The organism is Bacillus sp. FSL R10-2201 (assembly GCF_038008665.1).
Lineage (GTDB): Bacteria > Bacillota > Bacilli > Bacillales > Bacillaceae_G > Bacillus_A > Bacillus_A mycoides.
Map to the genome: position 1 here is coordinate 4,945,830 of NZ_JBBOZP010000001.1, position 57,671 is coordinate 5,003,500.

At 36.5% G+C, this 57,671-nt stretch carries 51 protein-coding genes, 1 pseudogene and 1 riboswitch (2 of these 53 cut by a window edge); of the genes and pseudogenes, 22 read left to right on the forward strand and 30 right to left on the reverse strand.

Annotated elements, in window-relative coordinates; genetic code table 11:
* Positions 1-1,046, reverse strand: the 5' portion of a protein-coding gene (locus NSQ69_RS25785; RefSeq protein ID WP_002184650.1) for a YhgE/Pip family protein. 955 nt of this gene lie to the left of the window's left edge; 1,046 of the gene's 2,001 nt are visible here — the first part of the coding sequence; its start codon is at positions 1,044-1,046; the stop codon falls past the left edge of the window.
* 135 nt (positions 1,047-1,181) lie between these two features.
* Between NSQ69_RS25785 and NSQ69_RS25790 the strand changes: the two genes are divergently transcribed.
* Positions 1,182-2,066, forward strand: a complete 885-nt coding sequence (locus tag NSQ69_RS25790) for a LysR family transcriptional regulator (RefSeq protein WP_002129960.1) — start codon at positions 1,182-1,184, stop codon at positions 2,064-2,066.
* 67 nt (positions 2,067-2,133) lie between these two features.
* Here the strand turns inward: NSQ69_RS25790 and NSQ69_RS25795 are convergent, their stop codons facing one another.
* Both NSQ69_RS25795 and NSQ69_RS25800 read right to left on the reverse strand, forming a co-directional pair.
* The gene (locus tag NSQ69_RS25795; RefSeq protein WP_002129962.1) at positions 2,134-3,219 is read right to left on the reverse strand and encodes a hypothetical protein; all 1,086 of its coding nucleotides are present in this window, start codon (positions 3,217-3,219) and stop codon (positions 2,134-2,136) included.
* 89 nt (positions 3,220-3,308) lie between these two features.
* Positions 3,309-3,458 carry a hypothetical protein gene (locus NSQ69_RS25800; protein WP_002016173.1) on the reverse strand — a complete coding sequence of 50 codons (150 nt, stop codon included), beginning with the start codon at positions 3,456-3,458 and terminating at the stop codon, positions 3,309-3,311.
* A 252-nt stretch (positions 3,459-3,710) separates the two neighbouring features.
* Between NSQ69_RS25800 and cydA the strand changes: the two genes are divergently transcribed.
* From cydA to NSQ69_RS25815, 3 genes are all read left to right on the forward strand, one after another.
* On the forward strand, positions 3,711-5,066 hold the full coding sequence (cydA, locus tag NSQ69_RS25805; protein ID WP_002034780.1) for a cytochrome ubiquinol oxidase subunit I: 1,356 nt from the start codon (positions 3,711-3,713) through the stop codon (positions 5,064-5,066).
* Complete coding sequence (locus tag NSQ69_RS25810) at positions 5,059-6,084, forward strand: cytochrome d ubiquinol oxidase subunit II (protein WP_002089640.1); 1,026 nt, start codon at positions 5,059-5,061, stop codon at positions 6,082-6,084. The genes cydA and NSQ69_RS25810 overlap by 8 nt, the downstream gene beginning before the upstream one ends.
* A 219-nt stretch (positions 6,085-6,303) precedes the next feature.
* Positions 6,304-7,662, forward strand: coding sequence for an arsenic transporter (locus NSQ69_RS25815; RefSeq protein WP_002129967.1), 1,359 nt, complete (start codon positions 6,304-6,306; stop codon positions 7,660-7,662).
* A 250-nt stretch (positions 7,663-7,912) separates the two neighbouring features.
* On the opposite strand, the gene thiC is transcribed toward NSQ69_RS25815, so the two are convergent.
* Complete coding sequence (thiC, locus tag NSQ69_RS25820) at positions 7,913-9,673, reverse strand: phosphomethylpyrimidine synthase ThiC (RefSeq protein ID WP_002016178.1); 1,761 nt, start codon at positions 9,671-9,673, stop codon at positions 7,913-7,915.
* A gap of 112 nt (positions 9,674-9,785) precedes the next feature.
* Positions 9,786-9,901, reverse strand: a riboswitch (TPP riboswitch).
* 71 nt (positions 9,902-9,972) lie between these two features.
* The gene (lldP, locus tag NSQ69_RS25825) at positions 9,973-11,634 is read right to left on the reverse strand and encodes an L-lactate permease (RefSeq protein ID WP_341099808.1); all 1,662 of its coding nucleotides are present in this window, start codon (positions 11,632-11,634) and stop codon (positions 9,973-9,975) included.
* Positions 11,635-11,921: 287 nt separating this feature from the next.
* Between lldP and NSQ69_RS25830 the strand changes: the two genes are divergently transcribed.
* Complete coding sequence (locus NSQ69_RS25830; RefSeq protein WP_002089643.1) at positions 11,922-12,239, forward strand: DUF4870 domain-containing protein; 318 nt, start codon at positions 11,922-11,924, stop codon at positions 12,237-12,239.
* A gap of 177 nt (positions 12,240-12,416) precedes the next feature.
* Here NSQ69_RS25830 and NSQ69_RS25835 read toward each other — a convergent pair whose 3' ends face one another.
* Both NSQ69_RS25835 and NSQ69_RS25840 read right to left on the reverse strand, forming a co-directional pair.
* Positions 12,417-12,908 carry a metal-binding protein gene (locus NSQ69_RS25835; RefSeq protein WP_002089644.1) on the reverse strand — a complete coding sequence of 164 codons (492 nt, stop codon included), beginning with the start codon at positions 12,906-12,908 and terminating at the stop codon, positions 12,417-12,419.
* A 50-nt stretch (positions 12,909-12,958) separates the two neighbouring features.
* Positions 12,959-13,324, reverse strand: coding sequence for a YkvA family protein (locus tag NSQ69_RS25840; protein WP_002016186.1), 366 nt, complete (start codon positions 13,322-13,324; stop codon positions 12,959-12,961).
* 550 nt (positions 13,325-13,874) lie between these two features.
* Here NSQ69_RS25840 and NSQ69_RS25845 point away from each other — a divergent pair.
* The 6 genes from NSQ69_RS25845 (at position 13,875) to NSQ69_RS25870 (ending at position 23,091) form a co-directional block, all read left to right on the forward strand.
* Positions 13,875-15,803 carry an LTA synthase family protein gene (locus tag NSQ69_RS25845; RefSeq protein WP_002129972.1) on the forward strand — a complete coding sequence of 643 codons (1,929 nt, stop codon included), beginning with the start codon at positions 13,875-13,877 and terminating at the stop codon, positions 15,801-15,803.
* Between the two features lie 575 nt (positions 15,804-16,378).
* A complete protein-coding gene (locus NSQ69_RS25850) occupies positions 16,379-17,263 on the forward strand; it encodes a D-amino-acid transaminase (RefSeq protein ID WP_002016184.1) in 885 nt (294 codons plus the stop codon).
* A 211-nt stretch (positions 17,264-17,474) separates the two neighbouring features.
* Positions 17,475-19,202: a C40 family peptidase gene (locus NSQ69_RS25855; protein ID WP_002129976.1), complete on the forward strand. Its 1,728-nt coding sequence runs from the start codon at positions 17,475-17,477 to the stop codon at positions 19,200-19,202.
* 362 nt (positions 19,203-19,564) lie between these two features.
* A complete protein-coding gene (locus NSQ69_RS25860) occupies positions 19,565-20,776 on the forward strand; it encodes a NupC/NupG family nucleoside CNT transporter (protein WP_002016182.1) in 1,212 nt (403 codons plus the stop codon).
* Between the two features lie 261 nt (positions 20,777-21,037).
* Entirely contained in the window at positions 21,038-21,793 is a 756-nt protein-coding gene (locus NSQ69_RS25865) for a diguanylate cyclase domain-containing protein (protein ID WP_078177881.1), read from the forward strand.
* Positions 21,790-23,091: a glycosyltransferase family 2 protein gene (locus tag NSQ69_RS25870; RefSeq protein ID WP_002129979.1), complete on the forward strand. Its 1,302-nt coding sequence runs from the start codon at positions 21,790-21,792 to the stop codon at positions 23,089-23,091. The genes NSQ69_RS25865 and NSQ69_RS25870 overlap by 4 nt, the downstream gene beginning before the upstream one ends.
* Positions 23,092-23,244: 153 nt before the next feature.
* Here NSQ69_RS25870 and NSQ69_RS25875 read toward each other — a convergent pair whose 3' ends face one another.
* Both NSQ69_RS25875 and opuD read right to left on the reverse strand, forming a co-directional pair.
* Entirely contained in the window at positions 23,245-23,379 is a 135-nt protein-coding gene (locus tag NSQ69_RS25875; RefSeq protein WP_002034792.1) for a hypothetical protein, read from the reverse strand.
* Positions 23,380-23,685: 306 nt separating this feature from the next.
* Entirely contained in the window at positions 23,686-25,200 is a 1,515-nt protein-coding gene (gene opuD, locus NSQ69_RS25880; protein ID WP_002129983.1) for a glycine betaine transporter OpuD, read from the reverse strand.
* A 677-nt stretch (positions 25,201-25,877) separates the two neighbouring features.
* Between opuD and NSQ69_RS25885 the strand changes: the two genes are divergently transcribed.
* Entirely contained in the window at positions 25,878-26,756 is an 879-nt protein-coding gene (locus NSQ69_RS25885; RefSeq protein WP_002129985.1) for a cell wall-binding protein EntA, read from the forward strand.
* Between the two features lie 85 nt (positions 26,757-26,841).
* Positions 26,842-27,144: a DUF3910 family protein gene (locus tag NSQ69_RS25890; protein ID WP_002089663.1), complete on the forward strand. Its 303-nt coding sequence runs from the start codon at positions 26,842-26,844 to the stop codon at positions 27,142-27,144.
* Between the two features lie 194 nt (positions 27,145-27,338).
* On the opposite strand, the gene NSQ69_RS25895 is transcribed toward NSQ69_RS25890, so the two are convergent.
* Genes NSQ69_RS25895 through NSQ69_RS25905 form a run of 3 tightly spaced genes read right to left on the reverse strand, consistent with a single transcriptional unit; the run spans position 27,339 to position 30,779 of the window.
* A complete protein-coding gene (locus NSQ69_RS25895; protein ID WP_002166436.1) occupies positions 27,339-28,718 on the reverse strand; it encodes a zinc ribbon domain-containing protein in 1,380 nt (459 codons plus the stop codon).
* 13 nt (positions 28,719-28,731) lie between these two features.
* Entirely contained in the window at positions 28,732-30,285 is a 1,554-nt protein-coding gene (locus tag NSQ69_RS25900) for a hypothetical protein (protein WP_215563774.1), read from the reverse strand.
* A gap of 5 nt (positions 30,286-30,290) precedes the next feature.
* A complete protein-coding gene (locus NSQ69_RS25905; RefSeq protein ID WP_002016260.1) occupies positions 30,291-30,779 on the reverse strand; it encodes a zinc ribbon domain-containing protein in 489 nt (162 codons plus the stop codon).
* Between the two features lie 158 nt (positions 30,780-30,937).
* Here NSQ69_RS25905 and NSQ69_RS25910 point away from each other — a divergent pair, with 158 nt between their 5' ends.
* Together NSQ69_RS25910 and NSQ69_RS25915 are read left to right on the forward strand one after the other, a co-directional pair.
* Entirely contained in the window at positions 30,938-32,557 is a 1,620-nt protein-coding gene (locus NSQ69_RS25910) for an SWIM zinc finger family protein (protein ID WP_002016258.1), read from the forward strand.
* A complete protein-coding gene (locus NSQ69_RS25915; RefSeq protein WP_341099809.1) occupies positions 32,541-35,297 on the forward strand; it encodes a DEAD/DEAH box helicase in 2,757 nt (918 codons plus the stop codon). The genes NSQ69_RS25910 and NSQ69_RS25915 overlap by 17 nt, the downstream gene beginning before the upstream one ends.
* 99 nt (positions 35,298-35,396) lie before the next feature.
* Here NSQ69_RS25915 and NSQ69_RS25920 read toward each other — a convergent pair whose 3' ends face one another.
* Positions 35,397-35,882: a VanZ family protein gene (locus tag NSQ69_RS25920; protein ID WP_001080696.1), complete on the reverse strand. Its 486-nt coding sequence runs from the start codon at positions 35,880-35,882 to the stop codon at positions 35,397-35,399.
* A 111-nt stretch (positions 35,883-35,993) separates the two neighbouring features.
* On the opposite strand from NSQ69_RS25920, the gene NSQ69_RS25925 reads away from it, so the two are divergent.
* Entirely contained in the window at positions 35,994-36,218 is a 225-nt protein-coding gene (locus NSQ69_RS25925) for a DUF1659 domain-containing protein (RefSeq protein WP_002016256.1), read from the forward strand.
* Between the two features lie 20 nt (positions 36,219-36,238).
* Entirely contained in the window at positions 36,239-36,454 is a 216-nt protein-coding gene (locus tag NSQ69_RS25930; protein ID WP_002034804.1) for a DUF2922 domain-containing protein, read from the forward strand.
* Between the two features lie 20 nt (positions 36,455-36,474).
* On the opposite strand, the gene NSQ69_RS25935 is transcribed toward NSQ69_RS25930, so the two are convergent.
* Entirely contained in the window at positions 36,475-36,873 is a 399-nt protein-coding gene (locus NSQ69_RS25935; protein WP_002034805.1) for a DUF4359 domain-containing protein, read from the reverse strand.
* 201 nt (positions 36,874-37,074) lie between these two features.
* Here NSQ69_RS25935 and NSQ69_RS25940 point away from each other — a divergent pair, with 201 nt between their 5' ends.
* Complete coding sequence (locus NSQ69_RS25940) at positions 37,075-37,581, forward strand: competence protein ComK (RefSeq protein ID WP_002167365.1); 507 nt, start codon at positions 37,075-37,077, stop codon at positions 37,579-37,581.
* 54 nt (positions 37,582-37,635) lie between these two features.
* Here the strand turns inward: NSQ69_RS25940 and NSQ69_RS25945 are convergent, their stop codons facing one another.
* From NSQ69_RS25945 to NSQ69_RS25965, 5 genes are all read right to left on the reverse strand, one after another.
* A complete protein-coding gene (locus NSQ69_RS25945; protein WP_098167548.1) occupies positions 37,636-38,106 on the reverse strand; it encodes a sigma-70 family RNA polymerase sigma factor in 471 nt (156 codons plus the stop codon).
* Between the two features lie 217 nt (positions 38,107-38,323).
* Positions 38,324-39,004 carry a Yip1 family protein gene (locus tag NSQ69_RS25950; protein WP_215560811.1) on the reverse strand — a complete coding sequence of 227 codons (681 nt, stop codon included), beginning with the start codon at positions 39,002-39,004 and terminating at the stop codon, positions 38,324-38,326.
* A gap of 124 nt (positions 39,005-39,128) precedes the next feature.
* Positions 39,129-40,328, reverse strand: a complete 1,200-nt coding sequence (locus NSQ69_RS25955; protein WP_033709581.1) for an ABC transporter permease — start codon at positions 40,326-40,328, stop codon at positions 39,129-39,131.
* Positions 40,325-41,005 (reverse strand): ABC transporter ATP-binding protein, encoded by a 681-nt coding sequence (locus NSQ69_RS25960; RefSeq protein ID WP_002130002.1) that lies wholly within the window; start codon positions 41,003-41,005, stop codon positions 40,325-40,327. Before NSQ69_RS25960 ends, NSQ69_RS25955 begins: the two co-directional genes overlap by 4 nt.
* A complete protein-coding gene (locus NSQ69_RS25965) occupies positions 41,002-42,186 on the reverse strand; it encodes an efflux RND transporter periplasmic adaptor subunit (protein WP_002034815.1) in 1,185 nt (394 codons plus the stop codon). Before NSQ69_RS25965 ends, NSQ69_RS25960 begins: the two co-directional genes overlap by 4 nt.
* 437 nt (positions 42,187-42,623) lie before the next feature.
* Here NSQ69_RS25965 and NSQ69_RS25970 point away from each other — a divergent pair, with 437 nt between their 5' ends.
* Together NSQ69_RS25970 and NSQ69_RS25975 are read left to right on the forward strand one after the other, a co-directional pair.
* Positions 42,624-42,815 (forward strand): helix-turn-helix transcriptional regulator, encoded by a 192-nt coding sequence (locus NSQ69_RS25970; protein WP_341099813.1) that lies wholly within the window; start codon positions 42,624-42,626, stop codon positions 42,813-42,815.
* A complete protein-coding gene (locus NSQ69_RS25975; RefSeq protein WP_061688702.1) occupies positions 42,816-43,328 on the forward strand; it encodes a DUF3278 domain-containing protein in 513 nt (170 codons plus the stop codon). It abuts the gene before it with no gap.
* Positions 43,329-43,471: 143 nt separating this feature from the next.
* On the opposite strand, the gene NSQ69_RS25980 is transcribed toward NSQ69_RS25975, so the two are convergent.
* From NSQ69_RS25980 to fabZ, 8 genes and pseudogenes are all read right to left on the reverse strand, one after another.
* Positions 43,472-44,806, reverse strand: a complete 1,335-nt coding sequence (locus NSQ69_RS25980) for an MFS transporter (protein WP_002130007.1) — start codon at positions 44,804-44,806, stop codon at positions 43,472-43,474.
* A gap of 19 nt (positions 44,807-44,825) precedes the next feature.
* Positions 44,826-45,860: an ABC transporter substrate-binding protein gene (locus NSQ69_RS25985; protein WP_341099814.1), complete on the reverse strand. Its 1,035-nt coding sequence runs from the start codon at positions 45,858-45,860 to the stop codon at positions 44,826-44,828.
* Entirely contained in the window at positions 45,857-46,639 is a 783-nt protein-coding gene (locus NSQ69_RS25990; protein ID WP_016102280.1) for a DUF3919 family protein, read from the reverse strand. Before NSQ69_RS25990 ends, NSQ69_RS25985 begins: the two co-directional genes overlap by 4 nt.
* Positions 46,640-46,705: 66 nt before the next feature.
* The gene (locus NSQ69_RS25995; RefSeq protein ID WP_016121081.1) at positions 46,706-48,136 is read right to left on the reverse strand and encodes a HAMP domain-containing sensor histidine kinase; all 1,431 of its coding nucleotides are present in this window, start codon (positions 48,134-48,136) and stop codon (positions 46,706-46,708) included.
* 11 nt (positions 48,137-48,147) lie between these two features.
* Positions 48,148-48,819 (reverse strand): annotated as a pseudogene (locus tag NSQ69_RS26000) (response regulator transcription factor).
* Between the two features lie 232 nt (positions 48,820-49,051).
* Positions 49,052-49,963, reverse strand: a complete 912-nt coding sequence (tagU, locus tag NSQ69_RS26005; protein WP_002089694.1) for a polyisoprenyl-teichoic acid--peptidoglycan teichoic acid transferase TagU — start codon at positions 49,961-49,963, stop codon at positions 49,052-49,054.
* A 474-nt stretch (positions 49,964-50,437) separates the two neighbouring features.
* Positions 50,438-50,638, reverse strand: a complete 201-nt coding sequence (locus NSQ69_RS26010) for a hypothetical protein (protein WP_341099815.1) — start codon at positions 50,636-50,638, stop codon at positions 50,438-50,440.
* A 388-nt stretch (positions 50,639-51,026) separates the two neighbouring features.
* Positions 51,027-51,461 carry a 3-hydroxyacyl-ACP dehydratase FabZ gene (gene fabZ, locus NSQ69_RS26015; RefSeq protein ID WP_341099816.1) on the reverse strand — a complete coding sequence of 145 codons (435 nt, stop codon included), beginning with the start codon at positions 51,459-51,461 and terminating at the stop codon, positions 51,027-51,029.
* 629 nt (positions 51,462-52,090) lie between these two features.
* Between fabZ and wecB the strand changes: the two genes are divergently transcribed.
* Entirely contained in the window at positions 52,091-53,206 is a 1,116-nt protein-coding gene (gene wecB, locus NSQ69_RS26020) for a non-hydrolyzing UDP-N-acetylglucosamine 2-epimerase (RefSeq protein WP_341099817.1), read from the forward strand.
* A gap of 47 nt (positions 53,207-53,253) precedes the next feature.
* On the opposite strand, the gene tagH is transcribed toward wecB, so the two are convergent.
* Genes tagH through NSQ69_RS26035 form a run of 3 tightly spaced genes read right to left on the reverse strand, consistent with a single transcriptional unit; the run spans position 53,254 to position 56,990 of the window.
* The gene (gene tagH, locus NSQ69_RS26025) at positions 53,254-54,888 is read right to left on the reverse strand and encodes a teichoic acids export ABC transporter ATP-binding subunit TagH (RefSeq protein WP_341099818.1); all 1,635 of its coding nucleotides are present in this window, start codon (positions 54,886-54,888) and stop codon (positions 53,254-53,256) included.
* Positions 54,889-54,903: 15 nt separating this feature from the next.
* A complete protein-coding gene (locus NSQ69_RS26030) occupies positions 54,904-55,710 on the reverse strand; it encodes an ABC transporter permease (RefSeq protein WP_341099819.1) in 807 nt (268 codons plus the stop codon).
* Positions 55,707-56,990 (reverse strand): nucleotide sugar dehydrogenase, encoded by a 1,284-nt coding sequence (locus tag NSQ69_RS26035; protein WP_341099820.1) that lies wholly within the window; start codon positions 56,988-56,990, stop codon positions 55,707-55,709. The genes NSQ69_RS26030 and NSQ69_RS26035 overlap by 4 nt, the downstream gene beginning before the upstream one ends.
* Positions 56,991-57,286: 296 nt before the next feature.
* Between NSQ69_RS26035 and NSQ69_RS26040 the strand changes: the two genes are divergently transcribed.
* Positions 57,287-57,671, forward strand: the beginning of a protein-coding gene (locus tag NSQ69_RS26040) for a glycosyl transferase family 2 (RefSeq protein ID WP_341099821.1). Its footprint extends 437 nt past the window's final position; only the first 385 of its 822 coding nucleotides appear in the window; it begins with the start codon at positions 57,287-57,289; the stop codon falls past the right edge of the window.

The following is a 57,671-nucleotide window of genomic DNA, read 5'->3' on the forward strand; positions in this document are numbered from 1 at the left end:
GTAAGCTTCCGCGCACCTTGTGTCAATTGTTGTTGGCTATTATTTAAAGTGTTTGTTGCTTTAGCTAATCCGTTAGAAGTAGCAATGATCTTTTGAAAAGCAGGATCTTGCTGCACTTCTGGATGACTTTTCACGTACTCTTCTAATTGTTGTTTTACACTATTTGCTGCATTGTCCGCTTTCACTTGCCCTTCAGCAAGTTTCTCACTTCCGTTCACCCATTCATTTGTACCAGCACTTAATTCACTAACTCCTGATTGTAAAGACTTCTCACCCTGTGCTAGCAGCTCCATACCATTATGAAGTGATGTCGCTCCCTGACTAAGTTCATTTGCTCCCCCAGTTAAGGCCGATTGACTAGAGGCAAGCTTATCACTTCCTTCTTTTAACTTCACTGTTCCATCATTTAAACGATGAATACCATCTGTAAGCTGATTCGCCCCATTTTTTGCATCCGTCGTTCCTTCATGTAACTTCTCAGCGCCATTACTTGCATCACTCAACCCTTGTGCCAAATCTTGAAACTTTGAAAAGACACCTTCTGTATAAGATTTCGTAATACTATTTGAGATTTTTGTTTTCATATTTTCAACAGCTGTCGTTCCAATTTGAGCTGCTACAAAGTTTTTACCTGGATTTACTTTATACTGCAATTGTGCCGGCTCTGGTTTCTCATCCATTAGTGTACTTACCTTTTTAGAGAACTCCTCCGGAATCGTAACCACCATATAATACTTATCTTCTTTTAGCCCTTCATCAGCATCTTTTTCTGATACGAAATGAAACGCCAATTCCTTATTCTCTTTTAAATTTTTAACAAAATCGTCTCCAGCCTGGATTGTTTTTTCATCCATCACAGCACCCTTATCTAAATTAACAACTGCAACAGGTAATTTATCTAATTTTCCGTACGGATCCCAATATCCAGCTAAGAAGAATCCTGAATAAATTAAAGGAACGATTAATAAAAAAATTAAAGCGATACGTCCATGTTTATGGTTCCACATCGCCTTCCAATCTTTAAATATAAGTTGAATTCCCTTCATGAAACATACTCCTTCTCCTAATTTAACACCCTTCGAATGGTTTAACAGATTTACTATACACGTCACTTTCCATACTGTATAATACATCTTTAATTATCAATTCATTCCTTTTGGTCTATAGAAAGGAGATTCGAAGTGGAACTTCTTCAATTAAAATACTTTCAGACAGTCGCACGACTAGAACATATGACAAAAGCAGCTGAAGAATTGCATATCGCGCAGCCTTCACTCAGTAAAACAATCGCTAGACTAGAAAAGGACTTAGGCGTCCCCTTATTTGATCGCCAAGGTCGACAGATTACATTAAACTCTTTCGGCAAAGTATTTTTAAAACGAGTAGAACGCATTTTTCATGAATTAAGTGAAGGGGAACGCGAAATTAAAGATTTAGCTGAATTACAACAAGGCTCTATTACACTTGCAGTTTCTATTCCAAGAATATTACCCGAGCTACTCGGTTCTTTTTTACTAGAACATCCTAACGTTCGATTCCAACAATTTCTCGCATCTACTCCTTCTATGAAGCGGCAACTAGATAATATGGAAATTGATTTTTGTATCTCCTCTGTACCAATTGAAGGCGAGGAAATGGTTTGGGAACCACTTATCACAGAAGAAATTTTCTTAGCTGTTCCTTCAGGACATCGGTTATCAAACCGCGAAAGTATCTATTTGCATGAAGTAAAAGACGAATCGTTTATTAGTATGAACACTGGTTACGGATTTCGGCACTTAACAGATGAATTTTGTAAAAAAGCTGGTTTCACTCCACATATCGCTTTTGAAGTAGATGAACCAACCGTGATTAGCGATCTCATTAAGCAAGGTCTTGGCATCGCCTTTGTCCCAAGTTTAACTTTATTAAAAAACTCTACTTTAGCATCAAATAAGTTACGTATTATTGAACCTAATTGCGAACGAACTATCGGCTTAAGTTGGTCGAAGAAGCGCTATTTATCAAACACCGCCCAGCAATTTCGTGAATTCGTGATTGATTACTTCTCCAATATTAGGGCGTAAAATTATATCGCTTTACAAACAAATAAAGACACAAATAAAAGGTACCATCCCCATAGGGTGGCACCTTCTATTTTTTACTCTTATCCAATTCCATTTCCGCTAAAAGCGGCAATACGTTATCGAAAATATGTGTATTATTATTCTCACCTGTTACATATCCACCATAATATCTACTAAATACATTATCATTTCGGAATGTAGTCATCCGCTCATACAATTCCTTCGCAAACTTTGTATCACCTGTTTGTAGTACGTACAAAATTGTTAATCCGTAAGATGCTGGTGATTCATAGTTCACAGCTTGTTTTCCCGTTTCTAAGTTATAACGACCATATAACTTTTCGTCTTCGCGAAATTTCTTCTTTATAAATTCCAAATAAGCATCTGATGAAAGACCGCCTAAACTACGATGATAAGCGACGTATGATTGATCAATAAGATTCACTTCTTTATCGTACGTAAATGTCCCATCATCTTTATACTCTTTCGGGAATGCCCAGCCCTGCCTTGGATAATCCGCTAAAAACTGAACAACTTCCTGATACTGCTGTGCAGAAATTTTTCCATACTTTTTCATATAAGAGAATGCATGCGGATTTATGTAAGATGTTGTTGCAAAGTTATTTTGTTTCCCTGTATCTGCATCGTAATAATCAACGTAATAATTACCTTTTTTATTATAACGAAGTACAGAATCACTCAATTGATCTGCAAGGTTTTTATAGCGATCTTCCTTGTACATTTCATAAGCACGATATAATTGTTCTATAATACGAAGATCATCGATAAGTGCATTAGTAGCTGACTGCATTTCTCCCTTTTCAGAGATTTTCCATATAACGATGCGATCCTTGTGTACAAAGTTATTTTGAATAACCTTCACTTGTTCATCAAATAAAGCTTGATCATCTTTATCAAGTGTATATTGTAGCCATAACCCTGCAGATTCTGATAAAGCTTCACGGCCCTTCGCTTCACCCTTACCTGCCTTTGTATCCTCTAAGCGATACGTTGCAAGTGTTCCATTTTCATTCACCATATGTCGTAAAACAAAATGCTCGGTACGATTTCCTTGTAAAGCTGACCAAAATACAACTCCACCTAAAGCGATTAAGAGAATAACCCCAATCCCTATATATAAACGTTTTCGCAAGCTTTTCACCTCCTTTTAAGGCTAACCTTAATTTTACCAGAACATACGCAAATATAAAAAAGACAATCCTTTAGATTGTCTCTCTCACCTTATCCTTCGCAAGCCTCTTTAGAAGGTCTATATAGCGATTCCACAAGTCGATCATATTCACGACGCGTAATTTCTTTATTATACAACTTTAATAATAAATCTCTATGCTCTCTTGAAAATGCCATCTTTTTAATGACTTCAGGATACATAAAACACCCTCTCCATTTCACATAAACTTCTTCATCCCGGAAATAGAACTTACGTTCGCATAAAAGATTATAAAAGATTCAGCCCTAAAAAACAAATAAAATATTACCAAATATCAATTTCTTTCTCTTTAGAATATTTAAACATTATATTGCCGTACTCATTTTTTAAATACATATATATTTTTGGTAGTTTTTTGAATAAATTTTCCAATTCAATCAGAAAATAATGGCAAAAAGAAGGGGAGTATACATATGGATACCGTAACATTAGCAAGGGCATTTTTTGGTTCTTCATTAGCATTCCACATTATCTTTGCAACGCTTGGAGTCGGGCTTTCTTTAATGATTTTTATAAGTGAAATACTCTATCACTGGAAGAAAGATTCCGACTATGCCATTATGGCAAAAAGATGGACAAAGGCTTTTGCTATCCTTCTCGGTGTAGCAATTCCAACTGGAACAATTGTTGGTGTACAAATTTCACTTCTTTGGCCTGGTTTCGCCAAAATTGTTGGGCAAGTTATTTCCGTTCCGTTTCAAATTGAGATTTTCGCCTTCTTTTTAGAGGCTTTATTCATGTCTATTTACGTATATGCGGCTGATAAACTACCTCCAGTTATGAGATTAATCTCGCTATTTTTCGTTATGATTGGCGCCACTGCATCTGCCGTGCTTATTACATCGGCAAACACATGGATGAATACACCTGCGGGCTTTTCAATGAATCCAGATGGCTCAGTTTTTAACGTTGATCCGTGGAAAGCTTTCTTTAATCCGAGCTTTGGCACAAGTGCATTCCACGTCGTTATTACGGCCTATACAACTGGAGCAGCTGTTATCGCTTCTATCGCTGGATTTAAATTATTAAAGAAAAATTTAAGCGCTCGTGAAATTGCTTACCATAAAAAAGGATTACTGTTAGGGCTTGTCGTTACATTTATCACAGGTGCTACGATGTGGCTTTCAGGACACGAATCTGCTATTGCCTTACATAAACATTCACCTGAAAAACTAGCATCTGCTGAAGCTTTGTTTGAAACGACATCACACGCGCCTTTATCGATTGGCGGGGTTGTGGACCCTAACACACTTGAACTAAACTATGCCCTTGAAATTCCGAACATGCTTAGCTTATTAGTGGGACTAGACCCTAACACCGTTGTAAAAGGTCTAAAGGAATTCCCGCAAGAAACATGGCCACCATTTTACACACATACACTGTTCAATTTAATGGTCGGCACCGCTGCCTTTACCTTTGCAGTTGCAGCTATTGCCCTCTTATATTGGTACTTTGTTTACCGAAAAAAAGGAGTAGAGTTACCGAAGTGGCTTCTTTGGGGAGCTGCCGCCTGTGGACCCGTTATGTTGCTCGGTATTGAATTCGGATGGATTTTTAGTTGTAGTGGTCGTCAGCCATGGACAATTTATGGCATGCAACGCACGGTAGATGCTTCTACGCGCGCTGATTTCGTCGGTCCTTTATTTGTTTTATTCATCATTTTATATATCGGACTCGGTATTTTAACAGTCTTTGTACTACGGACATTCTTTAAGAAACATCCGTTAAAGAATGATTTACATCACGAAGGAGGCGATTCTCGTGCATGAGGAAAGCATTGCAATCATCATCTTATGGGCTCTTATTTTCGTATATAGCATACTAGGGTCTATTGATTTTGGAGCTGGTTTTTGGGGCATGGTATACGCTAAACACCCGACGCTTGCTGCCAAGCTTGCTAATCGGTACTTATCACCTACTTGGGAAGTAACAAATACGTTTCTTGTCTTTGTCGTCGTTGCTTTTCTCGGTTTCTTCCCAAAAGCGGCCTTTACCCTTGCAACCGTTATGTTTGTACCAGTTATGTTAATTTTAGTACTCGTTGCGATTCGTAGTACATTTATGGTATTTGCTTACTCCCTGCCAAAATACCAACACCTTCTTCGGATTATTTCAGGTATTACCGGGCTCTTAATCCCAGCTCTATTAATTACCGTTCTGCCAGTTACAGAAGGTGCCTATATTACGATGTCTGAAGGAAAAGAAGTGCTCCTTTACGGAAAACTTCTTTCTAGTCCCGTTATTTATTGTTATATGCTCTTCGGACTAACTTCGGAACTATTTCTATCATCTCTCTTTCTTGCTGATTTTGCTAGGGAACAAGGTTCTGAAGATACGTACCGAATTTATAGAAGAAATGCCATCATACTTGGTCCTGCAACGCTCGTGACTGCTATTATCGCTCTCGTTGTAATGGACCCTGAAACACACTGGCTTATGCAAGGACTAATAAAGCAATTCCCATGGTTTACAGTCTCTATCATTTTATTTGTTATCGGATACTCTTCCCTTTGGTGGACAAATAAGAAATATGGCACACTAGGCTTTCCTCGCATTGCAGTTTTAGCTGTCGTCGCTCAATATGCATTTGCAAGCTACGCTTACGGCGTCGCCCATTTACCTTATATCATTTACCCGGACGTAACTGTATTTACAAGCTTTACGACGGTCGAAACATTCTATGCACTTCTTATTCTTTACGCAATCGGGATTGCAATTTTACTACCAGGATTTATTTTCTTCTGGAATTTATTCTTAAAAGATCGAACATTTTTAAAGGAAAAATAGTAAATTAGGGGCATTCACACATAGAATGCCCCTAATTTATTAGACTCCTCTCCTAATAGTTATTACACTACCCCTTATACTTGCCTTATTGCTCTAAATACACATATTCACTAGATTAAGGTAGATGCCTAGTTCTTCTTATTTTCTTTTGAATATAATGCTATATAAACTTGAGACAAGCTACATTTGTTCAAGGGAAAATAGAAAGGTAGGTTAAATATGAGCATTGAAATATGGATTACTATTATTGTATTCTTCTTAACGATGATTGTTATCTTTTGGCGACCTCGCGGTTTAAATGAGGCGTGGCCGGCAGCAGTCGGCGCTAGCATTATCCTCATTACTGGACTTGTATCAAAACCAGACGTCATGGACATTATAAGTAAAATCGGCGGTGCCTCTATAACGATATTAGCGACCATCGTTATGGCGGTTATATTAGAAAGCTTCGGCTTCTTCCACTGGTCCGCAGCGAAGCTCGCAAATTTAGCGAAAGGTTCCGGACGACGCCTATACTGGTACATTCAATTACTATGTTTTCTTATGACTCTTTTATTTAATAATGACGGTAGTATTTTAATTACAACACCGATTTTGATTTTACTTCTGAAAAACCTTCAATTAAAACCTCATCAACAAATCCCTTATTTATTAAGCGGGGCTTTAATTGCCACTGCATCTAGTGCACCAATCGGTGTAAGTAATATCGTAAACTTAATCGCATTAAATATTGTTAATATGACTCTTTATATGCATACAGCTATGATGTTTGTACCTGCAACATTAGGGCTACTGTTTATGTCATGGCTCATGTATACAGTTTTAAAGAAAAAAATTCCAGAAAGATTGCCTGTTTCTTCATATGATATTGAAGAAATTTTCTTCACGAAAAACTTCCATCCGTTAAAAGGACAAAATTCTGTTAATACGAAACAAAAACGTACGAAATTCATGTTAAAAGTATTAGGCTTCGTCTTCCTTATGCGCTGTCTTCTATTCGTTGCATCCTTCTTATCGATTCCAATCGAAATTGTTGCCGTACTCGGTTCACTCGTTCTTCTCATCTGGAGATGGTACTACTTACGAACAAACCCAGTCGATATTTTGAAAAAGACACCGTGGCACATTTTGATTTTCGCTTTCTCTATGTATGTAATTATTTACGGGCTTCATAACGCAGGGTTAACAGCGGCACTTGTAAGTTGGCTCGAACCAGTTGTAAGTCAGCATCTACTCTATGCCAGCTTTGCAATGGGCGGACTCGTTTCCCTCCTCTCTAACGTCTTCAATAACCACCCTGCACTTATGATTGGTACAATCACATTAACAGAAATGGGACTAGATCCAGTCACATTAAAAACTATCTATCTCGCAAATATCATCGGTAGTGACATCGGTTCACTATTATTACCAATCGGTACACTAGCTTCCCTCATTTGGATGTATATCTTAAGACAAAACAAAATTAAAGTGAAATGGAAAGATTATTTAAGCGTATCTCTCATCGTAATCCCACTCACAACAGTCGTCACATTATTCCTCTTATACTACTGGGTACAATTATTCTTCACCTTATAAAGTGAAACTTTAATCAGTGGGTAGGTGTTCATCCCCCACTGATTATTAGCCCGCACCAATCGGGCGTTTACGGGCAGTTTATCTCCCACCTAACTTCCTTGCTCCAGCCGAATTTTGAGGTGGGAGTTTTACTGCCACAAATAGCGGGATAGACGACAGAAGCCCCCTTTGCTACCGTCTTAGCAAAGGGGGCTTCTTCTATATTTAAGTTAGGTACAGTGTGATCAATCAAGTAAAGAGGTGTAACGTGTTATTGATATAAGTGACTACCAGTTTCTTTGAATTCTACCGCTTTCTCTTTCATTCCTTTTTCAATTGCTTCTGTCGTTTCTAAGTCATTTTCTTTCGCATATTCACGAATATCATGTGAAATTCTCATACTACAAAACTTTGGGCCACACATTGAACAGAAATGCGCTGTTTTCGCCCCTTCTGCTGGCAACGTTTCATCATGGTACTCCATCGCGCGTTCAGGATCTAAAGATAAATTAAATTGGTCGCGCCAACGGAATTCAAATCGTGCTTTTGAAAGTGCATCATCACGCTGATGAGCCGTTTTATGCCCTTTCGCAAGATCGGCTGCATGCGCAGCGATTTTGTACGTAATAACCCCTTCGCGAACATCATCTTTGTTCGGTAAACCTAAATGTTCTTTCGGGGTTACATAACAAAGCATCGCCGTTCCAAACCAGCCGATCATCGCAGCACCAATCGCTGAAGTAATATGATCATAACCTGGTGCAATATCTGTCGTTAACGGCCCAAGTGTATAGAACGGCGCACCCTGACAAATATCAAGTTCTTTCTCCATATTTTCTTTAATTAAATGCATCGGTACATGCCCAGGTCCTTCAATCATAACTTGCACATCATGTTTCCAAGCAATTTTTGTTAATTCACCAAGTGTTTCAAGCTCAGAAAACTGCGCTTCGTCATTTGCATCTGCAATAGAACCTGGACGTAATCCATCTCCAAGAGAGAACGAAACATCGTACTGCTTCATAATTTCACAAATCTCTTCAAAGTGAGTATATAGGAAGTTTTCTTTATGATGGAATAAACACCACTGCGCCATAATCGAACCACCGCGCGAAACAATACCTGTCATACGCTTTGCAGTAATTGGAATGTAACGAAGTAATACACCTGCGTGAATCGTGAAGTAATCAACGCCTTGCTCCGCCTGCTCAATTAACGTATCACGATACACTTCCCACGTTAAATCCTCTGCAATTCCGTTTACTTTTTCAAGCGCTTGATAAATTGGCACAGTTCCAACTGGTACCGGAGCATTACGAATAATCCACTCACGTGTTGTATGAATGTTTTTACCTGTAGATAAATCCATAATCGTATCTGCACCCCAGCGAGTCGCCCACGTCATCTTCTCTACTTCTTCTGCAATAGAAGACGATACAGCAGAGTTTCCGATATTTGCATTTACCTTCACGTGAAAATTACGTCCAATTATCATCGGTTCCGCTTCAGGATGGTTAATGTTCGCCGGCAAAATCGCACGACCTTCTGCAATCTCCTTACGAACAAATTCAGGCTCTACCCCTTCACGAATCGCAACATATTCCATCTCAGACGTAATAATGCCATTACGCGCATAATGCATTTGCGAAACATTTGCACCTTGCTTCGCTCTAAGTGGCTTACGATCCATTTGCGGGAAAACAGGTGTATGTTTTGAAGCCACTTTCACACCGTCATCCTCAGGTTTAATTTCGCGTCCTTCATAAGCTTCCACATCACCACGCCCCAAGGTCCAAGAATGGCGCGGCGTTGGAATCCCTTTTTCCAGCTCCACTTTATACTCTGGATCTGTATAAGGTCCACTCGTATCATACACACGGATTGGCGGATTTTGAACACCGTTCGTATCGCTTTGTTCAATCTCGCGCATTGGTACTTTCATACCTTCACGTGTTCCATCCACATACACTTTCTTACTTCCTGGTAAACTCGATTTCAATTCAATTTGCTCAGCTGAAACAGACTGTTTCATAACCTTTGTTGCCCCCCTGTTCGTGACAAGGACGAGATATGGCCAGCGCATGCCAAAATAAAAAGAGCCAGGTCCATAAAAGAATAAGGACCTGGCTCATAAAGACATAATTATGTAAAGCCGTTAACTTCCCTACGCTGGTACGAGCCAGATCAGGTCCAAAGGGTTAAGAAGTTCACACGCTTCTCTCTCAGCCTACGCATACGTTAGGCACCCCTAGTTTATCACTGATTTAATTTTCAATACTTTCCCATCATACACTATAATCTGAAAAATGAAAAGTTTATTTCTTTTGTTGCTTACGGAATCATCCAAGTTAAATAATAAGCCTGCACATATGTCATAATCCCAACAATAGTAACGAAGAATAAACTATGCTTCAATGTAAAGCGGAACAAATCTGACTCTTTACCAGCAAGTCCAACTGCCGCACAAGCAATCGCAATTGATTGCGGAGAAATCATTTTACCTGTTACACCGCCCGTTGTATTTGCTGCAACAAGAAGCACTTCAGATACACCGACTTGCTGCGCTGTAATTGCTTGTAAATTCGAGAACAGTGCGTTCGCTGACGTATCTGATCCTGTTAAGAATACGCCAATCCATCCTAAGAATGGTGAGAAGAACGGGAATAATCCGCCAGTTCCTGCAAGTGCTAACGCTAATGTAGAAGATAGACCAGAATAGTTTGCGATAAATGCGAATCCTAATACGAATCCAATAGATAGAATTGGCATTTTTAGTTCATCTAACGTTTCTTTAAATGTTGCTACTGCATCTTTTGCACTCATTTTCAAAATAAAGATAGAAATGATACAAGCAATTAAAATTGCTGTTCCAGTCGCTGATAAAATATCTAATTTCAAGATTGCTTCATAAGGTGTTGGTTTATTTACAATTGGCTCTGCTTTCATTACTAAATTGTGCAAGCTTGGAACTTCAAATTTAAATACGAGACTTTCTAAAGCGCCGCCCGGAGCGAATAACACTTTAAAGAAACTTTGACTCCAGATGACTACCATCACAGTCAAAATAATGAACGGAGACCACGCTTTTACTACTTTTCCTACCGTTAGTTTCGGCATAGATGTCGCCGTCGTCGTTGCTGCTACTTCACTATTCGCTTGCTTAGTTTGATAAATTTCTTTCGGCTGCCAAACTTTTAAGAATAGCGATAAACTTACTAAACTTACAAGCGCTGACGTAATATCCGGAAGTTCTGGTCCTAAAAACGTCGCTGTAATAAACTGTGTAATTGCAAATGAACTACCCGCTACAAATAAAGCAGGCCACGTTTGTTTTACTCCTTTAAAGCCATCCATTAAAAATACGATAAAGAACGGAACAAATAAAGATAAGAACGGTAATTGATGCCCAGCCATTTGTCCAATTTTATGCGGATCAATGCCTGTCACTTGTCCAGCAACTGTAATCGGAATCCCCATCGCTCCGAACGCTACTGGTGCAGTATTTGCGATTAAACAAAGACCTGCTGCATATAAAGGATTTAGCCCAAGGCCTGCCAGAAGCGCTGCCGTAATCGCTACTGGTGCACCAAATCCTGCTGCCCCTTCCAAAAATGCTCCAAATGAAAATCCGATTAAAATAACGAGTAAACGATGGTCATTCGTAATGGATAATACAGATGCACGAATGACATCAAATTGACCTGTTTTCACAGAAATTTTATATAAAAATACTGACATAATGATAATCCACGCAATCGGCCATAACCCGTATAAGAAACCGTATCCGGTCGCTGCCATTGCCATTGTGAATGGCATTTTATACGCAAATAGCGCCACCAAAATCGTTAATACAACTGTAATAAATCCTGCCACATACCCCTTCATGCGGAAAACTGCTAATGCTAAGAAAAAAAAGATGATTGGAATAAGTGCAACTGCTGCCGAAATCCAAATGTTACCGAACGGATCGTAAACTTGTGTCCATGTGTTCATTGTTCTCTCCCCCTAAAGAATCCCCTTTTAAATAAAAATAACCTTATCAATAGACTATCGGGTCATCATACCTTTAAGTCTAAAAAATATAAAACGTTTAAGAAAACGTTTTCAATAATTTTATCACAACAATTTTCATTTAAAAAGATTTTTTTGAAAATTTCATCATTTAAAACAGAAAATCTTACAAAAACGTCACGTTCTTGTAATGTTAATCGATAGGAAGCTCGCCAAATCTACTGCATACTAAAGGTATAACAACGAACATTACTTATGAGGTGATATATATGAACGGAAACAAAATATTAGCAGCTTTATCATACTTTAGTGTATTATTTGCGCCTATCTTATTCCCTATTATCGTGTGGATTGTGGGCGATTCTGAAACGAAACCACATGCAAAACGTGCTCTATGGACACACATTATTCCAAGTATCGCAACATTTATTGGATTAGTTATTTTAGGAATTATGGGCATCGGATCTGATCAACCAGACGTAACACTTGGAATTGGAGCAATCATCGTCTTATGTATTTGCGGGATCATTAGCTTATACTACTTCATTTGGAATATCGTGAAAGGTATTAAGATACTGAAAGCTTAGTTTTAAACAAACGTTTGATTAAAAAGGAACTGTCCAAAAATTGATGTCGCATGATCGCAAATGAAATTTTATCGGCGATTCGACAAGGAATATCGACTTAACTACAAAATACGACAAGAATAACCTACCTATTAATAACAAAAAAACCGTCCCAAAATACCTTTTGGGACGGTTTTTTTATCTTCTGCGTTTCTTCTTTTTTCTCATCATTTTCTTTCGGCGCGTATTCGCTTTATCCGCTATAATGTGGAGCGTACTCGCCACAACAATCCCCATTACAAACGTTACAATTTCAACCTCGTGTTCCTTCGCAATTTCTATTAAATTTCCACCGAATGCGATTATATTTAATAGGAATAAAAACGGAGAAAACACGATTAACATGTATGCAATACGAATAATATCACCAATTATAATCGTATGTGTGAAGAAGGAACGATGGGGCATTACGCTCCTATATGGATACCAAAAAATGCGGAGGAATCCCCATTTATTATACGCATTACTATACGTATCTAAATCCGGTGTTAGAAATGAAGTACCTACTAAAAAGCCAATTGCAAAAGTTAATAAAAAATCAAAACTTGTTAATCCATACGAAAAGAGCATAAACAAAACAACCGGAAGGGATATTAAGTTTATTTTCGTATGCGTTCTTCCTGATGGCATAATGCACTTCCTCGCTTACGTTCGCCCTGTCATCCTATGACAGTTCTCACCTATTGATCTAATTTTTGATCGATAAATGATGTGTCTATATCCGAACCAAACCATTCTGCCAACTTCACTCGTGCCTTATCTTTCACATCTTCATTTACGTATATCGATGCTTGTAATAGTGCGGCCATTAACGCACCTAAATCATCCGTATAACCGACTCCAGCAATGAAATCTGGAATGGCATCAATCGGTGCAATGAAATAAGCAAGTGCTCCGATTACAATAATTTTCACTCGTTTTGGAACATCCGGTCTTTGCAACACGTAAAACAACAATAAACTCGCATAGATTACCGACTGCCCTGCCTGCTTCGCAACATGTTTTATTTTCTTCCAAAACGCTTCAACTGAAAATTTTTGTTTCATTCAAAAGCCTCCCTATTTTCAAAAGAAATAAGCTACAATATGTTATGTTATCAGTAAAAGTTCATCAAAATTACACATAATCTATCAATGAAATTTCATTGTAACAAACAAAACCAAAAAGAACAAGTGTTCGTTAATTTTTTCATATTTTCCTTCATATAATAGTTTTCTAGACAACCACTTAAAGATTTCTATTCCATATTTCTCAACCAAAAAACTTTCAATTCCGCTTAACATTCTTTTCTATTTTTGTTATATTTTCTAGTTGACGGGCATATAAACGAATGTTAAAGTTTTCTCTGGTAGTGACAAATCACATACAAAAAATGTAAAACGTTATAGTGTTTCTCAGAAATGAATTTTGTTGTATAATACAGAAATGACGTTATGCTTATGAGCAGCACAAGAAACCAAAAAGGGTATGCATAGTTAAAGTCGTATATGGGTGAATATAGAAACTCTAATTATGGCCAATAAAACTATGTATTTTTTATTTTAACATTTTTCGCTCCAAAATCGACCAAGCCTGATAGAGAAAGGGTGGAAATGAATGAAAGAAACCATGAAATCACAATTTCAAAATGTGCGTTTTACTTTATTCGTAGCTTTGGCCGTATGGCTAAAATCCTACATCATTACACGCACTAGCTTCGATTTAAAACTTGAATCTTTCATGCAAGAATTCATTTTATTCATTAGTCCATTAGCAGCATCATTACTGTTTGTGGGTCTTGCATTATTTGCAAAAGGGAAAAAACGTAACTATATAGCACTAGGAATTAACTTTATCTTAACGTTCATTCTTGTTGGTAACGTAATGTTCTACGGATTCTACAATGACTTCGTTACTTTACCAGTACTAGGACAAACGTCTAATTTCGGAAGTTTAGGTTCTAGTGTGAAAGAATTATTTAACTACAAAATCATCCTTGCATTTGCGGATATCATCGTATTCTTCGTTCTATTGAAGAAAAAGAAAGATTTTGCACCGACAGAACGTGTAGCGCGTCCGATGCGTTCTCTATACTTCGTGTCAACGGTTGCTATTTTCTGCGTAAACCTAGGATTTGCAGAAGCTGAGCGTCCAGAACTATTAACACGTTCATTCGACCGCGTTATGCTTGTTAAAAACTTAGGATTATATGTACACCAAGCATACGATCTTGGCTTACAAGCAAAATCAAGTTCACAAAAAGCGTTTGCTGATGGTAGTAAATTACAAGAAACAGAAAACTACGTGAAAACAACACAAAGTAAACCAGATCCGAATATGTTTGGTACTGCAAAAGGGAAAAACGTAATTGTTGTCTCTCTTGAATCATTACAAACATTCTTAATTGGTGCGCAAGTTAACGGACAAGAAGTTACACCATTCCTAAACCAATTTGCGAAAGAAAGTTATTACTTCGATAACTTCTTCCATCAAACTGGGCAAGGTAAAACGTCTGATGCTGAATTCTTAGTAGATACTTCAATGTATCCACTAGACCGTGGTGCTGTATTCTTCACACACGGTAATAACGAATATACAGCAACTCCAGAAATTTTGCGTCAGCAAGGATATCACACATCAGTATTCCACGCGAATAACGCAACGTTCTGGAACCGTAACATTATGTATCCGGCACTTGGTTATGATCGTTACTACAACGAGCTTGACTACAAAATTACGCCAGAAACAAAATTAAATTGGGGATTAAAAGATATCGAATACTTCGATCAATCTATCGATATGTTAAAACAAGTGAAGCAACCGTTCTATACTCGCTTCCTTACTTTAACAAACCATTACCCATTCACTTATGATGACAGTACGAAATTAATCGATGAATACAATTCTGGTGATGGCGTATTTGACCGTTACATGGTAACTGCTCGCTATTTAGACGAAGCAATGAAACACTTTATTGAGCGTCTAAAAGCAGAGGGTATTTACGACAACTCAGTTATCGTATTCTACGGTGATCACTATGGTATTTCTGAAAACCATAACCGTGCAATGGCACAGTTCTTAGGAAAAGAAGAAATCACTACATTTGACCATATGAACTTACAAAAAACACCGATGTTTATTCACGTTCCAGGTCAAAAAGAAGGTAAAACAATTTCAAAACCAACTGGTGAAATTGACATTAAGCCAACAATTCTAAACTTACTTGGTGTAGATTCTACGAATCAAATTCAATTCGGTCATGATGTATTCTCACCAGAAAATAAAGGATTCGTTGTTCTTCGTGACGGTAGCTTCGTTACAGATAAGTACATGTACACGAACAGTACATTCTACGATCGCCACACTGGTGAAGTTCTGCAGTTACCGAAAGAAGAAGCTCAACCACTTATTGATCGTGCACAAAACGAGCTAAACATGTCTGACAAAATCATTGAAGGTGACTTACTTCGCTTCTCTGAAAGTAACAAGATCAAAACTGGTGAAGTAAAGACAGCTATTAAAGAAGAAAAGAAGAGCGCTGAGTAATCTCAGCCTCTTTTTTTATTTTCTGCTATCCTTCCTCTCCTATTCATTAACTTTAAAATTACATAACCTTCACCTAATATTTACACCACATTAACGAAACATCTTTATAATAAAATATGTAAACAAGGTTCCACATATTTCTTATCTCTCATCTTCAATAAGATCCCTTAGAGAAATGTGTGCATCATTTGTTTTCAACTTTCTTATAATTGTCTTTCCAAGTGTTTTGTTTGCATAAATGAAACCTTTAAAGACGATGTCCCTATGAACGATAGCTACCCTCCTTGTGCAGCATTCCATACGAATGTTGCTTTTTTTTTTCAAAAAGCAGGATTCTTATTTCTCATTTCCGAATTTGTATATACAAAATGCTATAAAGTGAAACTTTAATCAGTGGGTGTTTTGTTCATCCCCCACTGATTATTAGCCCTCACCAATCGGGCGTTTACGGGCAGTTAATGCAGGATAAATCACCACTACTTCTCTGTGATTTACAAAATACATATACGTCATATGTATAGAATTGCTTACATAAAAATTACTATAGTGATTTTTATTCATGTACTAACGAAAGGATGGGACGAAAATTGGCATACGAAAGATTTGTACTATGGAATGATGCAGTTATTGATACAACAAAACATCGCGCGTACATAGAACTTGAAGAAAGAGGTTTACAATTTGGTGATGGCGTCTATGAAGTTATTCGCCTTTATAACGGAAACTTTCACTTATTAGACCCACATTTAACAAGATTATATCGATCCCTTGAAGAAATAGAATTATCACTTCCTTTCTCAAAAGCCGAACTCATCATCTTACTCTACAAATTAATTGAAAACAATAATTTCCACGAAGACGGAACAATTTACTTACAAGTATCTCGTGGTGTACAAGCTCGAGCACATGCATTTTCATATGACATATCTCCGACAATCTATGCTTATATTTCAAAAAAAGAAAGACCATCTTTATGGATTGAATACGGTGTACGTGCTATATCAGAACCTGATACACGCTGGCTCCGCTGTGATATTAAATCGTTAAATTTATTACCAAATGTATTAGCTTATACGAAAGCTGAACGCAAAGGTTGTAAAGAAGCACTTCTCGTACGAAATGGTATTGTAACTGAAGGTAGCCACTCTAACTTCTTTCTTATAAAAAACGGAACACTGTATACGCATCCAGCCAATCACCTTATTTTAAACGGCATTATTCGTCAGTACGTCCTTTCTTTAGCTAACACTCTTCAACTTCCTGTAAAGGAAGAGCTTTTCAGCGTTCGCGATGTTTATCAAGCAGATGAATGCTTCTTTACGGGAACGACTATTGAAATTTTACCGATGACCCATCTCGATGGAACTGCGATTCAAGATGGTCAAGTTGGCCCTATCACCAAATTACTACAAAGGTCATTTTCTCAAAGCCTTTTAAAATCCAACAGCACATCTTCCTAAATACGAATAATCTTCTCATTTTCCACATCAAATATATGTATTTAAATGGAAATCAAGGTGCAGATTTATACCTTGATTTTTTTTTTGTAACCTTTTTGTCATATTCAGATTACCACATAAGTCTTGACAGTAATCGACATGCTCTTTAGAATTTTTAACAGTTGGTAAATATTTCTTCACTACATTACAGACAGAAAGGAATCGACAAATTATGAAAAAATACCTTGCCGGTCTTGCGGCAGTGTCTGTAGCAGGAGGAGCAGCCCCTACACTTGATAGCGTTCAAGCTGCCCCTGAACAAAATACACAAAAAGCTGCTACACAAACTGTCCAAGCTTCCGCATCAAACAATTCATCATATACGGTGAATGCTAGCGTACTACACGTTCGTGCAGGATCAAGTACTTCTCACGACGTCATCTCTCGCGTTTATAATGGTCAATCATTAAACGTAATTGGAGAAGAAAATGGTTGGTTCAAAATTAACGTTAATGGACAAACTGGTTTTGTTAGTGGCGAGTTTGTATCAAAAAACGGAGCAACGAATAACAATGTAAGCACAGGTGGAAACAATAAAGTTACTGCTGATGTATTACGTGTACGTACAGCTCCTAACACTTCTAGTTCTGTTTCAGGACGTGTATATGAAGGACAAACTTTAAACGTAATTGGAGAAGAAAATGGTTGGGTGAAAATCAACCATAACGGACAAACTGGTTATGTTAGTAGCCAATTTGTATCAGGCGCTTCTTCAAATACTGGCTCTACAAGCAATAACAACAATAGTAACAATGAAGCAACTGTTCAACCAGCAAGTGGAAACTATACAGTAAATGTATCTTCCCTTCGCGTTCGTACAGGTCCTAGCACTTCTCATCCAACTGTAGGTTCTGTTAAACAAGGACAAGTAGTACAAGTTGTAGGCGAAGTTCAAGATTGGTTCAAAATCAATTACGCGGGACAAACTGCTTACTTAAGCAAGGACTACGTAACAAAAGGCGGTTCTAACGAAAACGTCACTCAAGGTAACAACCAAGAGCAAAATAATAATGGAACTGTTCAAACTGGTGGTACTTACGTTGTTAACGCAACATCTCTACGTGTTCGTACAGGCCCTGCAGCTTACCATAGTGTAATTGGCGGCGTGTTAAATGGTACAACATTAAACGTAGTTGGATCTGAAAACGGCTGGTTTAAAGTAAACTACCAAGGAAAAACAGGCTATGTTAGTAGCGAATTTGTAAAATTCGTTAAAGGTGGCACAGCTACTCCTGAACAGCCAAAACAACCTGATCAAGGTGCAATTGGCGACTACTACATTAATGCTTCTGCACTAAATGTACGTAGCGGCGAAGGTACAAATTATAGAATCATAGGCGCACTCCCACAAGGACAGAAGGTTCAAGTAATCTCTGAAAACTCTGGATGGAGCAAAATTAACTACAACGGTCAAACTGGTTACATCGGAACACGTTTCCTATCTAAAACACCAGTTGGTGGCGCAGTAGATAATAAGCCTAACGACAACCAAAATAACAATCAAAATAATAACAACAATAATAATACTAATAATAGCGGTGACAGTTCTTCTCTACTTGCATACGCGAAATCTATGCAAGGCGTACCATACGTTTGGGGCGGTACTTCTGCTAATGGTGTTGACTGCAGTGGTTACATCTACCACGTATTTAAGAAATTTGGTCATAACATTAGCCGCCAAAGTGTTGCTGGATATTGGAGCAGCTTACCACAAACTTCAAGTCCACAACCTGGAGACTTAATTTATTTCAAAGATACTTATAAAGCAGGTCCTTCTCACATGGGTATCTACCTTGGCGGGGGATCATTCATCCAATCCGGAGATAAAGGTGTAGCAATCGCTTCATTAAACAACTCTTATTGGAAAAGCCATTTCTTAGGGTATACGAAAGCACCTTAAGTTATAGTTTCAGAGCCTTCTAGTTTACTAGAAGGCTCTTTTTAAAAGACTCAACATAGTAATCCCCTTTCATTCTCTCTACGAAAAAATTATGCGTTCATTCTCCTATTTCATACACTATATTCTATTGAAATTGCCCAAAACGTTATCATAATGAATATATTTCAACAAAAAACATAACCTATTTCATGTCTATTCATTTTATATGTGTTTTTTCAAAGAATTTTCTTTTTATTTAAACTTTTCGTTAGACGTTTGACCTCCGATGTCCATTATGATAAGTTACTTAAGATGTTATATTCGCAAAAGTATAGACAACTGGTTTATACACTTTTTTACTATGAGGAAGGAGCATACACTGCATGAATGTTTTATGGGGAATTGGCGGCGTGATTGGAGTATTAGCAATTGCTTTCTTACTATCTTCTAACCGCAAAGCTATTAATTGGCGCACAATTTTAATCGCGCTAGCATTACAAATGACATTTTCATTTATCGTATTGCGATGGGATGCTGGAAAAGCAGGCTTAAAAGTTGCTGCTGACGGCGTTCAAGGATTAATTAATTTTTCTTACGAGGGAATTAGGTTCGTTGCTGGGGATTTAGTCAACGCAAAAGGCCCTTGGGGATTTGTTTTCGTTATTCAAGCACTACTTCCAATTGTATTTATTAGTTCATTAGTTGCAATCTTATATTACTTAGGTATTATGCAGAAATTTGTTAGTATCGTTGGTGGTGCATTAAGTAAACTTCTTGGAACTTCTAAGGCAGAAAGCTTAAATGCAGTAACAACTGTATTTTTAGGACAAACAGAAGCACCAATTTTAATTAAACCATACTTAGCACGTTTAACTAACAGTGAATTCTTCACTATTATGGTAAGTGGTATGACAGCTGTTGCCGGATCGGTTCTTGTCGGATATGCAGCAATGGGAATTCCATTAGAACATTTATTAGCAGCAGCAATTATGGCAGCTCCATCAAGTTTATTAATCGCAAAACTAATTATGCCAGAAACAGAAAAAGTAGATAATAACGTTCAACTTTCAACAGAGCGTGAAGACGCAAACGTTATCGATGCAGCTGCACGCGGTGCATCTGAAGGTATACAACTTGTTATTAACGTAGCTGCAATGCTAATGGCCTTCATTGCATTAATCGCTTTATTAAATGGCTTATTAGGATGGGTTGGTTCTTGGTTCGATATTAAACTTAGCCTTGATTTAATCTTCGGTTACTTATTATCACCATTTGCAATCTTAATCGGGGTTTCTCCAGGTGAAGCTATCCAAGCAGCAAGCTTTATCGGTCAAAAACTTGCAATCAACGAATTCGTTGCATACGCAAACTTAGGACCACACATGGCAGAGTTCTCTGCAAAAACAAATATGATTTTAACATTTGCAATCTGTGGTTTTGCAAACTTCTCTTCTATCGCAATTCAATTAGGTGTAACAGGAACGTTAGCTCCTACTCGCCGTAAACAAATTGCACAATTAGGGATTAAAGCAGTTATCGCTGGTACACTAGCGAACTTCTTAAACGCAGCAGTCGCAGGTATGATGTTCCTATAATTTTATATAAAACCTCCTCTTTTTAAAGAGGAGGTTTTTTTATATACTTTAAATATAATTTTCATATATATTAAATCCTTCATGTCTAGATGTATAGATGATATGTTACAATAATTAGTATGTCTGTTTATTTTTTCTTATAAAAGAGGGATACTACTTGATGTATCTCGCCCCAAAAAACTTCCAGCTACATGGTCATTTCTTAATAATTGTGCATACTACAAATATCCAGCACGAATTATTTTTAAGGAGGAAAGTTTCGTGAAAGATAAGTCCTATAAAGTCCTCTCTATGTGGATTTTACAAATTTTATTTTATTTTATTACTGTACATGTGACGAAATATGAGCACGCGCTCATTTTTACAATTATATATGTCATCATAAATGTACTATTCCTATTTTTACCTGATAAAACAGCATTTATTTTCTTCATACTGGGAACAATCATTTCAGTATTCTATTTATTTTATCAAGCGTGGCTTCACTTATGGAGTACATCAGATCAATGGGAATATATTATTACCCACTTCCTGATGGCAGCTAACTTCTTCATTGTTTATATTTCAACCCATCTATTAAAAAAGGTTATCCTTAAAAATAAAGAGTTAACTGAACGGGTAAGAGTGCTTGAGCAATACATTGGAGAATCAAAATTATTAACAAGACAAGAATTCGAAAGACGACAAGCTTTATTAACAACTGCGATGAATCGTCGTAATGAAACAGGCATTATCATTTTCTTTGATTTCACTTCCTTTAGTAAATATACGAAGGAAAGTGTCATGGATCGTGTAGCTTCATTGTTAGTTGATACAGTCAGAGCTGACTTTGACCTTGCTGCTGAATATGACAGCAACACATTAGTCATTTTATTACAAAATACAAATGAAGCCGGTGCTGACATTGTAATGAACCGTCTACATCCAAAAATGGCACAATGGCTTGCTGCTGAAGCAATTCAAGATATTAAAATAAAACGAGAACAAATCACGACAAAAGGACAGACATTATTATGATGACACTCGTTATACTCCTTTTATTCCTTCTGTTCTGCGTACTCGTATTTTGGATTAGCATCACATTTTCAATCAAATATGTACTTATTTTTACTGCCTTTCTATTCTCAGGCCTACTCGTTTACTACTCTCTCTTAACACTCGCAGGCTTAATTCATCGAAATAGTAAGCGAAAAGATCGTACGCTAGAACATTATCCAAGTGTAGATATTTTAATACCTGCCCATAATGAAGGGGTTGTTATTAAAGATACATTAGAAGCAATGGCAAAGATTGAATACCCAGGCAAACTAAACGTTTATTTATTAAACGATAACTCTCAAGATGAAACACCTGAAATTGGCGATGATTTCGACAAAGCTTATGCTCATATTCATCACATTCGTGTACCACCTGGCGAACCGAAAGGAAAATCGCGTGTATTAAACTACGGCCTTAGCATTTCGGATGGTGAATATTTCTGTGTTTACGATGCAGATAATCAACCTGAACCACATGCACTGCGAATGCTCGTAGAACATGCTGAAACAACAAAGGATGCCGTTGGAGCAGTTGGACACGTTCGTACAGTAAATGAGAAAAGAAACTGGCTTACACGAATGATTTCATTAGAATTTCAGATTTTCCAGCTCCTTATGCAATCTGGACGCTGGCTATTATTCCAAACAGGTTCACTAACCGGAACAAACATGCTTCTTCGTCGTTCCGCATTAGAAGAACTTGGCGGCTATGATCCTTATGCAATTGCAGAGGATGCTGAATTAACATTAAGAATTACCCAAAAGGGCTATCTCTTACCAATCGTCCCGGAATCGATTACATGGGAACAAGAACCTGAACATTTAAAAATTCTTATAAAACAGCGGACACGTTGGCTTCAAGGAAACTTATACATTTTAGAAAAAATGTTTTCTTCATTAAGCTTTTTTAAAGGGAAACTTCTCGTCCATTCCTTACAACAAGTTTTAGTGTATGTCGTATTTTGGCTATTCCTAATCATTTCAAACGTTTGGTTTATAATTGGACTGCTCGGCATATTCCAAATTCAATATAGCATTCCATTACTATTTATGTGGTATGTCGCATATATTACATATGTTTCTCAATTATTTAGTGCTCAGAGCGTCGAACGAACCTTTACACCGACCAATATTTTCATAAGCGTCATTATGTACTTTACGTACGCACAGCTCTTTACGTATTTGTTTATTCGCAGTCTCATTCTTTACTTACGTGCAAAGAGCAAGAAACAAGTAATTGGTTGGGATAAAACAGTAAGATTTAAAAAAGAAAAATAGATTTCATTAAAAAATAAGCACAGAGCGCCGTATGCTCTGTGCTTATTTTTTACCGTAATACTATATATCAGACAATACCCCTTAGCTGAAAGTTATTTCACGTCCATCCCCCAACGAACGATCGACCTTCATTTATATACGAAAAAGTGATTGCTATTTTTGTAGAACCAATTGCTTCTCTTTATGCTCTTTACGAGTTTCAGTCTTTGGTTCCGTGCTTTCTTGGACATTTCGATGTGCCACACGTTTCAAACAAATATGCTTCCACTTTCTTTCGTAACGTTTCATTATTCTAGTTGTCCCCCTTGAATGCGCTTTAAAACTATTTGAAATCGCTTACAGGAAATAATATAGCACATATACATAAAAGTGACAACACATTTCCGACATATTTTTGTCAAAAATATGAATATAATGTGTAAAATATCAGATATTGTCGAACTATATCGATTTTTCTTTTTAAATTACCGATATCTATAGTATTCCGTAACAAAGTAATGCTTTTCCTACAATAGTATAGAACAGTGAAAAAGGACTGCCGACATTCGACAGTCCTAATACTATTTATATATACAGAATTTTTTTCTTCTATTATTAATGTTGTTTCATACGTCCTTCTTTTTGCAACTCTTTAAATAGTGCTGCAATCATAAAGAAAATAACAAATACGAACGGGAAGGCCGCAATAATCGACGCAGTTTGCAGCGCCTCTAATCCTCCGACATACAATAAGATCGAAGCTAACGCCGCTAGAACAATACCCCAAACCATTTTAATACGATTTGGTGGGTTTAAGCTACCATGTGTCGTTAACATCGCTAGAACAAACGTAGCAGAGTCTGCCGATGTAATAAAGAATGTTGAAATAAGTAAAATAGCTAACACACATAAAGCCGGTCCTATACTACCCATTTGGTCTAACATAGCAAACAATCCTACTTCTGTGCCCATTTCTTTAATTTGTCCATATATATTTGCACCATCAAATAGCTCCATGTGAATACCTGTTCCTCCGAAAACAGAGAACCAAAGCGCACCAATTACTGTTGGTACGAGTAACACACCAACAACAAATTCACGAATTGTACGCCCGCGTGACACACGAGCAATAAACGTACCTACGAATGGTGACCATGCAATCCACCATGCCCAGTAGAAAATTGTCCATGACTGAATCCATTGATTTCCGCCTTCATTTAATGGACTTAAACGGAAACTCATACTTGGCAATTCTTGAATGTATGAACCGATTGTTGAAGTGAAATAATTCATAATAAAGTTTGTTGGACCTGCAAATAATACAATTATCATAAGTGCAAACGCTAAAATAATATTCGCATTACTTAAATATTTAATTCCTTTATCGAGTCCCGTTTGCGCAGATAGCATATAAAGAACAGTTACAATTCCGATGATTACTAGCTGTGTCGGTAATGAGTTTGGAATAGATGTTAAATAACTAACACCACCCGCAATTTGCTTTGCCCCAAGTCCTAATGATGTCGCCACACCAAATACTGTCGCAAATACAGCTAGAACATCAAACATATGGGCAATACGGCCATGTTCACCGCCTTTAAATAGCGGACCGACCGCCGCACTAATTGTACTTGCTCTTCCTTTTCTAAATGTAAAATACGCAATACATAATGCTACAAGTGCATATAATCCCCACGGATGTAATCCCCAATGGAAAAATGAGAAACGAAGTGCAAGGCGTGCACTCTCTTCAGTCGCACTCTCTCCAAACGGAGGTGTGTATAAATGGTTCATCGGTTCTGCGACACCCCAGAAAACCAAACCGATTCCCATACCGGCACTAAATAACATAGCAAACCATGTCATATAACTATAATCAGGTTCATCATCATCTTTACCTAAACGAATCGAACCGTACTTAGAAACAATTAAGAAAATAGCAATTCCTAAGAAAATAGAAACGGAAATAATATAGAACCATCCAAACTTACTAACTAACGCAGCTTGAATTACAGTCGTTACATTTCCTAAGCTACCTTTTCCAATAATAGATTCGGGAATAATCCCCCAAAGTGTAAATGCAATACATAATGTTAATGAGACAATAAATGTTTTCGTCAGTTTCCTCATCAAATCCCCCTTCGTATGTTTCATTTCTTGTAAAAATCATAAATTCCGATATGTTAAATCGGATAGAAAACCATAGTTTTTTGTGGTGATTTTCTTTCGGCTCTCTCAAGTTTGCCTTCACCAATTAGAGTTCTTATGGACAGCCTTACCTTCCGTACAACCTTTCCACTCTGCAAGAGCTACAAGATTGGAATACTACTGTCAAATTGTGTGAGAAAAATGCGGATGGGAAGAGATTTTCCCAAAAAAGGATGTGTTACAGTTTTAAAAAAGGGCAGATTTATTCTTTACAACCCTTTCTTCTTGTAACAATTATGCGGTTTTTTGCTAGTATATAGCGCGTGTTTATAACTTCACAAACGAGATGTTTATGTTTATATAACTATATTACCCATAAAACGGTAAAATACTCAAGGAATGTAACTGTATAGTAATCATTATGTAATACCCCTGTAATATTTTTATTTACACCGAAAAAAATATGTTGTATTAAATATTTTGAATATAACTAGAAACCTACTAATTATATGGAATGAAAAACGCTTTCCTCTCATTCTAGCTATATTACAAAGTGTTAACGACTTATTACGAATGGTTTGTAATTGTGTGTTTTCCCAAAATCCGAAAAAATCTGTTGCTATAATGAGGACACGAAAACAAACGCAATGGAGGCTATCATGAAAAAATTAATTGGAATAGCAACAGCAGCAGTTTTTGGTCTTGGGATTTTCACCGCATCTGCTAATGCAGAAACTGTTGTAAAAACAGACGTACTAAACGTACGAGAAAACCCTACTACTGAATCAAAAGTTGTCGGTAAATTACAGAATGGTCATAAATTAGATGTTCTAAATACAGAAAACGGATGGTCACAAATCAAATTAGATGGTAAAGACGCATTCGTAAGTGCAGAGTTTACAAAGAACTCTTACTATGTAACAGCTAACGTATTAAATGTACGTGCTGAAGCGAACACAAACTCAGAAATTCTTGGAACGCTTAAGAAAGACGATATGATCGAAACAACGAACCAAGTACAAAATGAGTGGTTACAATTTGAATATAACGGGAAAACAGCTTATGTTCACGTTCCTTTCTTAACAGGTACAGCACCTGTTATCGAGAAACAAGAACAACCTGCTCCTGCTAAAACTGTAGCACCAGCTAAAGCTCAAGCACCTGCAGCACAAGCAAAACCAGCTGCTAAGCCTGCTGTGAAAGCTGCTGAGACTAGCACACCTTCTGGTGGTCGTGAGTTAACAGTTGTAGCTACGGCATATACAGCTCACCCAAGTGAAAACGGTGGCACATACGGCGGCCGTGTATTAACTGCAATGGGTCATGACTTAACAGCGAACCCAAACATGAAAATGATCGCTGTTGACCCGAAAGTAATCCCATTAGGATCTAAAGTATGGGTAGAAGGTTACGGAGAAGCTATCGCTGGAGATACTGGCGGTGCAATTAAAGGTAACCGTATCGACATCCTACTTGGATCAGATAGCGCTGCTCAAAAATGGGGACGCAAAACTGTTAAAGTGAAAATTTTAAAATAACCAATGACTGCTAAATTACAGCCGGTTCTCTTTATTGAGAGCTGGCTTTTATTTTTTATATAATACATATAAGGAGGTGACGTCCATGAATTTACAAGCTAAGGTAGACTGGGTCGGTACACCAAAACCGTACATATATAAAGATGATATAACATATGATGCAATCGCAATTGACTTCTCACTAACAAACGATGACAATCGCTATAAATTAATTGTGCTCAAGTCTGAAGAAAATACACATTACAAACTCGTACAATACGGAATAAAACCAGGCTCTCAAAAACCATTCCCTATTGATATTCCATTCGAGCAAGAAATGCTACCGCTCATAAAGCAAATATTAAATGATCCATATGTACAAGCGATATTAAAGGAAGCCCGCTTCTAATTGCAAAAAAGGATATCACCTAGTAGAATTTCCCAACTAGGTGATATCCTTTTTACTTTCCCTTCATGAACACGAGTAGAGAAAATTATATCAACGGTTCAACACGGAATATCGATTTACCGTCAAAGATTGACAATAACGGCAAGCTACCTAAAGAAAGAGGCTGTTCAAAATTGAACAGCCTCTTTCTTATATTAACGATTCGGACCAGATACTTCCTCTGATTTCAGCGTATTATTCGCTCCAAGAGAATGGTACAATATCTTTCCATTTCCGTTAACAGTAACGATATGGTCATTATTAAAGCTCTTGAATTTTACAGAGCCGTCACCGTAACGAATATGATATTCTTCATATGTCGTTACTTTATATTTCGTCGCACTTTGACGTTCTACATTGCGAATATTCATTGTCAATAAATCTTCTGTAATTCCTTTTTTGTGTAGATATTGTAAGTAATCACGGTCTTCCTTATACGATTTCCCGCTCTTATCATAATCATTTTCAATTAAACTAAAATCGTTTAATGCAATTGCACGTACGTTATTATAAATATGATTTTGTACAAAATCTCCAACCGCTGAACTAGAAGCTTCTTTTGGGAACTTTAAGTAATATGTACTTTGATCTCCAACTTTAATACTTTCAGATTTCATCACACCAAATTCAGCGTTTTTCTCCAAATGTACTTCTACCGTTTCATCCGTCGGTACAGGACCAAGTTTATAACTTCCGTAATTTAACTTTCCGCGTTTCTTGCCATTAACAAATACCGTTGCATCGTTTTCATCAGACGAAATGGTTACATAATTTCCTTCAAGTGATAAATTCACTTCTACTGTCCCATTCTTTTCATCTGCTAAATCCACTTCTTTTTCTGTCTCTAATTCAGCAAGTTCCGTCTTCGCCTTTGCCTTTACAACATAAGCACCCGGGAAGTATGGACCTAATTCTTTCGAAGTTTTGTCACTAGAAAGCTCTGTTTCTTTTTTATCATTCACATATATTTCAGCATTCTTTGCAGTTGTGCTAACATTCATGTAATACGACTTCATGCTGAACTTATACTTCGGATACAAGAACCATTCTTTCCCATCTTCTATAATTTTCCCATCTTTAAAAGATGCTTTATCACTTGCTAACTTTTGATCTACTGTCTCTCTTTGCAAATATGATAACAGTTCTTTATTATAAGAAGGATTCTCTTTTAAATAACGGATATACGCCTTAATATCTTCTGTCTTAACCTTTAAGGTTGGATCGTCTACTTTCAAAATCTCATCGATTGCATTCACATCTTTATTTTGGAATGCTTCAATCATTGCATTTACTTGCTTTTCCTTCGAAAACTTGCTAGCACCGAATTTATATGCGCCAAACAAAATAGCAAAAACAATGACAAAACCTATAAGTAAAAACATGTTCTTCTTACTTTTCACTGACTTTGTTTCTCTCCGCATTTCTGAGTGAGAAGAAGCTGTTTGATCAGCAATTTCTTCTACTTTACTTCCGCAATCAGGACAAAAGTTCAAATGATCCGCAACTTGTTTATTGCATGTTCCACAAAACTTCAAGTATTTCTCCCCCTTATTTTTTTACTAATTTCATACCCGCGAATGTTAATACGTAAGAAATAAGAAAACTACCTACTATTAAATATAGCGTGTTACTTTGAATAGATAATATCGGTCCAGAAATTCCAGCGAACTCCTTCATAATTTCCTTACTTCCTGAAGCTGTAATATGAATTTTTGCTAATCCATTTACACAAAGCATCATCACTGTATAAACAGCGCTAAACACTGCTATAGTTACGTACATATTTCGCATACGATATTGAGTCAATTTCATTCCAGCCCTAACTAGTAGAATACATGGTAGAAGAATTAATAATCCCCACCAATGTAAATACGAATTAAAATCATCAATATCTTTTATACGATCAGCACTAGCACCATTAGCGATTTCCAGGTCTTTTAAAGACGTACCCTGTATTGATATGCCTGACATATACGATACATGCAGTGGCCCTTTTTCGACTGAATATCTATGCATTTCTCTCTCCATATTTCCCCACTCAATTTCAGTTGGAGAAAGGTGGGCCATATTCCACATAAAAGGTGTTGCTTCTAAAGAAAGTAATACTTTATACGCCTTCTCTGGAAAATCAATTGGACCCATTGATTTTGAACTACTAAATAAAATCGTAATAAGTATAATACCAAATGTAATAAGTAGTCCTTTCAAAACAGTCACTATACTATAATAAATAGACGTTACATACGGGACAAACTGACTAGTAGAAGAAAGCATACGATGTGGTCCTGCTTCAATACTCATACCAATAAAGCTGAATAATAGGCCAAATATAATACCAAACAATAAACTAACAACATGAGAATATACAACATCAATAGTCATCGTTTGATAGAAATAAGAAATAGATGTAGAAGAACTTGCCATAAAGCTTACAATACATAAGAAAATACCGTATATCATGCCAATTACACATGATGTCATGAACTTCTCTCGCCAACTAATTGAAGGTTTTTTTCTTTCAACAAAAAATCCACTTCCACCTAATATAAGTGCCGGAATAGTTACCAAGATGAATAATGGCATATGAAGAAGGAATGACATAGTGTATGCCCCGCTCCCGCTAATTTCAATACCTATTAAATGACACATTAAAATTAATGGTGCTATACCAATAAATGATTGATTAATGGTATTCATATTCAACATACCATCCGTATTTCTAACCGCTGTCTCCACTACATCATTTATAGCAGAATCTATTATTAAACTGCCAATGAAGCCTGCAATGAACATACATACAATTGCAAAAGCACCACCGAATAATCCTTTTTTCAGCATACTTCCTGATGCATTTACATGTAATTGCGCTCCTGCATTTGGTAATTTCATGTTCGATTCTTTTTGGGCAACTCCTAATAAAGAATCACCGCATTTCTCACAATATGTAGCATATTCTTTACTTTCCTGTCCACATGTTCGGCAATACTTCGAAGATTGCGGGACTAACATAACATGGCTATCTATACTATCCGTACTTGAGCCGTCATGTGTACAATAGTTTACTGCCTCCGGCTGTTCTAAACCGCAAATTTTACAATACATGTTCCTCACTCCTTACTTTGCTTCATACCACATGCTGGACAGAATGTAGCTTCCGTTGCAATTTGTTCACCACATGAAGAACATGCTTCTTTTTCAATATTTTTTGATTGAAGGAGTAACTCATTTTCTTTACCGCACTGCCCGCAAAATTTATCATTTAATGATAATGGACCACCGCAACTACACTGTCCTTTTTGTTCTTGTCTCTGTAAATTAGAAATTTGTCTGCGCGTGTTATAAATAGCAACATCAAGCTCTTGCACTGGTGCTACAATAGCTTTCAACAAATCTACTCGAACTTCATCATCACGAAGTTGCATATATACCGTTTGACCAAGTTCAAGTAAAATTTCAGTTTTTTCTTGTAACTTCTCTTGTGTAATCTTCTTTAATTGCGCCATTTCCTGTGCTACTTGCAACTTCATCTTGCCTTGCTCAATTCCCTCTTGCAACTTATTCATGCCATTACCAAACTTCGATTGTAAATCTGACAAACAAATTCTCTCCTTTTAATTACATAGTAATATACAAAATTAACATTATATATATTACCATGATTTTCTAATTGTGTAATTAGAATTTCATTTTTTCTGTTTTGAGCATTTTTTGTTTATAATGGTAAAGGAAAGAAATCTGTGTACGGAGGAATATTATGCTGCAAGACTCAATTACGAAAGATGAAATTATGATGATTGCGAATGAGTTCGTTCAAGGGCTTGATCCACAGCAAGTTGCTGATCAAGAGCATGTCGCTACAGCTCGGCAACTATATCGTAGTGGTGTTGTCTATAACGTTGACTTTGATGGCTATACGCTATCCGGAACTGTAAATGCTGAAGGCAGTGTATATAGTGTTCACATTCCGATTCGTAATGTCACTGAAAGCTATTGCGATTGCTTCGCGCCAACGCAATGTCAGCATATGCTTGCTGTGTTACTATCTGCAGCTTCTAGTTTTGGGCAAGTAGGAGATGTATTAACTTTATTCAAAAATAATACAAAACCTTCTCTTCCTCCTATTCGAACTGCACGACAAGTATTGCAATCATCAGCTTTTGAAGAAATGGATTATAAAAGTTGGCAAACATACTTTGAAAATGAATATGAATCATTTAAAAAAGAACAAGCGCGGCTCACTTATAAACAAATGTATTTTCTTATGAGTCTTTTTACAGACTTCTATACAAAATTAGAACGGAAAGCTCCGCGCATCGTTGCTATTCATGAATTATTTAAGTTGCACGCGGCACTTTATTGCTTTCAAAAATTATTAGAAGAAATTCAAGAATTTGAAGCAAACAAACTATATTCTTATCACCAACCAGTTAACGTCGTTCGCCTATTCGTTGATAAAGTTGAATCTACCGTTAGGGACCTAAAAACAGAGGCGATTCCAGAAGAATCCAAACCGATTTTAGAAGAAACAGCTCGGCTCATACATGAAGCATTCTTCTCTACCGATGCCTATACACAAGAGCGATTCTTCATTTATCGTCACGTATGGGGTGAACTGTTAAGAACAGAAGAGCAGCTACAAGAAGAAAAAAAACGAATCGATACTAAAATCAATCCACTTTCCAAAGCATTAGCATCTTCTCACCTGCTCTTTTTAAACGGTGAAGATGTATCGGCAATGGAATTACTGGAAAAACAGCCTTCTTCTGTTGTGAGCCTTTACTTCTATTGGTTAGAAGAGTTATTAAGTGCGATGGAGTGGGACCGCGGGAAAGATTGGCTTTCCTTTACTTATAAACAAGTAAAAGAAACGATAACGGAACAAGAAAATACCGTCTTCATACAAGATATCGTTCGATTATTTGTGATGATGTATGAGACATATGCAACACATACGAATGAACAAGCGGGATTAGAAATGATTTTACAAGAACTATTACCGTATAGTTTCACAAATTATGAACAATATGTACTTGCGAAGAAACAATACCATGCATGGACGGAACTTCAGCTCTTATATGGATTCGAAGTAATCGAACTTTTGAAAGAACCATTGAAAGATATTGAAAAAGAAGCGCCCGAAGCAGCACTTCCTCTTTATCACCATGCCGCAATGGAAGCAATTGAAGAGCGAAATCGCAAATCATATAAACGTGCCGTTCGTTACTTAAAGAAATTACGTATGCTTTATAAACGACTGAAGCGAACTGATGAATGGGATGCTTTCATTATTCATATCGCTAACTTACATTCACGTCTGCGTGCACTACAAGAGGAATTACGGAGAGGAAAATTAATCGATGATCATACAAACTGAAGTAACAATTAGGCTCCAGCACGTTAGTCAAGGTTGGTTCCTTTGGGGAGAAGATGATAGCGGTACACTCTTATCCGTAGCAACTTGGAAAAAAAATGCATTCGCATGGCACTCTACTTCTTTCTACGGAACGTTTTTAAAAGAAGCAACGTATGAGGGAAAACAAGGCGTTATGTTAACGAATGCACAGGCATTTGAATACATCGCAAATAAACCGATGAATTCATTTGCAAATATGCAAATGAACGGTCCTATTACGGCACTTACAAAGGACGCAAGTGAATTATGGGACGCTTTCGTCAGCGGCAGCTTCGCACCTGACATGAAGCATTGGTCTCAGCAGCCATCTTGGAAAGTTCAGAATACCTCAATTGAAGATGACATGTTAGCATCTCTTTTCTCTGCCGCTGTGAACGAAAGTATTTTGCAAGATGCTCGCTCAAATGACGGATGGGAAGATGCAAAGAGACTATACGAACATTACGACTTTACGAAAAGGCAATTGGAAGCAGCACTACATGAAGAGGATTGGCTTCGAAAAATTGGTTACATTGAAGATGACCTTCCATTTACAGTCGGCTTAAGACTACAAGAACCGCAAGAAGAACTTGAAATGTGGAAGCTTGAAACAATCGTTACACCAAAACGTGGTGCACATCGCATATATGTATATGAAAGTATCGATTCCTTACCAAAACGATGGCACGATTACGAAGAACGGATCCTTGAAACACAAGAAGGATTCAGTAAGCTCGTACCGTGGCTAAAAGAGGACGACAAGTTCCGAGAAGAACTCTTTGAAACGGAAGCTTGGAACTTCTTAACCGAAGCAAGTAATGAATTACTGGCAGCAGGTATTACAATTTTACTACCATCATGGTGGCAAAATTTAAAAGCAACAAAACCGAGGTTGCGTGTACAGCTGAAGCAAAGTACAGCACAAACACAGTCTTTCTTCGGCATGAATACGCTCGTTAATTTCGACTGGCGCATTTCAACAGACGGAATTGATTTATCAGAAAGCGAATTTTTCGAACTCGTTGAACAAAACAAACGTCTTTTCAATTTAAATGGTCAATGGATGAGACTTGATCCTGCCTTTATTGAAGAAGTAAAAAAACTAATGCACCGTGCCGATAAATATGGACTTGAAATGAAAGATGTGTTGCAGCAACATTTATCTAATACGGCAGAAACAGAAATTGTAGAAGACGATAGTCCGTTTACCGATATTGAAATCGAGTTAGATGGATATTACGAAGAGCTTTTCCAAAAACTTCTGCACATTGGAGATATTCCAAAAGTAGATGTACCATCTTCGCTACAAGCAACACTCCGCCCGTATCAACAACACGGTGTTGAGTGGTTACTATACTTACGAAAGCTTGGATTTGGAGCGTTATTAGCCGATGATATGGGACTCGGAAAAAGTATTCAAACGATAACTTACTTACTATACGCTAAAGAAAAAAATCTCCAAACAGGTCCTGCATTAATTGTGGCACCAACATCAGTCCTTGGAAATTGGCAAAAAGAATTTGAGCGTTTCGCACCAAGCTTACGTGTTCAGTTACACTATGGAAGTAACCGATCTAAGGATGAGTCATTTAAAGATTTTCTTCAATCAGCAGATGTTATATTAACTTCTTATGCATTAGCTCAGCTTGATGAAGAAGAACTTAGTACGTTATGCTGGGACGCTGTTATTTTAGACGAAGCACAAAATATAAAAAACCCACATACGAAACAGTCGAAAGCAGTAAGAAACCTACAAGCAAATCACAAAATTGCTTTAACCGGTACACCGATGGAAAACCGACTTGCTGAGCTTTGGTCTATTTTCGACTTTATCAATCATGGGTATCTTGGAAGCTTAGGACAATTCCAGCGCCGCTTCGTCACACCGATTGAAAAGGACCGCGATGAAGGAAAAATCCAGCAAGTTCAGCGGTTTATCTCGCCGTTTTTACTGCGTCGTACGAAGAAAGATCAAACGGTCGCATTAAACTTACCAGATAAACAAGAACAGAAAGCTTATTGTCCACTAACTGGCGAACAAGCTTCCTTATATGAACAACTTGTTCAAGATACATTACAAAATGTAGAAGGATTAAGCGGAATTGAAAGACGCGGATTTATATTACTTATGCTGAACAAGCTAAAACAAATTTGTAATCACCCAGCCCTTTATTTGAAAGAAGAAGAACCACAAAATATCGTCGAGCGCTCTATGAAAACAAAAACGGTAATGGAGCTCATCGAAAATATAAAAGACCAAAATGAAAGTTGCTTAATCTTCACTCAGTACATTGGCATGGGGAACATGCTAAAAAGTATGTTAGAAGAAACATTCGGTCAGCGCGTCCTCTTCTTAAACGGGAGCGTACCGAAGAAAGAGCGTGACAAGATGATTGAGCAGTTCCAAAACGGAACGTATGACATCTTCATCTTATCGTTAAAGGCTGGCGGAACAGGATTAAACTTAACTGCCGCCAACCATGTTATTCACTATGACCGTTGGTGGAATCCAGCTGTAGAAAACCAAGCAACAGACCGTGCTTATCGCATCGGTCAAAAACGCTTCGTTCACGTTCATAAGCTTATTACAACGGGAACACTTGAAGAGAAGATTGATGAAATGTTAGAACGAAAACAATCATTAAACAACGCCGTCATTACAAGCGATAGTTGGATGACCGAACTATCAACCGACGAACTAAAAGAATTACTTGGCGTATAAAGTGAAGGCTTTTACGGGCAGTTAATGCGGGATAAGATGGATGTTTCTATTCCCACAAATAGCGGGATAAATGAAAAAGGAGCAAATCTCTAACTGAGATTAGCTCCTTTTTCTATGCCAAAACCAATTGCTTATTATAATTCCTGTTAACCCGCCGCACGTATCAAGCAATGAATCTTGCCACATCGGTGTACGGTCTCCTGTAAACCATTGATGAATTTCATCAAATGTTGCATACCCCGCAACGAAAAGGAGGGCGTATGCAAAGCACCTTTTTCTCGAATAACCCGATCGATGAAAAGCATAATACGTCAATGAACCGAGCATAAAGAACACCATAAAATGAGCACCTTTACGAAGGAAAAACTCAACAAATCCACCTACACCTTTATTTGCGATACTAACAGGTGTACCTCCCCCATAATCGATAGATACCCATGAAAAATGCTCTTTCACAAACTCAGCATTTACATATTGCTCAATATCCGAGCGCATATCCTGTTTTTTATATGGCTGTGCTGAAGAATAGAAAATAATCCCCATCCATAGTAATACAGGAATCCAAAATAACCATTTACGATTCATTCTCCCGAAAACCCCTCTCTTAGTCTTTTAAGAGTACCAAAAAAAAGAAAAAATTTCACGCCAAAACATGACATTTACACCCTATTTATAAAGTGAAAGGGGGTGATAAACATGGCAGTTGAAACAATCGTAATGGATTTAACTTTACGCCTTGTATTAAACGGAGGATTAGACAAAAACGGTAAAACAGTTTTTAAGAACAAACAATTCAAACGTGTGAAAACAAATGCAGATTTAGGAAAAGTACATGAAGTAGCACGTGCTCTTGCTTCACTACAACAATCATCACTTCACGCTGTACAACTTGTAAGCACGTCAGATCTTTCTAATCTATAATTAAAAGGAGGGAATAAAACATGCAAGTACTAGAGTTAATTTTCGTGAAAGAAGATGGAAAAACAGTTGCCTTTTCTATCGAAAATCCCATCACACCAGTAAATGAACTAGTCGTAAATCAAGTAATGGATACCATTCTTTCTTCATCTGTATTTTCGTCCATTAGTGAAAATACTCGTAAAAAAGGGGCTCGCCTCATAGAAAAAAACGTATCTGAAGTTCAAATCACTCCGTAAATCAAAAAGACGAATCTGCATTATTTTGCAGATTCGTCTTTTTTCTTCGGCATTTCAATTGGAATAAAGATGTTTGAAAAACCAACACAAACATACTTATAATTCTCTCCGCCTAAATCAAACTCTGTCGTATATGTTGAGAAGAAAATATAATCATTTCGCTTTGTATAATGCTCAATTAATAATCCAACTTGTGGTTCAACATACTTATTTGCTAATTTCTTTCCCGCTGATGCTAGATCGCCAAGTATACCCTCTTTGTTTTCTTTCTCAACCTCTTCTAGCTTCTTACTCACATCATTACGCTTCATAAATTGTTTTGCTGCCCAATCCGTATATTCTCCCTTACCCGGATTACTGTTTGCTAAATAAACTAAGAGAACAACAGCTAGAGCCATAATAATATACTTTTTCTTCATGCTATATCACCGCCTACTCTTTTCTCTTTTCTATTTTCATATATATGTACAAGCGATGCAAATTAGAAAGACTATCATCTATTGATTGTAAACGAACCGTAAAAATTTACAATACGAAACAAAAGATTAATAATAATTTTACATAATTCGTATATAATTATATTCGGAATAACAATTTTTATAAGGGAGGATTTTAGAATCATGGATAATGAGAATGATATTTTTATTTCTAGTTCTACAATGATGCTCGAACCTTGCAAACACCCTTATTACCGGACAAAAATTATCGACAGTAGCGGAAACCCTCTGTACTCTTGCCAAACAGCTATCCAACTCATAAAGAAATCTTGTCTAACACATGTTCATTCTACTTATCAAGGTAGACGTCATGCAGTCCAAATAAACTTTAAGCTCAAACAAAATGTTCCAATTCCGATTAATCACAAAGAATATATTTGCGTTTTCCCAACAGAATCTCCTTCTTCTCCAAGCTGCATTTGGTTGTTCTATAACCATATAGATGAGATAGAGTTTTCCAAAAAAACTAACAAAGCTAACATTCATTTTTTTAACGGAACTACCATAACAATACAAATAGGTTCTCATAAGTTACAGCAACAATTTTTGAAAGCTGGACATGTATTATCCCGAATGAACATAAAAGATTCACTACACTCAAAAACCCTCTTGCCACATTTACTGCCTTAAAATAAATAGAATGGAAGGCAATATTTCTCTTGCCTTCCATTCTACTTATTATTCTTATCCCCTTACACTATCTCTCATTTTCTCAAGCGCTTGTCGATATACCCATCTCACTTGATAGTACGTCATCCCCATTTCAGAAGCTATCTCCCCCATATTTTTCCCTGTAAAAAATCGCTCTGAAATGATGTGCTTCTCCTTCTCATCTAACACACTCATAAAGTCCTTCGCTCTCGTTCCCACATCTTCACACTCAAATCGTTCCTCATACTCGTCGGTGCATACATAGCGCTCTTGCACTACGCATTCTTTCTTCAACCTTTCCAATATATAACCACGTACCGTTACAACCGCATAAGCAGGAAAACTCCCTTTCTCCTCCTCATACCTTTCATACGCATGCCAAAGACCAATTAAACCACATTGATAATACTCTTCATAATCTTGGTAAATATTTAACCTCTTTATTTGATTTACAATCATACCTTCATACAAAACAACCGTATCTGCAAAAGTCGCTGGCTTCACACAGTGCCCGTTTCTAAAAGGTATACCTCTTCAGTATTCCGCGGTACCTCTACAATATAAAATGAGAAAGGAAATTTCATTGTGGGTAATTTCAAATACTGCTGCCAGAATTTGAAATTACACTAAGCAGTATTTGAAATTCTAATAGGGGTATTTGAAATAGGGGTAAAAATAAAAAAGATGGCTCTAGGATGAGCCATCTTTTCAAAATAGCATGTTACGCACCAAAGTCAGAGAACATACCGCCTAAAATACTGAATCCAATTGAAAGGATAAAGAATATGGAGATTAAAATTGTTGCTTGTTTTTTACTTAAACCAGCAACGATCTGCAAGCCTAAACCAGTTAAGATCAAGCTCCAAATGTTAAACACTTCAAACGCAGAACCAATACCGTAAGCAACCGTTCCTTGATCAAATAAAGGCGCTAAACTTGTATATTTATCAGTACCATTTCCACCAAGAATAAAACCTAGCACTGCATTCAGAATACCACCAAAATAATAAACAATATTTGCATATAAATAAATAGATAATATCTTCATATACGGTGTATCATTACTCATGAACATCATAATAACTTTATAAAATCCAGCTACAATAAACAAACCAACAATTGTTCCAAGGAAACCAAAAATCGCTCCCCCTCCAAGAGTAAACCCTTTAACCACACCTGCTGAATCGCCCTTAAGCTCCTTTGCCAACTCCGGAGTATTAACTAACGCTAAATAAGCCACTACCGCTGCCGTGATTGTCCCAAGTATAGCAAACAGGAAAAATGCCCCCCAAACCGGACTTTTCGTTTTCATTCTCTCAAACTGCACACCTGGAGATGTAATCATTCCAAATAATGATGGCTTTTTCGAACCTACATCTTGCGTATTAATATTCGCTTCCATTATAACGCCTCCCTCTATTTATATAACCCGTTCTAACGGGCGGTTCACATCCTCATGTAGAGGCTACGAACCGCCCATTAGAACGGTAACTTGTAGTAGAGAACTTCTCTACTACACTAATAATTTACTCATAACGAAGTGCTTCAATTGGATCTAATTTCGCAGCTTTGTTTGCTGGAATTAATCCGAAAATAATACCAAGTGTCATAGAGAATAGTACGCCGCCAACGACAACTTCCCAAGAAACGAGTGGTGGCCATTTCGCAAATGTGGAAACAATATATGCCCCGCCATATCCAAGACCAATTCCGATCAAACCACCAAGAAGTGTTAACATAACTGCTTCAATTAAAAACTGTAATAAAATTTTACTACGTGTTGCTCCAAGTGCCTTACGCACCCCAATTTCACGTGTACGCTCTGTTACAGATACGAGCATGATGTTCATTACACCAATACCACCAACGACTAATGAAATACCAGCGATACCGCCGATGATCATCGTCATAATATTAGTCATTTTTGAAATACCTTCTTGAAGTTCTTTTAAATTCATAACCTCATATTTACCAGTTGCATCACTCGGTTTACGACTATTTAAGACATCTGCAGCTTTTTTACCTGCTTTTTCTAAATTATCTACATTTTTTGCTTGAACAGAAATATTTTGAATTTCATCTTTTCCATACAGTGTCGGCCATAATGAAATTGGAACTAGTGCTTCTGATGGTCCCATTCCCATAAACTCGTTATCTGATTTGTAGACACCGATAATTTGCATCGGTTGCCCCTTCATTTCAATAATTTTACCGACTGGATTAGCATCCTTAAACACCTTATCTTCCATTTGTTTACTAATCATGACAACATTATTACCTTGATCCACATCTGATTCTTGTAAAGAACGTCCCTTTAACAACTTTACTTTATTTACTGAAAAATACTCACTGTCTAATCCAGTAATACTCACCATTTCTATTTTATCTTCAATATCAAGTGGTTCCATACTTGAATTTGTTGTTACAACATGTGCGATATCTGGAATTTTTTTAATTTCAAAAATATCTTCTTCAGTTATCTTCGGTGCTTCTACCATCGCCATACCAAAAGGATCATTCATATCGGCACTATAATGAATCGGTACCGTTTGATTACCTGATCCAACAAATTGGGATTTCAGTGCAGCTTCCCCGCCTTGCCCAATCGCAACGACGGTAATAATAGAGCCTACACCGATAATAATCCCTAGCATCGTCAAAGCTGAGCGTAGTTTATGAGCTAAAATAGACGATAAGGCAATTTTCATACTATCTAGTAAACTCATACTGCACACCTTCTATCTTCTGTAACTTTCCCATCTCGCAGTACAATGCGACGGGAAGAATACGCTGCTACCTCTTCTTCATGCGTAACCATAACAATCGTCGTACCTTCTGCATTTAGCTTCGTGAAAATATCCATAACTTGTGCACCAGACTTCGTATCAAGTGCACCTGTCGGCTCATCGGCCATAATAAACGTTGGATTATTTGCAATCGATCTCGCAATCGCTACACGTTGCTTCTGTCCACCTGATAACTCACTAGGTAAATGATGGACTCTATCTGATAATCCAACTTTCCCAAGCGCTTCAAGGGCTCTCTGACGACGCTCTGCTTTCTTCACCCCACCGTAGATGAGCGGAAGTTCAACGTTTTCCACTGCGGAAAGACGCGGCAGCAAATTAAAGTGCTGGAACACAAAGCCGATATATTCATTACGAATTAAAGCTAGTTTTGACTCGTCTGCTGTTAAGATATTCACATCATTCAACATATATTCACCTTCTGTTGGACGATCTAAACAACCGATAATATTCATAAGCGTTGATTTACCAGAACCAGACGGTCCCATAATAGAAACGAACTCACCGCTTTGAATTGTTAAACTAATACCATGTAAAATCGGCACTGCCAATTTTCCTTGATAATATGTTTTAGCAATATTATTTAACGTAATCATTTCTCTTTCACTTCCATTCCGTCATACACGTCGTCGGAAGGATTTTTAACCACCTTTTGCCCCACTGTTGCGCCTTCAACAATCTCTGTCCAGTCTCCATCAGTAGAACCTTTTTTCACATTTTGTTTACGAAGCTTTCCTTTCTCTTCAATATAAACAAATGCATCTTCGCCTTTTTCTACAATGCTCTTACTTGGAACAGCAATCATCGTCTTATTCTCTAAATTTACTTGCAGAGAAACGTGATAACCTGGAGATAAACCATCTTGGCTATCAAGACTTGCTTTATATGTATATTGAGACATATTTTGAGTTCCCTCACCAGCAGCTTGAGCCATCTCTGCACTCGTTGGGAATTCACTTACTTCCGTAATCTTACCTGTCCACTTCTTCTTATTATTTGCTTTCGCAGTTACAGTGAACGTTTGATCTTTTTGAATTTGTGACTTTTGAAGCTCTGTTAAAGTCCCTTGAACCTGGAACGGGTCTTTAGAAGCAACTTGTAAAAATGCTTTCCCTTGACCACCTAATGCCTGAGATGAACTTTGCGCTGCATCCTTATCTAACTTCTGTACAACACCAGTAAAATTACTATAAATCGTAAGTTCTTTCTGTTTTTTACTTAACTCTTCTTTTTGTAACTTCCCTTTTTCTTTCTCAAGGTCAGTTGTTTTCTGAGCCATTTCTAACTCGCTTACTTGCTCTTCCATCGGGTCTGTTACTTCTTTCCCAGCCCCACTATCTTTTACCTTCTTAATTTCTTTCTTCAATGAATCAATCTTCTTTTTCCCTTGATCGTAACGCATATCAGCCATCTTCTGATCAAGATCAGCTTGCTTCATTTGAAGATTAATTTCTTCATTATCATAAGAGAATAATTTCGTTCCCTTTTCTACCTCTTGTCCTTCTTTCACCGCAATATCTTTCACTTTTCCTTTAGTCGGATCCGCATAAAAACTTTCAATATTCCCTGGCTTCACCTGACCAGAAATTAACTTCGTATTATTAAGCTTACGCTCTGTCACTTTCTCAAAACTTACAGCATCTGTATTAGCCGTACCTTTCTTCTTACCTTGCATAACAAAAATATTAACTGCTGCAACAATAACAATTAGTGCAATAACTCCGATAATAATCCATTTCTTCTTCTTGTTTGGAGTACGAACCGTATTAGGTAACATATTCTCTCTCCTTTTATACCTTAATAGTTTAATAGATATTTAATTGTATAAAACTTTCGGAAAATTGAATCCCCACTTACATTGTTACACTCATTTTACAAAGTTTTACACAATCATTTATATTGTAACAAAAATACCAATGATTAGAAATATGACATTCTATCTTTTAAGATAGTTTTAAGGAAAAGAAAAATCCAATTTAAATTAGTTTTTTGGTATTTAGATGATACATTTTCATCTTACACAACATCAATTTCATGCTCCCTCCTTTACTAAAGAACTTCCTACTAATTTGAATTATTAAACTAAATTCCCCAATTGTATCACCCTCATTTTTGTCATATATATTTGACATTTTATTTATCCAAGTGTAGAGTGTCATATATATGTGACACTTCGGTACACGAAGCCTACAACTATTAATAGGAGGTTTATATTTGAATAACGTTAAAAACTATCGAAAATCTGAAGGCCTGTCTCAGCTAGAATTAGCTGAAAAAGTTAATGTGGCTAGACAGACAATAAACTTAATTGAAAACAATAAATATAATCCTTCTTTAGCTTTATGTATCGAATTAGCAAAAGCGTTAAAAACAGATTTAAACAGCCTATTTTGGGAGGGAGATTAAATGATGAAAATTGAATGGAAAGAAAAAGTTTATAATAATTTTATTGGAACAATTAGTGAAAGAGATGAGTATCAAAAACAAGAAATCAATAAAGAATTAGCTATAGCTGGAATTGGTTTATGGTGGTTAAATATGTTGGTAATGCTTATTATGTTACTCGTCGATACTATGAACCATACAATATCTATAGGCACTATATTTATTTTTCTTATTAATATGATTTACGCTAATTATTTAATCTTTAAATTGAAAAAAAAGGGCCTAAATGATACTGAGTGTGCAACAGAAGAAGAGTATTTAAAACATAAAAAGACATTAAAAAAAGCTGGCTTAAAAGCAGGTGCACTTTGGGGCTTCCAAATGTTTGTTTTTATGAATTATATCCTTCCCTATTTAGGTTCAGAAGAAATCTCGGTTTCTTTATTTAATGTTGTGCTTTACTGCTGTGGTGGCGGATTTTTTGGTCTATCCATGTATATAGTCGGTTTATTAAATCTAAAAAAATTATATTAAGTAACTAGCCCTTCAGTAACTGAAAGTACTATTTAATATATAAGCGATTTACACATAAAACTTTAATTTTACATATGATCGTCCTTTCAATTATTAAAAAAGCGATCCAAAATAATAATTGGATCGCTTTTCTGAATAAACTATTACGCCACTTTAGGACCTTTTCTCTCATGTCCACGTTGAACGATAAATAAGAATACTGTTGATAAAATACCGCCTGCTAATAGTAAGATGAAGCAGCCATCCCAGCCAGAACGATCAACAATAACACCAATTGCTGCGTTTGCTACAAGACTTCCGCCTACATAACCGAACAGACCACACATACCAACTGTTGTACCTACTGCAAATTTCGGTACTAATTCCATCGCACTTAAACCGATTAAAAACTGTGGTACGTAAATTAAACAACCGATAATAGAAACGGCAATACTTACAACAAGTACGCTAGATGCTTGCCAATATACAACCGTACCAACAACAACACCAGCCATACTCATAATACATAATGGCATACGTTTTCCTTTAAATAATTTATCACTTAAAAGACCAACGATTAATGAACTTGGAATTGCCATACCTTCAAAAATCGCGTATGCAGCATGTGCTTCATTTTTTGAAAAACCTTTAACTGTTGTTAAATAAAGCGGAACCCAGTTAATAACACCGAAACGAATTAAGTAAACAAATGCATTTGCAATACATAAATACCAAACGAACTTATTTGTCACTACATATTTCATTAAAATTTCTTTTGGTGACATCTTATTAGCATTATCTGCTTTTTCAAGATTTTCATAGTCATTACGATACTCATCAATTGGAGGAAGACCTTCAGATTCTGGTGTATCCTTCGCATTAATCCAAACAAGAACTGAAATTACCATTGCGATAATCGCTGGGAAAATAAACACGCCGCCTTGCCAATGATTTTCACCAAAAATACCTACACCAATTCCAACAAGTGGTGGCACTAGCATTCCACCAACGTTATGTGAAATATTCCAAATACCTGTTTTCGTACCACGTTCTTTCTTCGAGAACCATTTCGTCATAACGATACTACAAGGTGGTGCTCCCATTCCTTGTACAATACCATTTAGGACAAGTAATGTAACAATCATCCCAAATGAAGATGCAAAGCCGAAGCAAATATTTACAAGCCCTGATAAGAACAATCCGACTGCGATAAAACGCTGGGCGAAAGCTTTATCTGATAAATTCCCCATAAAGAACTTACTAAATCCATAAACAATCGCCATTACTGAACCTAGTAGTCCAATTTGAGCTGTACTAAAACCATATTCTTGCACTAAATACGTGCTTGATAACGTAAAGTTACTACGAACTAAATAATAAGCAGCATACCCAACTGAAATTCCCATTAGCACACGAATACGCAGTAATGTATATACTTTAGCGATCATATCCGCTGGTAACCTCTCAATTGCAGGTGCTGGCTTAAGCCATTTAAACATATTCTTTCGTCTCCTTTTCTCACTGCTGAGAGAGACGCTGTCTATTCCATATCTCGATTATTCCGCTATTTGATATTTTTTGGTTTGCCCTTCTAACCGGCTGTCCTTCTATTTCTTTCTCATTCTTCGCAAACATCGTTGGTACGCCAAACGAAACTTTTTCTAAAATATGCCCCGCTTCTTCCGATAAACAATAATCAATAAATAAATCCGCAATAATACCACTCGGCGCACGCTTTAGTTTCGAAATCGCATTAACGGACAACCCTGTTTGCTCAGGTTCGTTACTTAAAATAGGAAAGCCTTGTTTTTGAAGCATTCTCTGATCTCCCGCAAAATTGATGCCTATCATATATTCACCGCTCGCAACCAGTTCTGCAGGCATATAACCATTCACCGTTACTTCACCAACTTGCCTTGCAAGATTCTTAACATACTCTGTCGCTTCTCTTTCACCTAAAGTATCAATAAGTGATTGAAACAAAGTATATGCTGTGCCGGAAACATTTGGATCAGGCATTGCAATCTTATCCGTATATACCGGATCTAATAAATCTTGCCACCTTGATGGATATGGAAGACCGAGCGGCGCTATTTCTTCATTCCACCGCTCTTTATTAATCGCGATTGCCAGTTTCTCCACTTCATAACCGTACCAATAACCATCTTTATCTTTAACAGTCTTTGAAATACGATTCGCATGCTGGGTCGTAACAGGAATAGAAAGGTTCTTTTGCTTCATCATTTGATGCGCATCTACTGTACCGCCAATAATAATATCCGCCTTCGGATTTCCAGCTTCCTCTTCTACTCTCCGAAGAAGTTCTTCTGTCGATAGACGAATAAATTCATATGTACACCCGCGTTGTTTACAAAATGACGAAAGCAAAGCTTCACCAACTTCCTCGCGGGCCGCTACATACGCAACGAGATGACGATCATCCAAAATAGGGAGACCACTTTTATTATATTTAATAGAGGTTGTATCTCGAGAGCAACTAGACATCGCTCCTCCGATTACTAGCAAAAAGAAGAAAAAGGCTATCTTTCTCATGACACACTCTCCTTTACAAGGAATTCTGCTAGGGAGCCCTTCATATACATGACATTCCCGTTATTATCACCGAGATATTGCACAACAAAGTACGATGGATACACAGAAATAGTTAGAATATCCTCCCGCTCATTCTTTACACGTTTGCCTGTTTTATAGGCAGTAATATAAGCAATCGGCTCATTCTGTGATTGTAATAATTTCTGAATTTCTCCGTAATCTGTAATTTGCCTTGCGTATCGAATAGAATCAAATATGTGTGTAAGATCTATAGTACGTATTACATCCCCTTGCCTCACTACAACTTCCTTTGCCTCCGCAAAGAAATTACTAATGCGCTCTGGTGTATAATACAGACTTAACAAATACGTTTGAAATGCTGAGATCATCGGATCCGTGCCATTCTTTCCGTATACATTAGTCTCGTACTGGAACAAGTCACCTACTGCAAAAGTACGTTTATGTCCATTCAAGTACGTTACTTCTCCAGTAAATACTTGTTCTTGATTCCTCGCTTCTCTCGGTTCTATTCGAATTCGGTCAAAGAATGAAACAATCGTATGCAAACGAACTTCATCCGTTACAACAATTTCTCCCCACTTCTCATGCCTTACTTTCACTTCAGTAGGAAGAGATTCATTCACTCTTTGTAAAACGGCTTGTTTGTCATCCACAATTGTGATTCGATTATATATTTGCTTCTCAATAACATAAAACAAAATAAGAGAAACGATCATACAAAAGACAAACATAAGAATTTGAAATGATAGCCTTTTCATTTCTGCCTACCTCCAAGATAAAAAAACGTTGTTTCGAAAATACCGCATAATTGTTTCATAAATGTATCATTTAACCGCTTTCAAGTTTTTTATGTCTTCCATCCGTCTCGGAAGTAAAAATGTAATGCATATTGTAGTTCCCATTTCTTCACTACTCTCAATTCGCATACTTCCGCCTTGCTTCTTCATAATCTCCTGACAAATGTATAAGCCATAGCCATTCCCGTAACTTGAAGGAAGCACCTTACCTTCCGGAGACTCATTCCATTCTGCAAGCACACCTTCATCCATACCAATACCATCATCATGAACAAAAACTTTCGCTTCCTGCTCATTTATAATTACATTCATACGAACTTGCGTAGCATCACTATATTTAATCGCATTATCAAGCACATTCAAGAAAATTTGCTTCGTCTTATCAAAATCCGCAACGACGTGTACTTCTGTTAACTCATTCATAACTTCAATTTCAAACTGCTGCAACCTAAGTTTCACAATCGAAATCGCTTCTTCTGCCAATTCTTTAATATTCACGACTGTAGGTGACACTTCAAACGTACTCTTCCCGTACTTTGAAGACTTAAGTAATTCCTCTACAAGTGATAATAGACGCTCACTTTCTACAGACACATAACGGAGGCTCTCCTGCACATCCTCCTTCGACTGCAACTTCGGAATTAAATCCACATAACCGATAATCGCTGTTAGCGGTGTTTTCAGCTCATGCGTAATGCGGTCCAAGAAATCTTTCTGTTTCTCTTTCTCTTCCTTCAGCTGCTTAATATGCAGCTCAATCCCATCAGCCATCGCATTAAAGGACGCTGAAAGCTGCGCAATTTCCACATACTCATTCAGCTCAATCTTACTTTCATAATCTCCATTCGCAAGCCGATATGCCATTTGCCTTAACTGATCAATTGGTTTATGAAGAGACTTCGCCAAACGAATTGCAAAGAAAATACCAGCAGCTACTAAACAAAGCGACGTCATTAAAAACGTCCAACTTACATTTGTTAAAACTTCCTTCTCATCCGTTAACTCATTTATAAAACGAATACTTCCAATGACATCGTTTCCATAATAAACCGGACTTGAAAACAAAAGAATTGGAGCTGGATCTCCCTCCTCGAAAACATACGATTTCTTTCCCTTCAAAGAACTCTCGATGTCAATATTCCGATGAAGTAACGCTCCTTTTTGTGTATCTGCAACAACATCTCCATTCTTCCCAATCATCTGCACCCGGACATCCATTCGCTTCGCTAAATACGAAGCAATTAAAAGCGAATTAGGCCCTAGCGTCTCTACTTCTGCTTCCTTCTCTAAATAATTCATCGTATAAATTTGCGCTTCCACACTTAACTTTTCTAAGGAATCTGCCGCATTATGATACACATTCTTCTCCAGTGCAATATAAACAACCGCATACAAAAGAACAAGAATTGGAATCAACAACCCAACTATTCCAAACACCATATTTCGTTTTAAAGACATATCATCACCTTTTAGCAATCAAGCTTATACCCCACACCATAAATTGTCTTAATATACTCCCCGCTCGCGCCGAGTTTCTTTCGAAGCCTTTGCACCATAATATCAACCGCTCTCGTATTTCCGATATACTCAAACCCCCATACCTTCTCTAATAGCTCATCCCTCATGAACACACGCTGCGGATTCGAAACAAACAACTGACATAAATTAAACTCTCGGTACGTTCACTGAATCTCCTGCCCACTCACATGAAGCTTTCGTTCCTTTGGACAAATAAGTAAATCACCAGCCCCAATCACCTCATGATTTAAAGGAACCTCCTTCTTCTTCACGCGCCGCGCCATATTCTTCACCCGAAGAATAAGCTCCGCATAATTAAAAGGCTTCGTCACATAATCATCAGCTCCAAGCTGAAGACCAAGTAACTTATCATTCATCTGACTCTTCGCTGTCAGCATAAGCACCGGAATATCACGCTCCTTCTCTCTGAATAAACGTAACAACTCATACCCATCCGTATCAGGAAGCATCACATCTAAAATAAGTACATCCGGCTGCTCATTCCATCTCTCTAAAGCTTCTCTCCCATCAGCCGCCGTCAATACTTCATACCCTTCCATCTCTAACTGCATCCGAATCAAATTACGAATACTCGATTCATCATCTACTACAAGTATTTTCATCATTCTCCTCCTTCCATCCTGTATTATAGTACAGTTTAGTATAGCAAAAATAAAACAAAAAAAGAGAGGGTATTGTCGAACATATTTTGTCGACGATACCCTCTCTTTTTTTATATTTATTAAAATATCCATTCGGTTGTTTTTGATGCCAATTCCATGCGTGCTCGATATAGAAATATGCTATTACTAAATATCCCTCACTACCTTTACAAATAGTGAGGGATATTTAAAATTACCGATTTAATTCAAGATGTGCTTTTAACTTATTCGTTAAATCTTGTTTTGCTGCATCTGGAACATAGTAGTACCAAATGCCATCAGCGGCTTTGTGACCGTCACCTGGGATTTGAATGTCCTCACTATTATTCAAGCAGTTTTTATAATTCTTTTGCATATCAAACATTTGATCTTGCGTTAAGTTTGTTTTCACATTCTTTTGAATCGCTGTTAACACATCTCCATAGCTTGTTAAAGAAGAGAAACTAGCACCTTTCTTAATAACACCCTGCATTACTTGACGCTGGCGCATCTGACGACCAAAATCACCACGCGGGTCTTGTTTACGCATACGTGTATATGCTAAAGCCTCATTACCAGTTAAATGAATATTCCCTTTCGCAAAATGATGTCCATCCTGCGTAAATTCTAAATCATTATTTACATCTACCCCACCAACTGCATCAACGATATCTTTAAATCCTTCCATGTTCACTTCAATATAATAATTAATAGGAACATTCAAGAATTTTTCTACTGTCGCTACAGACATATCTACGCCGCCAAATGCATACGCATGGTTAATTTTATCACTTTTCCCTTTTCCAACAATTTCTGTGTATGTATCACGAGGGATACTTACTGTTTTCATTGAATTATTTTTAGGATTTAACGTGATAACCATTAAAGAATCCGAACGCCCCTTATCCTCACCGCGCTCATCTGCTCCTAATAATAAAATTGAAACCGGTTCAGCGTTACTAATTTTTTCGCCAACTTTATTGTTGTTTTGATCACGCTTTAGAGGTTTATGAACTTCCTCTAATGTCTTAGATACAGAAGAATATACATTATAAGCATAAACTCCTCCGCCTATAATTAGTACTCCAATAATACCGAGTACCCAAAATAAAATTTTCTTTTTCATACATTTACCCTCTTTATCAAAATTTATAAATAATATATCAATTTTTATACTCTCCACTATATTACATTAATCTTGATTAAAAATAAAAGAAAAATTAAGAAAGGGGCATTAGTATTTGCCATCAAAATAAGGAAACCTACCATCCATTTCCGCTAACCGATTGATGAAGTTCCTTTTATTATCCTACATATTCAAATGAATGTAACTTCCCACAAAATTATGCCTTACAGCAAAAGTAGAGTCCATCTAGTATAATGGACTCTACTTTTGCTGTAAGGCACTTTATCGTATAAAATAATAAGATGACTCTTTTTATTATTAATTATTTCTCAAATTAGCCATCCTCTCGCATTAAGATGGATTTTTTCTGTATTTATAAGAATTCCTTGTTTCATGCATACCCAAAACAAACAACAGAACATTCAGATAACAACTCCCAATGATCCCTATGCATATTATGGTTCCTTTAAAACTTCACTGCTTTTCTCTGATATACCAAAAATCTTTTGAAATATCTTTGCAATTAACAGCTACATAGTCATCGCTCCAAACAAAATTACCCGATTTAAACATTGCAATCATCCTTGGATTATTTTGATATAAAAACATATCGCCATCTTTAAACTTTCCATTCTCATAATCATGTAAAACCTCGTATAGCTTCACATTCATCATCTCTTTTCTCTATTTTTATAAACTCATTTTATATTTCTTTTACTAAAAAGTTGTGTTTTCCTTATGAAATTATGGTGAACTTTTATATTTTTTTAAAAGTTCTGTTCCCTATGTGCTTAACAATTTAACCTACAAATTCCTATCTTCATTTTATTCTTTCATCCCTCTCTAAATACCTTTACATTTATATACATTTATCTTCTTATTATTCCAAAGTGTTTCTCGACTTATTTAATCAAAACTCTTATTAACATTCTAAAATATCCCTATTACTAAAATCCCTTTCTAAACAAATAACATATTATTAGTTGCAAATAAAATAGGTGGATACAAAGCTGCAAACTCAGCCCTGCATCCACCTATCTGTATAAAAAACATTTTACGTTTACTATTCCTTTTTATCTCCAAGGGCGAACGTTATTTCAGTTTCACACGCAATCTCACCATTTACAGTTGCAATTGCCTTCCCTTTTCCGATTGCTCCACGTACACGCGTCATTTCAACTTCTAAACGAAGCTGGTCACCTGGACGGACTTGTCGTTTAAAACGGCAATTATCAATGCCTGCAAAGAATGCTAAACGACCACGATTCTCCTCTTTCTTCAGCATAGCAACAGCGCCAACTTGTGCTAAAGCTTCTACAATTAAAACGCCTGGCATTACAGGATAATCTGGAAAATGCCCATTAAAAAATTCTTCATTAGCTGTAACATTCTTTATTCCAATAGCACGCTTTCCTTCTTCTACTTCTAAAACTTTATCCACAAGTAGAAATGGATAACGATGAGGAATTATTTCTTTAATTTGTTGAATATCTAGCATATACTTCTCTCCTTACACAAGATTGGTCATACCACCAGAAGTTATACTATCATTATCCCATTTTAACTCTTATTTGTCATTATAAAAAAAGATTTCAAAATTCCTCTTCCAAATAAAAAAATGTATACACTCTTTTCAATATGTATTATCACTGACACGGAGGTTGAAAAGAGTGTATACCCAAGTTAGGGAAAGGCAAATTATATCAATTATTATTAGCCTTTAATGTCGTATTCATAAATCATTATAAAGGAGAAAATCTCGAAAGAAAAACCTGATATTACACCTTTTTTGTTTTTTTTCAGGATAATTATTAGCATTTTCTCTTTTTATCTCCTATTTTCTTTAAATTATTATATTTTAACATTAAAATAAAATATCAAAAAATACGCTATCTTATCGTTATCACTTTTATACATGGTTTTCATTTATTAACATGGCTTTCACAAAATCAATCTACTATCAATATCTCTCGTACTCTTCGATTTCATTATACAAAAATGCTATTCAATTAAATTTCAATATCCTCTATTAAGAGTGATTGCCCCCTTTTCCTTATAACTTTCATGTATAATAATACAGTAACAATACTACCAAATTTTTAATTGGTAAAGGAAAGAGGCAATAAAATGACTGAACGTTTAAAAGTAATGACAATTTTCGGGACACGTCCAGAAGCAATTAAAATGGCACCTCTTGTATTAGAGTTGCAAAAGCATCCAGATAAAATTGAAGCGATTGTGACTGTAACAGCACAACATCGTCAAATGTTAGACCAAGTATTAAGTATCTTTGGAATTACGCCAGATTTCGATTTGAATATTATGAAAGATCGCCAAACTTTAATTGATATTACAACGCGTGGTTTAGAAGGTTTGGATAAAGTAATGAAAGAGGCGAAGCCGGATATCGTACTCGTACATGGTGATACAACGACAACATTTATCGCAAGTTTAGCTGCTTTCTATAATCAAATTCCAGTAGGTCATGTCGAGGCAGGACTTCGTACATGGGATAAATATTCTCCATACCCAGAAGAGATGAATCGCCAACTAACAGGCGTAATGGCAGATCTTCATTTCTCCCCTACAGCAAAGTCAGCAACGAACTTACAGAAGGAAAATAAAGATGAGTCACGCATTTTCATAACAGGAAATACAGCGATTGACGCACTGAAAACGACTGTAAAAGAAACATATAGTCATCCTGTACTAGAGAAACTTGGAAATGATCGTCTTGTACTTATGACAGCTCACCGTCGTGAAAACTTAGGAGAGCCAATGCGTAATATGTTCCGTGCAATCAAGCGTCTTGTTGATAAGCATGAAGACGTACAAGTTGTGTATCCTGTTCATATGAACCCTGTTGTTCGCGAAACAGCAAATGATATTTTAGGCGATCATGGCCGTATTCATTTAATTGAGCCGCTAGATGTAATTGATTTCCACAATGTTGCAGCTCGTTCATACTTAATGTTAACTGATTCTGGTGGGGTACAAGAGGAAGCGCCGTCACTCGGTGTACCGGTTCTTGTTCTTCGTGATACAACAGAGCGCCCAGAAGGTATTGACGCAGGTACATTGAAATTAGCAGGAACAGACGAAGAGACAATCTTTAGTCTTGCTGATGAGTTGTTATCAGATAAAGAAGCTCATGATAAGATGTCGAAAGCATCTAACCCTTACGGTGATGGCCGTGCATCAGAGCGTATTGTAGAAGCAATTTTACAACACTTTAATAAGTAAATAAAAAAGAGCCAAATCATGTGCGATTTGGCTCTTTTTGTTATTAATCATTTCTTTACAATCGATATGGATTGAATTTCTTTATGTGTCTGATCTGAACGGGCTGCAATATAGTAACTTTTTGTTTCATAGAAGTAGTTTTTCTCTGCATCATTACTTAAGCTTTCTTTTCCTAATAATTCATGTAACTTTGCAATCGACATTGAAATATCTTGGAATACAACCTCCACTACCTTATCCTGTGAAATGCCAAATTGAATATTTCCATCTTTAACAATCGTTTTTCCCATCATACTTGGTAATGGATTTAAAGGTTGAGGATAAGTTGTCTCTAACTCATTTAATGTTTTACCAAAATAAGTAGGGGCACTTGCCATATTCCCTCCATATACACGTTTTAACAACGCAGTTACATCTGCTAACTTGGCATCCTCGATTATGTTATTATTCGATTTAAATGGTTCAATAAACTTTGTGCTTATCCATCCAATTTCACCACTTGATAATGTAACTTGTATCCATTCAACATCTTTTTTCTCGCTTTTATTATTATCAGATATAGTAAAAATATCCCCGAAGTTGGCTACAGATAATCGTTTACTGCTTGCATCCGCTTCTTCACGAATACTGATTTCATTACTATTCACTATATAAGTTGAAAATTTCTCAACTGGTGTAGTTTCAATCGATTTTTTACTTGAAGTAATATTTTCTACCTCAACATTATTTCTGTTCTTTGAAAATATCCCCGTATAAAAAAGACCTGTCGATATTATTCCTGCTATCATAGCCAAACAACACCCGATCATTACGCCTTTTTTTCTTTTAGGACGATTTAAATTACGCTTTCCATAATTTCCATGCGACTCCACAGTAGCGGCTTCTTGTAAAAGCCCATGTTGAAACTGCATCATCTGTTCTTCACGAAAACGTTGTTTCTCTTCCTTATTCATCCCATTATACTCTTTTAAAAAATCATTATAATGAGTAACTACTTCCTTAATATTTCCGTATTCTCTCACATGTCCATAATGAATCCATAATGCTTTTGTACAAAAACTTTTCACTTGCGAAATCGAATGACTAATAAAAAATATTGTTTTCCCTTGTTCTTTAAATTCATTCATTTTATCTAAACATTTTTTTGTAAATGTTTGGTCACCTACAGAAAGCGCCTCATCAATTACTAAAATATCGGGATTAACATGTGCAGAAATCGCAAATCCTAACCTAGACTTCATACCACTTGAATAAGTTTTAACAGGTTGATGAATGAACTTACCAATTTCCGCAAATTCAATAACCTTAGGAGTAATCTCCTTTATTTCCTCTTTCTTAAGACCCATCATCAAACCTTTTAATTCAATATTCTCAAGCCCCGTCAACTGACCATTTAATCCAGATGAGATTGCAATTAATGTTGCTGATCCCTTAATATCAATCGTCCCTTTACTGGGCATCGTTACTCCCGCTATTAAATTTGATAGCGTACTCTTTCCAGAACCATTTAAACCGATAATACCAACTATTTCTCCTTCTGCGACTTCAAACGAAACATTATTTAAAGCATAATGATATTCTCCATTGGAAGTTTTAAAAAATAAATCCTTCAACTTATCTAAAGGCTTATTGTACATCTTATACTTTTTTGTAACATTTGAAAATCTAACTCTATAATTCATTCAATCATTCACCTTTTATAAATAGTCAATAAACTGCCTACGAAATCTCACATGAAGCAAGGAGCCGACAGTAAACATAAAAATAATGATTCCCCAAAAATATAATGTATAAACAGAGAACAAAATAGAAGTCGAATCATATACTAATGCTTCTCTATACAATTCTATCACATAATAAAAAGGATTTAATTTCATTAAGCTTAAAAATAATTGTGGCATATTCTCTTTAGGTTCCCATAATATAGGTGTTATAAAGAAAAGCATTCTCGTAACTGACTGAATTAACAAATGAACATCTCTTACAATTGTTGATAATGTCGAAGTAATAAAGGATAGCGCGATTAAAAAAATTGTTAAAGATAACATTCCATAGATTAATATTAGAAAATGAACCGAGCTGATTCCTTGATTAACGATAACAATAACGATTAACAACATCATTAATATCAAATGCGTATATAATCTAGAAAGTATCACGTATGAAGGAATAATACTTAATGGAAAATTCATTTTAGAAACTCCACTTAATCGAGCATAAATAGAATTTGACCCTTGTATAATAGATGAACTTATATAAAACCATGGAACTAAACCAGATATCATCCAAACAAAGTAAGGAACGCCATTAACCGGCGCTCCCCCTCGAATTCCCAAACCAAATATTATCCAATAAACACCTATTTGAATTATAGGATTTAAAAACACCCATACTATCCCCAACATATTAGCTACATATGTTTTCTTTAATTCATACATTGATAATCTACGGATTAAATATGCATATTGAAGCTGCTCCGATAATATGGTTTTTATCGATTTCACGGTGTAACCACTTTTCCTTTTACTTCTTCATATACATTTCCAAAATTAATGATTTTTATATCGTTATCTGTAGTTGCCTGCACACAATTGCGTGTATCAAATACCAACGCTTGTTTCATAATAGGAGCTAACTTTCCATAATCTAATGTTTTAAATTCACTATGGTCCGTTAAAATTAAAATTAAATGCGCATCCTTAACAGCCTCTTCTGCTGAATGTAGTTCAAAGAAATCAGATTCTACATGAGGATCATGTGCTGCAACTGTAATTCCTTCGTTACGAATTAAATCAATTACATCCATTGCAGGACTTTCGCGCATATCATCAACATTTCCTTTATATGTAACACCAAACGCTGCTACCTTTGGAGATTCTATACCATTAAGTAAACCTTTTACTTGCGTAGTTACATATTGTGGCATAGAAACATTCGTTTCTCGAGAGAGTTTAATAATATTCGCTAATTCAGGGGCTTTTGCAACAATGAAGTATGGATCAACTGCTAAACAATGTCCTCCTACGCCTGGACCTGGGTAATGCAAGTTTACACGTGGATGTTTATTAGCCATTTCAATTACATCTAATACGTTAATATCTAATGAATTACAAACTTTTGTTAATTCATTTGCAAGCGCAATATTTACATCACGGAATGTGTTTTCCATAAGTTTGGACATCTCCGCTGTTTTCGCATTTGTTTTTATGATCTCTCCCTGGACAAACACACCATATACACGAGCACCAGCTTCTGCACAAGTAGGAGTAACACCACCAACAATACGGTTGTTGTATACTAATTCATGTAAAATTTGCCCTGGCAGAACACGTTCTGGACAATGAACAAGATAAATATCTTCACCAACTGTAAATCCAGCTTCTTCTACTAAAGGTTTTACGTAGTCATCCATACTACGTGGTGCAATTGTAGATTCTACAATGATAACATTACCTTTTTTTACAAATGGTAATACTTGTTTTGTAGCTGTTAAAACATATGTTAAGTCACAAGACTTATGTTCATCATCATGGTTTGGTGTTGGAACAGAAATAATAAAAGCATCCGCTTCTTCAGGTGTTAAAGACGCACGAAACTTCCCATCTGTAACAACCTTTTTTACTACATCTCCAAGACCCGGCTCTTCAATATGTATTTCACCGTTGTTTAATTTATCTACTACCTCTGGATGAATATCTACTCCAACTACTTCTGCCCCATATTGTGCAAACATTGCTGAAGTCGGTAGTCCAATATAGCCTAGGCCCATTGTACATATTTTCACTTTTTATAACCCCCATAAAATTATTATATCAATTTTGTTAACTATTATTTATTAAATCAAATTAAATGTCATAAGTCTATAAATCTGACAATAATCACCCAAAAAAAAACAATTCCAAAATTATGTAACATATATACCTTTTTATCTACATTTAATCATATATAAATTATTAAAATTATTAAAATTATTAAAACTCGACAAATTTCAACTTTATATTGCTTTAGTTTTTTAAATATCGGTATACTTAGTTATGATAAAAAGTCCCATATCAATAAAAAATGAAAGGTTGATTAAATTTGTTCAAAGACTATACAAATATAATTGTACAATATGAGGAATTATATAAATCAGAGTTCACATACAACAAACCCTTTATCTTAACAGTAAATTGGAATAACACCAAATATGAATTTTTTATTAATTTAAAGCCAAATGCTTCAAACTTACTTGTATTTGGTTCTGGAGCATACAATCCTCAAAAAATGAAACCACCTGTTTTCCAAAGACATTCATGGATTGACCATTTTGAAGATTCAATTGTTTTCTATAATGATCCTACCTTATATCTAGGACCAATGAGTCTTGGTTGGGGACATGGTACAACAGAAAGATTTTATCTAGAAGATATCGCTAATATCCTCCAAATTATAATGGATAAAATTTCTATAAAATCTCAACAAG

Bases quoted from the DNA above. Each gene is read 5' to 3' on its own strand.
- NSQ69_RS25800 (WP_002016173.1), bottom strand. From the start codon at position 3,458: ATGTATCCTGAAGTCATTAAAAAGATGGCATTTTCAAGAGAGCATAGA.
- cydA (WP_002034780.1), top strand. From the start codon at position 3,711: ATGGATACCGTAACATTAGCAAGGGCATTTTTTGGTTCTTCATTAGCA.
- NSQ69_RS25815 (WP_002129967.1), top strand. From the start codon at position 6,304: ATGAGCATTGAAATATGGATTACTATTATTGTATTCTTCTTAACGATG.
- thiC (WP_002016178.1), bottom strand. From the start codon at position 9,673: ATGAAACAGTCTGTTTCAGCTGAGCAAATTGAATTGAAATCGAGTTTA.
- lldP (WP_341099808.1), bottom strand. From the start codon at position 11,634: ATGAACACATGGACACAAGTTTACGATCCGTTCGGTAACATTTGGATT.
- NSQ69_RS25830 (WP_002089643.1), top strand. From the start codon at position 11,922: ATGAACGGAAACAAAATATTAGCAGCTTTATCATACTTTAGTGTATTA.
- NSQ69_RS25835 (WP_002089644.1), bottom strand. From the start codon at position 12,908: ATGCCATCAGGAAGAACGCATACGAAAATAAACTTAATATCCCTTCCG.
- NSQ69_RS25840 (WP_002016186.1), bottom strand. From the start codon at position 13,324: ATGAAACAAAAATTTTCAGTTGAAGCGTTTTGGAAGAAAATAAAACAT.
- NSQ69_RS25845 (WP_002129972.1), top strand. From the start codon at position 13,875: ATGAAAGAAACCATGAAATCACAATTTCAAAATGTGCGTTTTACTTTA.
- NSQ69_RS25850 (WP_002016184.1), top strand. From the start codon at position 16,379: ATGGGACGAAAATTGGCATACGAAAGATTTGTACTATGGAATGATGCA.
- NSQ69_RS25855 (WP_002129976.1), top strand. From the start codon at position 17,475: ATGAAAAAATACCTTGCCGGTCTTGCGGCAGTGTCTGTAGCAGGAGGA.
- NSQ69_RS25860 (WP_002016182.1), top strand. From the start codon at position 19,565: ATGAATGTTTTATGGGGAATTGGCGGCGTGATTGGAGTATTAGCAATT.
- NSQ69_RS25870 (WP_002129979.1), top strand. From the start codon at position 21,790: ATGATGACACTCGTTATACTCCTTTTATTCCTTCTGTTCTGCGTACTC.
- NSQ69_RS25875 (WP_002034792.1), bottom strand. From the start codon at position 23,379: ATGAAACGTTACGAAAGAAAGTGGAAGCATATTTGTTTGAAACGTGTG.
- opuD (WP_002129983.1), bottom strand. From the start codon at position 25,200: ATGAGGAAACTGACGAAAACATTTATTGTCTCATTAACATTATGTATT.
- NSQ69_RS25885 (WP_002129985.1), top strand. From the start codon at position 25,878: ATGAAAAAATTAATTGGAATAGCAACAGCAGCAGTTTTTGGTCTTGGG.
- NSQ69_RS25890 (WP_002089663.1), top strand. From the start codon at position 26,842: ATGAATTTACAAGCTAAGGTAGACTGGGTCGGTACACCAAAACCGTAC.
- NSQ69_RS25900 (WP_215563774.1), bottom strand. From the start codon at position 30,285: ATGTATTGTAAAATTTGCGGTTTAGAACAGCCGGAGGCAGTAAACTAT.
- NSQ69_RS25910 (WP_002016258.1), top strand. From the start codon at position 30,938: ATGCTGCAAGACTCAATTACGAAAGATGAAATTATGATGATTGCGAAT.
- NSQ69_RS25915 (WP_341099809.1), top strand. From the start codon at position 32,541: ATGATCATACAAACTGAAGTAACAATTAGGCTCCAGCACGTTAGTCAA.
- NSQ69_RS25920 (WP_001080696.1), bottom strand. From the start codon at position 35,882: ATGAATCGTAAATGGTTATTTTGGATTCCTGTATTACTATGGATGGGG.
- NSQ69_RS25925 (WP_002016256.1), top strand. From the start codon at position 35,994: ATGGCAGTTGAAACAATCGTAATGGATTTAACTTTACGCCTTGTATTA.
- NSQ69_RS25930 (WP_002034804.1), top strand. From the start codon at position 36,239: ATGCAAGTACTAGAGTTAATTTTCGTGAAAGAAGATGGAAAAACAGTT.
- NSQ69_RS25935 (WP_002034805.1), bottom strand. From the start codon at position 36,873: ATGAAGAAAAAGTATATTATTATGGCTCTAGCTGTTGTTCTCTTAGTT.
- NSQ69_RS25940 (WP_002167365.1), top strand. From the start codon at position 37,075: ATGGATAATGAGAATGATATTTTTATTTCTAGTTCTACAATGATGCTC.
- NSQ69_RS25950 (WP_215560811.1), bottom strand. From the start codon at position 39,004: ATGGAAGCGAATATTAATACGCAAGATGTAGGTTCGAAAAAGCCATCA.
- NSQ69_RS25955 (WP_033709581.1), bottom strand. From the start codon at position 40,328: ATGAGTTTACTAGATAGTATGAAAATTGCCTTATCGTCTATTTTAGCT.
- NSQ69_RS25960 (WP_002130002.1), bottom strand. From the start codon at position 41,005: ATGATTACGTTAAATAATATTGCTAAAACATATTATCAAGGAAAATTG.
- NSQ69_RS25965 (WP_002034815.1), bottom strand. From the start codon at position 42,186: ATGTTACCTAATACGGTTCGTACTCCAAACAAGAAGAAGAAATGGATT.
- NSQ69_RS25975 (WP_061688702.1), top strand. From the start codon at position 42,816: ATGATGAAAATTGAATGGAAAGAAAAAGTTTATAATAATTTTATTGGA.
- NSQ69_RS25980 (WP_002130007.1), bottom strand. From the start codon at position 44,806: ATGTTTAAATGGCTTAAGCCAGCACCTGCAATTGAGAGGTTACCAGCG.
- NSQ69_RS25985 (WP_341099814.1), bottom strand. From the start codon at position 45,860: ATGAGAAAGATAGCCTTTTTCTTCTTTTTGCTAGTAATCGGAGGAGCG.
- NSQ69_RS25990 (WP_016102280.1), bottom strand. From the start codon at position 46,639: ATGAAAAGGCTATCATTTCAAATTCTTATGTTTGTCTTTTGTATGATC.
- NSQ69_RS25995 (WP_016121081.1), bottom strand. From the start codon at position 48,136: ATGTCTTTAAAACGAAATATGGTGTTTGGAATAGTTGGGTTGTTGATT.
- tagU (WP_002089694.1), bottom strand. From the start codon at position 49,963: ATGAAAAAGAAAATTTTATTTTGGGTACTCGGTATTATTGGAGTACTA.
- NSQ69_RS26010 (WP_341099815.1), bottom strand. From the start codon at position 50,638: ATGATGAATGTGAAGCTATACGAGGTTTTACATGATTATGAGAATGGA.
- fabZ (WP_341099816.1), bottom strand. From the start codon at position 51,461: ATGCTAGATATTCAACAAATTAAAGAAATAATTCCTCATCGTTATCCA.
- wecB (WP_341099817.1), top strand. From the start codon at position 52,091: ATGACTGAACGTTTAAAAGTAATGACAATTTTCGGGACACGTCCAGAA.
- tagH (WP_341099818.1), bottom strand. From the start codon at position 54,888: ATGAATTATAGAGTTAGATTTTCAAATGTTACAAAAAAGTATAAGATG.